The 56,456-nt window shown below is 58.1% G+C and carries 57 protein-coding genes; 36 read left to right on the top strand and 21 right to left on the bottom strand.

Annotation, left to right across the window (positions count from 1 at the left end):
* Nucleotides 1-6: 6 nt before the first annotated feature.
* On the bottom strand, nt 7-1,305 hold the full coding sequence (locus LGH74_RS23990) for a Y-family DNA polymerase (protein ID WP_226180581.1): 1,299 nt from the start codon (nt 1,303-1,305) through the stop codon (nt 7-9).
* Nucleotides 1,306-1,308: 3 nt separating this feature from the next.
* Complete coding sequence (locus LGH74_RS23985; RefSeq protein ID WP_226180579.1) at nt 1,309-1,776, bottom strand: LexA family protein; 468 nt, start codon at nt 1,774-1,776, stop codon at nt 1,309-1,311.
* A gap of 397 nt (nt 1,777-2,173) precedes the next feature.
* Between LGH74_RS23985 and LGH74_RS23980 the strand changes: the two genes are divergently transcribed.
* The 6 genes from LGH74_RS23980 (at nt 2,174) to LGH74_RS23955 (ending at nt 5,484) form a co-directional block, all read left to right on the top strand.
* Nucleotides 2,174-3,181 (top strand): ArdC family protein, encoded by a 1,008-nt coding sequence (locus LGH74_RS23980; RefSeq protein ID WP_226180577.1) that lies wholly within the window; start codon nt 2,174-2,176, stop codon nt 3,179-3,181.
* A gap of 133 nt (nt 3,182-3,314) precedes the next feature.
* A complete protein-coding gene (locus LGH74_RS23975; protein ID WP_226180575.1) occupies nt 3,315-3,545 on the top strand; it encodes a hypothetical protein in 231 nt (76 codons plus the stop codon).
* 33 nt (nt 3,546-3,578) lie between these two features.
* Nucleotides 3,579-3,908 carry a hypothetical protein gene (locus tag LGH74_RS23970; protein ID WP_226180573.1) on the top strand — a complete coding sequence of 110 codons (330 nt, stop codon included), beginning with the start codon at nt 3,579-3,581 and terminating at the stop codon, nt 3,906-3,908.
* 40 nt (nt 3,909-3,948) lie between these two features.
* Nucleotides 3,949-4,344 carry a hypothetical protein gene (locus LGH74_RS23965; RefSeq protein ID WP_226180571.1) on the top strand — a complete coding sequence of 132 codons (396 nt, stop codon included), beginning with the start codon at nt 3,949-3,951 and terminating at the stop codon, nt 4,342-4,344.
* Between the two features lie 201 nt (nt 4,345-4,545).
* Nucleotides 4,546-5,148 (top strand): hypothetical protein, encoded by a 603-nt coding sequence (locus tag LGH74_RS23960; RefSeq protein WP_226180569.1) that lies wholly within the window; start codon nt 4,546-4,548, stop codon nt 5,146-5,148.
* Between the two features lie 87 nt (nt 5,149-5,235).
* Nucleotides 5,236-5,484, top strand: coding sequence for a hypothetical protein (locus LGH74_RS23955; RefSeq protein WP_226180567.1), 249 nt, complete (start codon nt 5,236-5,238; stop codon nt 5,482-5,484).
* Between the two features lie 116 nt (nt 5,485-5,600).
* Here LGH74_RS23955 and LGH74_RS23950 read toward each other — a convergent pair whose 3' ends face one another.
* Together LGH74_RS23950 and LGH74_RS23945 are read right to left on the bottom strand one after the other, a co-directional pair.
* Nucleotides 5,601-6,434, bottom strand: a complete 834-nt coding sequence (locus LGH74_RS23950; protein WP_226180565.1) for an alpha/beta fold hydrolase — start codon at nt 6,432-6,434, stop codon at nt 5,601-5,603.
* A 54-nt stretch (nt 6,435-6,488) separates the two neighbouring features.
* A complete protein-coding gene (locus LGH74_RS23945; protein ID WP_226180564.1) occupies nt 6,489-6,998 on the bottom strand; it encodes a hypothetical protein in 510 nt (169 codons plus the stop codon).
* A gap of 217 nt (nt 6,999-7,215) precedes the next feature.
* On the opposite strand from LGH74_RS23945, the gene LGH74_RS23940 reads away from it, so the two are divergent.
* Complete coding sequence (locus LGH74_RS23940; RefSeq protein ID WP_226180562.1) at nt 7,216-7,497, top strand: hypothetical protein; 282 nt, start codon at nt 7,216-7,218, stop codon at nt 7,495-7,497.
* 210 nt (nt 7,498-7,707) lie between these two features.
* Here the strand turns inward: LGH74_RS23940 and LGH74_RS23935 are convergent, their stop codons facing one another.
* The 5 genes from LGH74_RS23935 to LGH74_RS23915 all read right to left on the bottom strand — a co-directional run bounded on the left by LGH74_RS23935 (nt 7,708) and on the right by LGH74_RS23915 (nt 11,479).
* Nucleotides 7,708-8,109, bottom strand: coding sequence for a putative quinol monooxygenase (locus LGH74_RS23935; RefSeq protein WP_226180559.1), 402 nt, complete (start codon nt 8,107-8,109; stop codon nt 7,708-7,710).
* A 159-nt stretch (nt 8,110-8,268) separates the two neighbouring features.
* Nucleotides 8,269-9,546 carry a type II toxin-antitoxin system HipA family toxin gene (locus tag LGH74_RS23930; RefSeq protein WP_226180557.1) on the bottom strand — a complete coding sequence of 426 codons (1,278 nt, stop codon included), beginning with the start codon at nt 9,544-9,546 and terminating at the stop codon, nt 8,269-8,271.
* 4 nt (nt 9,547-9,550) lie between these two features.
* Nucleotides 9,551-9,874 carry a helix-turn-helix domain-containing protein gene (locus tag LGH74_RS23925; RefSeq protein WP_226180555.1) on the bottom strand — a complete coding sequence of 108 codons (324 nt, stop codon included), beginning with the start codon at nt 9,872-9,874 and terminating at the stop codon, nt 9,551-9,553.
* Nucleotides 9,875-10,048: 174 nt separating this feature from the next.
* Nucleotides 10,049-10,258, bottom strand: a complete 210-nt coding sequence (locus LGH74_RS23920) for a hypothetical protein (RefSeq protein ID WP_226180553.1) — start codon at nt 10,256-10,258, stop codon at nt 10,049-10,051.
* Between the two features lie 270 nt (nt 10,259-10,528).
* Entirely contained in the window at nt 10,529-11,479 is a 951-nt protein-coding gene (locus LGH74_RS23915; protein WP_226180551.1) for a replication initiation protein, read from the bottom strand.
* Between the two features lie 961 nt (nt 11,480-12,440).
* On the opposite strand from LGH74_RS23915, the gene LGH74_RS23910 reads away from it, so the two are divergent.
* Nucleotides 12,441-14,114, top strand: a complete 1,674-nt coding sequence (locus LGH74_RS23910; protein WP_226180549.1) for a hypothetical protein — start codon at nt 12,441-12,443, stop codon at nt 14,112-14,114.
* A 54-nt stretch (nt 14,115-14,168) separates the two neighbouring features.
* On the opposite strand, the gene LGH74_RS23905 is transcribed toward LGH74_RS23910, so the two are convergent.
* From LGH74_RS23905 to LGH74_RS23890, 4 genes are all read right to left on the bottom strand, one after another.
* Nucleotides 14,169-14,918: a hypothetical protein gene (locus LGH74_RS23905; protein ID WP_226180547.1), complete on the bottom strand. Its 750-nt coding sequence runs from the start codon at nt 14,916-14,918 to the stop codon at nt 14,169-14,171.
* Nucleotides 14,887-15,438, bottom strand: coding sequence for a hypothetical protein (locus tag LGH74_RS23900; protein WP_226180545.1), 552 nt, complete (start codon nt 15,436-15,438; stop codon nt 14,887-14,889). Before LGH74_RS23900 ends, LGH74_RS23905 begins: the two co-directional genes overlap by 32 nt.
* 180 nt (nt 15,439-15,618) lie before the next feature.
* A complete protein-coding gene (locus LGH74_RS23895; protein ID WP_226180543.1) occupies nt 15,619-16,104 on the bottom strand; it encodes a hypothetical protein in 486 nt (161 codons plus the stop codon).
* Nucleotides 16,104-16,871 (bottom strand): ParA family protein, encoded by a 768-nt coding sequence (locus LGH74_RS23890; RefSeq protein WP_226180541.1) that lies wholly within the window; start codon nt 16,869-16,871, stop codon nt 16,104-16,106. Before LGH74_RS23890 ends, LGH74_RS23895 begins: the two co-directional genes overlap by 1 nt.
* A 953-nt stretch (nt 16,872-17,824) precedes the next feature.
* On the opposite strand from LGH74_RS23890, the gene LGH74_RS23885 reads away from it, so the two are divergent.
* From LGH74_RS23885 to LGH74_RS23805, 17 genes are all read left to right on the top strand, one after another.
* Nucleotides 17,825-18,340 (top strand): BfmA/BtgA family mobilization protein, encoded by a 516-nt coding sequence (locus LGH74_RS23885; RefSeq protein WP_226180539.1) that lies wholly within the window; start codon nt 17,825-17,827, stop codon nt 18,338-18,340.
* Between the two features lie 50 nt (nt 18,341-18,390).
* Nucleotides 18,391-19,425: a DUF5712 family protein gene (locus LGH74_RS23880; protein ID WP_226180537.1), complete on the top strand. Its 1,035-nt coding sequence runs from the start codon at nt 18,391-18,393 to the stop codon at nt 19,423-19,425.
* Nucleotides 19,426-19,463: 38 nt separating this feature from the next.
* The gene (locus tag LGH74_RS23875) at nt 19,464-21,722 is read left to right on the top strand and encodes a TraM recognition domain-containing protein (RefSeq protein WP_226180535.1); all 2,259 of its coding nucleotides are present in this window, start codon (nt 19,464-19,466) and stop codon (nt 21,720-21,722) included.
* Between the two features lie 79 nt (nt 21,723-21,801).
* A complete protein-coding gene (locus tag LGH74_RS23870; RefSeq protein ID WP_226180533.1) occupies nt 21,802-22,074 on the top strand; it encodes an antitoxin VbhA family protein in 273 nt (90 codons plus the stop codon).
* Nucleotides 22,074-23,453 (top strand): Fic/DOC family protein, encoded by a 1,380-nt coding sequence (locus LGH74_RS23865; protein WP_226180531.1) that lies wholly within the window; start codon nt 22,074-22,076, stop codon nt 23,451-23,453. Before LGH74_RS23870 ends, LGH74_RS23865 begins: the two co-directional genes overlap by 1 nt.
* A gap of 168 nt (nt 23,454-23,621) precedes the next feature.
* On the top strand, nt 23,622-25,151 hold the full coding sequence (locus tag LGH74_RS23860) for a phospholipase D-like domain-containing protein (RefSeq protein ID WP_226180529.1): 1,530 nt from the start codon (nt 23,622-23,624) through the stop codon (nt 25,149-25,151).
* A gap of 180 nt (nt 25,152-25,331) precedes the next feature.
* The gene (locus LGH74_RS23855) at nt 25,332-25,916 is read left to right on the top strand and encodes a restriction endonuclease subunit S (protein ID WP_226180527.1); all 585 of its coding nucleotides are present in this window, start codon (nt 25,332-25,334) and stop codon (nt 25,914-25,916) included.
* Between the two features lie 14 nt (nt 25,917-25,930).
* On the top strand, nt 25,931-26,227 hold the full coding sequence (locus LGH74_RS23850; RefSeq protein WP_226180525.1) for a hypothetical protein: 297 nt from the start codon (nt 25,931-25,933) through the stop codon (nt 26,225-26,227).
* 85 nt (nt 26,228-26,312) lie between these two features.
* Nucleotides 26,313-27,839, top strand: coding sequence for a type I restriction-modification system subunit M (locus LGH74_RS23845; RefSeq protein WP_226180523.1), 1,527 nt, complete (start codon nt 26,313-26,315; stop codon nt 27,837-27,839).
* A gap of 2 nt (nt 27,840-27,841) precedes the next feature.
* Nucleotides 27,842-29,125 carry a restriction endonuclease subunit S gene (locus tag LGH74_RS23840; protein ID WP_226180522.1) on the top strand — a complete coding sequence of 428 codons (1,284 nt, stop codon included), beginning with the start codon at nt 27,842-27,844 and terminating at the stop codon, nt 29,123-29,125.
* A gap of 139 nt (nt 29,126-29,264) precedes the next feature.
* The gene (locus tag LGH74_RS23835) at nt 29,265-30,173 is read left to right on the top strand and encodes an AlbA family DNA-binding domain-containing protein (RefSeq protein WP_226180520.1); all 909 of its coding nucleotides are present in this window, start codon (nt 29,265-29,267) and stop codon (nt 30,171-30,173) included.
* Between the two features lie 427 nt (nt 30,174-30,600).
* On the top strand, nt 30,601-31,599 hold the full coding sequence (locus tag LGH74_RS23830) for a hypothetical protein (RefSeq protein WP_226180518.1): 999 nt from the start codon (nt 30,601-30,603) through the stop codon (nt 31,597-31,599).
* A 38-nt stretch (nt 31,600-31,637) separates the two neighbouring features.
* Entirely contained in the window at nt 31,638-32,231 is a 594-nt protein-coding gene (locus LGH74_RS23825; protein WP_226180516.1) for a hypothetical protein, read from the top strand.
* 12 nt (nt 32,232-32,243) lie between these two features.
* Nucleotides 32,244-33,098 carry a hypothetical protein gene (locus LGH74_RS23820; RefSeq protein WP_226180514.1) on the top strand — a complete coding sequence of 285 codons (855 nt, stop codon included), beginning with the start codon at nt 32,244-32,246 and terminating at the stop codon, nt 33,096-33,098.
* Between the two features lie 174 nt (nt 33,099-33,272).
* On the top strand, nt 33,273-36,512 hold the full coding sequence (locus tag LGH74_RS23815; protein ID WP_226180512.1) for a type I restriction endonuclease subunit R: 3,240 nt from the start codon (nt 33,273-33,275) through the stop codon (nt 36,510-36,512).
* The gene (locus LGH74_RS23810) at nt 36,509-37,222 is read left to right on the top strand and encodes a M48 family metallopeptidase (protein WP_226180511.1); all 714 of its coding nucleotides are present in this window, start codon (nt 36,509-36,511) and stop codon (nt 37,220-37,222) included. Before LGH74_RS23815 ends, LGH74_RS23810 begins: the two co-directional genes overlap by 4 nt.
* Before the next feature lie 43 nt (nt 37,223-37,265).
* Nucleotides 37,266-37,853: a hypothetical protein gene (locus tag LGH74_RS23805; RefSeq protein WP_226180509.1), complete on the top strand. Its 588-nt coding sequence runs from the start codon at nt 37,266-37,268 to the stop codon at nt 37,851-37,853.
* Between the two features lie 9 nt (nt 37,854-37,862).
* Here LGH74_RS23805 and LGH74_RS23800 read toward each other — a convergent pair whose 3' ends face one another.
* Nucleotides 37,863-38,912, bottom strand: a complete 1,050-nt coding sequence (locus tag LGH74_RS23800) for a tyrosine-type recombinase/integrase (protein WP_226180507.1) — start codon at nt 38,910-38,912, stop codon at nt 37,863-37,865.
* Between the two features lie 270 nt (nt 38,913-39,182).
* On the opposite strand from LGH74_RS23800, the gene LGH74_RS23795 reads away from it, so the two are divergent.
* From LGH74_RS23795 to nagA, 10 genes are all read left to right on the top strand, one after another.
* A complete protein-coding gene (locus tag LGH74_RS23795; protein ID WP_348533007.1) occupies nt 39,183-39,767 on the top strand; it encodes a Crp/Fnr family transcriptional regulator in 585 nt (194 codons plus the stop codon).
* 106 nt (nt 39,768-39,873) lie between these two features.
* A complete protein-coding gene (locus LGH74_RS23790) occupies nt 39,874-40,353 on the top strand; it encodes a hypothetical protein (protein ID WP_226180503.1) in 480 nt (159 codons plus the stop codon).
* Nucleotides 40,354-40,452: 99 nt separating this feature from the next.
* Nucleotides 40,453-41,112 carry a YceI family protein gene (locus LGH74_RS23785; RefSeq protein ID WP_226180501.1) on the top strand — a complete coding sequence of 220 codons (660 nt, stop codon included), beginning with the start codon at nt 40,453-40,455 and terminating at the stop codon, nt 41,110-41,112.
* A 122-nt stretch (nt 41,113-41,234) separates the two neighbouring features.
* Nucleotides 41,235-41,807: an isochorismatase family protein gene (locus LGH74_RS23780; RefSeq protein ID WP_262904766.1), complete on the top strand. Its 573-nt coding sequence runs from the start codon at nt 41,235-41,237 to the stop codon at nt 41,805-41,807.
* Nucleotides 41,808-41,903: 96 nt separating this feature from the next.
* Nucleotides 41,904-42,467, top strand: coding sequence for an antibiotic biosynthesis monooxygenase (locus LGH74_RS23775; RefSeq protein ID WP_226180497.1), 564 nt, complete (start codon nt 41,904-41,906; stop codon nt 42,465-42,467).
* Between the two features lie 155 nt (nt 42,468-42,622).
* The gene (locus LGH74_RS23770) at nt 42,623-43,159 is read left to right on the top strand and encodes a YceI family protein (protein ID WP_226180495.1); all 537 of its coding nucleotides are present in this window, start codon (nt 42,623-42,625) and stop codon (nt 43,157-43,159) included.
* A 118-nt stretch (nt 43,160-43,277) separates the two neighbouring features.
* The gene (locus LGH74_RS23765) at nt 43,278-44,297 is read left to right on the top strand and encodes an Atu2307/SP_0267 family LLM class monooxygenase (RefSeq protein ID WP_226180493.1); all 1,020 of its coding nucleotides are present in this window, start codon (nt 43,278-43,280) and stop codon (nt 44,295-44,297) included.
* Nucleotides 44,298-44,358: 61 nt separating this feature from the next.
* Complete coding sequence (locus LGH74_RS23760) at nt 44,359-45,303, top strand: adenylate/guanylate cyclase domain-containing protein (RefSeq protein ID WP_226180491.1); 945 nt, start codon at nt 44,359-44,361, stop codon at nt 45,301-45,303.
* A 259-nt stretch (nt 45,304-45,562) separates the two neighbouring features.
* A complete protein-coding gene (locus LGH74_RS23755; protein WP_226180489.1) occupies nt 45,563-46,486 on the top strand; it encodes a pirin family protein in 924 nt (307 codons plus the stop codon).
* Nucleotides 46,487-46,960: 474 nt separating this feature from the next.
* Entirely contained in the window at nt 46,961-48,133 is a 1,173-nt protein-coding gene (nagA, locus tag LGH74_RS23750; protein ID WP_226180487.1) for an N-acetylglucosamine-6-phosphate deacetylase, read from the top strand.
* Nucleotides 48,134-48,314: 181 nt separating this feature from the next.
* Here nagA and LGH74_RS23745 read toward each other — a convergent pair whose 3' ends face one another.
* From LGH74_RS23745 to LGH74_RS23715, 7 genes are all read right to left on the bottom strand, one after another.
* Complete coding sequence (locus LGH74_RS23745) at nt 48,315-48,896, bottom strand: DUF4468 domain-containing protein (protein WP_226180485.1); 582 nt, start codon at nt 48,894-48,896, stop codon at nt 48,315-48,317.
* Nucleotides 48,897-48,964: 68 nt separating this feature from the next.
* Entirely contained in the window at nt 48,965-51,403 is a 2,439-nt protein-coding gene (locus LGH74_RS23740; protein WP_226180483.1) for a DEAD/DEAH box helicase family protein, read from the bottom strand.
* A 190-nt stretch (nt 51,404-51,593) separates the two neighbouring features.
* Nucleotides 51,594-51,881, bottom strand: coding sequence for a hypothetical protein (locus LGH74_RS23735; protein ID WP_226180481.1), 288 nt, complete (start codon nt 51,879-51,881; stop codon nt 51,594-51,596).
* A gap of 9 nt (nt 51,882-51,890) precedes the next feature.
* Nucleotides 51,891-52,958: a GIY-YIG nuclease family protein gene (locus tag LGH74_RS23730; RefSeq protein WP_226180479.1), complete on the bottom strand. Its 1,068-nt coding sequence runs from the start codon at nt 52,956-52,958 to the stop codon at nt 51,891-51,893.
* Between the two features lie 364 nt (nt 52,959-53,322).
* Nucleotides 53,323-53,634 carry a hypothetical protein gene (locus LGH74_RS23725; protein ID WP_226180477.1) on the bottom strand — a complete coding sequence of 104 codons (312 nt, stop codon included), beginning with the start codon at nt 53,632-53,634 and terminating at the stop codon, nt 53,323-53,325.
* A 303-nt stretch (nt 53,635-53,937) separates the two neighbouring features.
* On the bottom strand, nt 53,938-54,312 hold the full coding sequence (locus LGH74_RS23720; RefSeq protein WP_226180475.1) for a hypothetical protein: 375 nt from the start codon (nt 54,310-54,312) through the stop codon (nt 53,938-53,940).
* Between the two features lies 1 nt (nt 54,313).
* Entirely contained in the window at nt 54,314-54,685 is a 372-nt protein-coding gene (locus tag LGH74_RS23715) for a hypothetical protein (RefSeq protein ID WP_226180473.1), read from the bottom strand.
* Nucleotides 54,686-55,092: 407 nt separating this feature from the next.
* Here LGH74_RS23715 and LGH74_RS23710 point away from each other — a divergent pair, with 407 nt between their 5' ends.
* Entirely contained in the window at nt 55,093-56,226 is a 1,134-nt protein-coding gene (locus LGH74_RS23710) for a Fic family protein (protein ID WP_226180471.1), read from the top strand.
* Nucleotides 56,227-56,456 lie beyond the last annotated feature (230 nt).

The following is a 56,456-nucleotide window of genomic DNA, read 5'->3' as shown; positions in this document are numbered from 1 at the left end:
GCTGTATCAGCTCACCAGCAGCAGGTCTTCCAGCCGGGTGGTGTATTGGGGCGTGCGCCACTGCGCCTGCCCCTCCCAGGGTGCCCGAAGCTGCCCAGGAGGCAGTATCAGCGAAGCGAGTTTCACCGTGCCTTTACCAAAGCGACGGTTTAGCGCGTCGAGCTCGGCCATGAGCTTGGCCCTTTTCTCCGACACCGGCGCGGCTTCAAACAGCGTGAGTTGGGTTTTTCCCTCTGGCTCCAGGCCATCGAGTATCACGCCCGCCTTAGTGTAGCGGTTGCCCGGCTGCCAGAGTTTCTTCAGGGCCGCCCGGGCGAAGCGCACCAGTTCCACCGTGTCGTTGGTGGCCATCGGCAGCGTGAGCACCGCCGAGGCGGAGTACGGCGGTGCTTCCAGCCCGTAGCGGCTTTTGCTGAGAAACACGGTGAGCAGGTGGGCCGCGTCGCCCTGCCGGCGCAGCTTTTCGGCGGCCCGGGAGACAAACGCGCTGACCGCGCCCGTCACGTCGGGGAAGTCGGTCAGCGGCCGGCCGAAGGTGCGCGAGCAGCACAGACTGCGCCGGGACAGGGTGCCGTCTTCGCTCGGGGCCAGCCTCTGGCAGGGGAAGCCCTGCAGCTCCCGCACGAGCCGGGCGCCCACCACGCCGCCCAGGTGCTTGCGGGCAAAGGCCTCCGAGCAGCCGGCCAGCCCTACCGCCGTGGTGATGCCGGCGGCGTAGAGCTTCTGGGCGTACTGCCGGCCGATGCCCCAGACGTCTTCGACGGCTACCTGCTCTAAAGCCCAGCGGCGGCGCTCGGCCGTGTCAAGGTAGCACACCCCGCCCATGGCCGGGTTCTTCTTAGCTAGGCGGTTGGCCAGCTTGGCCAGCGTTTTGGTGGGCGCGATGCCCACGCAGGTCGGAATGCCGGTGCGGGCCAGCACGTTAGCCCGGATGTCGCGAGCGAAGCTGTCCAGGCTTCTCACCACAAAGTGCTCCATGCCGTGCAAATCCAGAAAGGCCTCGTCAATGGAGTACACTTCCACGGCCGGCGCCACCTGGCTCAGGTACCACATTACCCGGCGCGACATGTCGCCGTACAGCGCGTAGTTGCTGGAAAACACGGCCACGTTGTGCTGCAGCAGCAGGGGCTTCACTTGGAAGTATGGGTCGCCCATCTGCAGGCCCAGGGCCTTGGCTTCGGCACTACGGGATACCAAACAGCCATCATTATTTGACAAAATGACCACGGGTCGGCCTTCAAGCCGGGGCTGAAAAACCCGCTCGCAGCTGACGTAGAAGTTGTTGCAGTCTACTAAGGCATACATAAGCTAGTCGCGGGTGCGCAGCAGGGCCGCCAGTTTGCCGGGAATCAGCTCGTGGAGCACGTGGGTCACCACGCCCCAAATCTTCACCGCGCCGGCGTCGTGAATCTCCCAGGGCTTATAGTCGGGGTTTTCCGGCTTGAGCCACCAGGTGCCGTGCTCGCAGACTAGGCGCTTGACGGTGCACTCGCCGTCGACCACGGCCACCACGATGTGGTTGTGGTCGGCCTCCATCTGCTTGTCCACAGCCAGCAGGTCGCCTTCGTGAATCTCAGCGTTTTTCATGCTCTCTCCGCTCACCCGCACCAGGTAGGTGGCGTCCGGGTGGCGCAGCAGCAAGCGGTTGAGGTCGAAGAGCTCATCGGTGTAATCGGAAGCCGGCGACGGAAAGCCGGCCGACACCGAGCAGCTGAAAAGCGGGAGTAAAAACGGGGTTTGGGAATCGTGGACCGGGATTAATTCGACGTTGCGCATGGGGTGGCATAGAGTAGGCGTGTCCGCAATAATACGCGCTACTAATAAAATTAGTATTGATTTAGCTAAAAATAATAGCTGAGGCAGTTCAGTGCCGTGCCTGAAAAAGGATATGCACTGTCCAAATCACCCGCGCTACCCCCTAAGCCAGCCTGTCCAAACCCAGGCCCGCGCAGGGGCTTCCACGCTTATAAAAAGTGGTTTTTCAACCCGTCAGCATCAGCGCTGACCAGTTAAAAGTAGCAGTGATTTAAAGCCCGTCCAAGAGGGGGCAGTGGGGAAAGAAGGTTGAATGAAAAGAGCAAAAAGACATTAAATAAAGAGCAAAATGTAAACTTTGGAGTGGCTGTTTTCGTTTAATAGGTATAGCAAACGCTCACAAAAACAGCGCTTTATTATGAAAAATGCCCGCAAGACCACCACCCGTAAAGCTGCCAATGCCGCTACTCCCCGCCCTGATGTGTACCAGATAGTCACTTACCGGATTGTGGCGGCCCTTGAAGGCGGCGTGATTCCGTGGCGCAAGCCGTGGTCTGCCGTCTATGGACTGCCCCGCAACTACGCCACGGGCGCAGCTTACTCGGGCATCAACGCTTTTCTGCTGCACTTCAGCGGGGCATTGCCCTTTTTCCTGACTTTCAAGCAGGCGTTGGCATTGGGCGGCAACGTGCGCAAGGGGGCCAAAGGGCATCCGGTCGTATACTACAACGTGTCGGTGCGCGAGAACGAGCAGACCGGTAAGGAAGAGAAATTGCCTTTCCTGAAATACTACACCGTGTTTTCGGTGGAAGATATTGAGGGCATCGAGTTTGACCTGCCCGCAGTGGAGCGCCACGCCCACACCCCGATTGAAGCAGCCGAAGCCATCGTGAGCAACTGGGAGGGACGCCCCGCCATTGAGCACCTGCACCAGCGCGCCTATTACTCCCCGGCGCTGGACATGGTGAACATGCCGGCGCGGGATACCTTCACCAAGGGCGAAGGCTACTACGCCACCCGGTTTCACGAGCTGACCCACAGCACCGGCCACGCTTCCCGGCTGGCCCGCCCGGACCTGACCGCTGGGGAGGGCAAGCTTTCGGCCAGCTACGCCCGCGAGGAGCTGACGGCCGAGATGGGCGCCTCGTTTCTGTGCGCGGCCGCCGGTCTTGATACCGAGCAGACCGAAACCAATGCCGTGGCCTACATCCAGACGTGGCTGGAGCGGCTGAAAAATGACAAGAAGCTGGTGCTGCAGGCCGCCAGCAAGGCCCAGCGCGCCGCCAAGCTGATTCTGGGCGTGGTGGAGGAGGAGCAGCCGGCTCTGCCGGCCCCCGCTCCTACCCCCGTGCTGGAGCTGGTACCCGAGGACGAGGTAAGCCAGCAGTACCGGGAAGCGGAACTCAGCTGGCTGGCCGCCGCCTAAGTCGGGGCCGCGGGCCGCTGGAAGCAGCGGCCCGCATCCCGGCTTTCGTTTCACCCTTTCCTTCCCTATTGCCCATGAATGCCAGCGATGCCCCGTTTTCGGGGACGCCACTTGGAACCGCTACCGCGCCCGGGTGGCCGAAGCCTTGACCGACGTGGAAACCGATATGCAGCAGCGCGGCTACGGCCTGAGCAGCGAAGGCCTCACGCTGGAAGTGGCCGAGCGCCTGCAGCTGGGTGTGGCCACGCTGGACGATTTCCAGGTGCTGGAAGCGCTGGTCAAAGCCCTGCGGCCCATTGCCCGCGAGGCCGTGCGCGCCACCCGCGAAGACCACGGCGGGCAGTTTGCGCTGCTGTTGCTCTGAACCTCTTGCATAGCTCCCTTACCCCTTCCCGTTATGACTACTCCCCAGAATTTAACCGTCGGCGAGGCCGTGCTGTACCCCCGCGAGCAGGCCGTGGGCCTGATTTACGAAGTGTACGAGCGCGGCCCGGGCCAGCGGCCCGGCGTGCAGGTGCTGCTCAGCGATGGCCGCGACCTGAGCGGCTTCAGCGCCGAAGAGGCCGACGCCTTTTTGCAGCCCATGGGCCATACCGGCTTGGCCTACGAGTTTGCCCACGTGGGCCAGCTGCACGCCGACTACCAGCGCGGCCGCTTTGCCGAAGCCTTTGCCACCGCCCGGCTGCTGGCTGGCTTCCGACACATCCGTTACCTGGACCCGAAATAAGCCGCTTTTATTTCTCCCTTTGTTCCCTGCCATGAACCAGATGACAAAAGCAACCTCACTCCAAGACCCGTTTCCGCCGCAGCAGGCCTACCTGGCGATTGAGCAGCAGCCCGCAAGCGCGGCCGAGAAGCGTGCCCTGCTGGTCGTGCGCCGCCACGTGCAAGCCCATACCCACACCACCGATTTGCGCGAACTGGCGGGGGCGGTGAAAAAGCTGCTGGGCGCCGACTATGTGGTCGGCTGCGGCACTGCCCACATCTGGGTGCTGCGCGCCGGCGAGCAGCAGCGCCTGGCCATTGTGGCCGACCGGCTCACCACGGCGTACCGCGACTGGTTTGAGCCGCCACTGGAAGCAGTGACTGGCACGAGCCGCACCCCTCGCCGGCGCCTGCCGGTTTCCGGGACGCCGCTCGCGCCGGACCTAGGGGAAGCCTGAATGCGGAAGCTTCTTTTCAAGCGCAACGGCGAAGCTTCGTCGTTGCGCTTTTTTCCTGCCTGGGCCAGGGTGGGCAGTGGGGTAAAGAAGGTTGAATGAAAAAGAGCAAAATGATATAAAATAAGAGCCAAAAAGAGAACGTGCGGGGTTTGAATTTCGTTTATAATTCAGAAGCAAGTGACACAAAATCAGCTTTGTATTATGGAAAAACGACCGCACGTAAGTACTGCCAATCCCCTGCTTTTTAGCCTGCACGGCACGGAGCTGGTAAAGCCTGGGGGGGCTAGTTTTCCGCTCCCGCCCCGCCTGTTCCTCTATACCCGCCCCGGCCAGCCCACCCGGATTGTGGCCTTGTGCGGCACGACGGGTAAGCTTTTCCCCACTACTACCTATGACCGGGACCCGCTGCAGGTAGTCGGAGGTAGCCAGTACGCCACGCGGCAGGCCTTGGGCGAGCATTTCCAGGCTCAGCACGCGGCCATGCGTCCCGCCGATGGGGCGGCCATGCTGCTGGGCGTAGACGGCAGCATCCGGGAGGTACGACCCGAAAGAGGCCGCAAGACGTTTGGCCTAGCCCAGCTGTGCGCGGCGCTAGAAGCCCATTACATCGACGTGCATTGCCCGCAGCACGGCCCCTACGCAGGGTATATCCTGGTATTTGACGACGAGGGCAAGGACCGCCGGCGCCCCATTAACCCGCTGGCCACGGCCGCCTGGTTTGAAACCTACCCGTTGGAGCATTACGCCCCTATTGATGTCGTAGCCGGCCCGGTACTGCTGATGAAGTCGGCCCTGATGCGCTAACCACTTCCCCATGCCGCCGCTCAGCTATCGGGCGGCGGCGTGGATAAGTAGCCTGCTGGTTTTCCTTCCTGCCTAATCCCTTTGCCCATGCCGGTTAAGCATGCTTTGCCCACCGCCCCCGTGACCCGGTGCAGCTCTGAACTGGACGCGCTTCGCGCAGAGTTGCGCTGCATTCTGCAGCATCCCGCCTTCACCGCCGAGCGCCGGCAGCAGGCCCAGCGGCTGATGAGTTGCTGCACCAGCCCGGCGCTGCTGCGCCAGTGGCTGGCGCTGGCCGTGGCCGAAGGGGCAAGGTGGGAAGAAGCGGCCCTGGCGCAGGAAGCAAACGCCGGCTAGCCGGCCGGGCGCCACGGCAACGAGTCGAGCAGCCTGAGCTGGCCCTTCCGGTAGAAAGCGTAACTCGCCAGCAAGCCTCGCCTTACTTCCTGCCAATTCCCGCCGCTGCCTGGGTATTAAAACGTGGGCGGGGTCGGATTCAGGTCAGAATCCAGAAAGTCGGTAATCATCGGCACCAGCCAGTCCACCCGCTGCATCATCCCGATGTGGGTGGTGCCGGGCAGCATGGCCAGGCGGGACGGCGTCAGGCCGTGCAGGTCGCCCATCCGGCCGCCGCCTTTGGCCCGAAACAGCTCCAACGCATGCTCGTAGCGCACGCCATCGGCATCGCCCAGGGCCATAAACAGCGGCATCGGCAGCGCTTTCACCGCGTCGGACCAATCGTAGGGCTGCACGTCGATGGCCTTAACCTTCTGCACGAAGGCCGGAAAGTGGGCCGCGTCGTTGCCCGCTTCGAGGTACTGCTTTTTAATGGAGCTGCCCTCGAACATCTCCGCCGTGAACGTGGCAAAGCTGGCTTCCACGTCGGGCCACCAGCCGTCGTGCGCGTAGGCCCCCGAGAGCACCACGAGCCGGCGCACCCGCTGCGGGTGCCGCACCGCGACCTGGAACGCCACCCCGCCGCCCATGCTGTAGCCCAGGATATCGGCTTGCGCCAGGCCCAAGTGCCCAAGCAGGCCGGCCACGTCGTCGGCCATGGCTTCGTAGCTGACTGCCCGGGCAATGTCCCGGGTGCGGCCGTGGCCCTGCATCTCCGTCACAATCACCTGCCGGCCCTGGGCCAGCCGCGGCAGGAAGCGCGACCAGTTCAAGGGGATGGTCATGTACGAGCCGTGCAGCAGCACCAGGGGCGCGCCCTGGCCGTGCACCTCGTAGTACAGCCGTAGCCCGTTGACGTCGGCGTATCCGCTCTGGGCCGGCTTGGTACTCTGGTTGGCCTCGTTTTCCATGGGATAAAAAGCAGGGAGTGAGTTGCAGTAAAGCCCGGCCGGCGGCTGCATCGGCTACCGGATGCGGGTATAGGTGAGGTCTAAGTCCGGCTCCCAATTCTTGCCGTCCTTCGACATCTCGCCGCGGCTGACGATGGTGTTGCCATCGTTGGCGAGGGTAAACGTGTAGCGCTGGGAGAATTCCGGCCCGCTGCGCCACCACTTCAGCACGTTGCCCTGAAAGGTGACGTCGCATTTGCGCGACACCTGCCGCTCGTCGAAGTAGAGCATGAACCACTGCTGCCGGGTGTTGTCGCTGCCAAAAATGGCAACGTTCGCCGGAAAGCCCTCCTCCGCAAGACTGGCGTGCATGAGCACGAAGGCGCCCCCTTCCAGCCACTGAAACGAGGCCTGCCCGTGCAGGGTCTTGCCGGGCAGCTGCGGGTGAGTGCCGGTCGTTTCCCATTCCCCAATCAGGGCACTGAAGGCGGTGAGCGCCGGATTGGGTATCGCGGCGCGGTGGTCAGCGTTTTTCAAAGCAGTAGGTCCAAGGTGTAAGCCGATAAACAGCAGAATACTACCCATGACGCATACCTGAGTTGCCGGGTTTTCGGCGCTTGTTTGCCGCGTCATCCTACCGGTTAGGCAGAAGTCGAGGCCATGGGCCTGTTGCCGGATACTTATTCGCCCAGCCCGGAATAATTAATGGATTTAAGCCGAGTTCTTACCAGCCAAATAGCAAGGCGTTACGTAAATTGAGCAACTTCTGCGCTTTTGTCTATTCCCTTTTTGACTTTTTCTGATGTCTAAAGTTGCTGCTCCCACCGTTGCCTTTACCGAGCCCCTGACCAGCCCGCCGCGCGTGCACCGGGTCAGCACCCTGGCCGAGCTGCTGGAGGTAGCCGGCACGCGCAAGCGCATCGTGGAAGCCTGGGGTGTATCGGCCCGTACCTACGACACGCGCAAGCGCAGCCCCATTACCTGCACCGTGGGCGAGCTGCAGCAACTGGCGCGGGTGCTCCAGGTAGCGGAAGAGGAGTTATTTGCCGTGGTCCGGGCCGAAGCGGCGGCCGCGGCCGGATAGCCGCGGGGCCTACTCGCGGCTTATCGGATACCCGTTCGGGTATAAAACCACCAAAAGTATCCGTGCCTGTACCCGAGCGGGTATAAACTCGCACATCAATCCACAGGGGTAAAGTCATTGGTCCGGGTGCTGCCAGCCCCTGTTTCTTCCCCTGCTCCGGGACCGGGACCGGTACAGTTGCCCTCTTGCCCGTCTATTCTGCCTGCTGATTTATTTGATTTTCAAATTTGGAATGAGCGGGTCCGTATCAATGAGCTCCAACTCCTGCACCATGGCCAGCGTGCCCTGTTTGTACTTGAGGAAGTGCGGAGTTTTGATGTGCGCCTGGTACGCCGCCTCGGTGGCATACATTTCCAGGATGGTCAGGTGGTTCGGCCGCTTCCTTTCGAACACGGCGTACAACGTCAGCACGCCCGGCTCTTTTTGGATGGAGGCTTCCACCTCTTCCTTCAGGAAGGCTTTGTAGCGGGCGAGCTGGGTGGAATCGACCACGATGCGGGAGAGCCGCACTTTCTGGGGCTGGGGAGCAGCTGGTTTCGCGCTCCAGCTCACCACGGCCAGGGCCACTCCCACGAGGAGGGCTGCTTTCAGATACGGTTGTGCTACTGCCATGGCCAAGGGTTTACGGGTGAAAACGGGTTGTACGCATGCTGCTCGTTGTGGAAGCAGGTGCGCCTTTGCGGAAGCTGTTTTCTCCTTTTTGCCAGCGGCGGCTTGCGCTTAAGGCTTTCACCTCAAGCCGTAAGGGCATGGGGCTATGTACCAGGCCTTCTACCGTGCCGCCTCAAATGCGCCTGCCATCATTTCCTGTTCGGTTCGGGACAGCTGATGCCGGCTAGCCACCCCGGGCCACTGCCGCACCGCGTGTACCACCTGGGTCAGGACCGCATCGGCCTGGGCGGCCGAAAGCCGGAAGTAGGGCGCTACCTCCCGGGCCAGGTCGAGGTCCAGCGCGTTATCGGTTTCGGAGATGTTGAGCTTGAGGCCCTGCCCGTAGCGAATCGGGTTCAGGTCAAAGGCCGGCGAGAGGCGCCAGCCCTGGGGCGTGAGCAGAAAGCCGTGGTTACGCAGGTGGTCGTCGGTGTTGGACACGCAGATGTTGAAGACAATGCGCCGCCAGAGCTCCGTCAGGTCCTCGGCCACGTGGGCGCCCTGCTGCACGAGCAGGCCGGCCAGGTCCAGGTAGCTGGCCCCGTCCTGGTGGTCGGTGCCGTCCTGGTAGCCCAGCAGGGTCATGGCGGAGGCAAAGTGCAACCGCTCCCCTGTGGCCGTGCGGTCAAAGCGCTGGGAGAGGTAGGTATGGTGGCGGCTGTTGAAGCGCTGGGCGCGGCCGGTGGCCACCTGCAGGCCGGCCGCCAAGGCCAACTCGTTCACCACGGCTTCCCAGGCGCCCACGTCGTGCTCGTCCTGGCCGCTGGGAAACTTGGCAATCCAGAGCCGGCCGTGCTCGTCCACCACGCTGGCCTTGGGCCGCGCCCCGCCCAGCGAGGAGCCGGGCGCCACCAGCATAAACAGCCACTTGAGGTAGTCCGGGTCCTGGGGCGCATCCACGCGCTCGAGCTGCAGGCTGGCGTGCTCCAGCTCGCGTAGCGAAGTCCACGGCGGGGCCGCCATAGCCCGGTTGTCGTCGAGGAACGGGCCTGCCGGGTCGGTTTTGAAGCGCAGCCCGCCCATGCGGTGCCCGTCGAAGACGCCCAGCAGGTAATCCGATTCGAGCAGCGGCCGCTCGCGGCGTTCTTCCTGGCGGGCCAGCGCCGATTCGCGCCGGCGCATGAGCAGCCGGCCCCAGCGGTCGGGTGAGGAATCCAGGAACAGGCCAAAGTTGGACTGGTCTTCAGGCAGGTACTGGGGGCCGGCAAACAGCTGCAGCGCGGGGTCCAGCGTCTGGGCCTGCGGCAAGGCCAGCCACTGCGCATCATAAGCGAAGGAAAACACTTCCTTGCCCCGCACCGGCACGGCCGAGAGCGTGCCCATCAGGTGGGGCCCGGCGGGCAGCCCCTGCCAGTCGGCGTACACCAGCAGCTGGCGGCGTTCTGCGGTCTTGGCCACGGCGCTACTCGTTGGAGGATTGTTTGGGAGCCCGCGCGCTGACCGTTAGCTCCGCGTCCTGCAGCTTGCGGCCCAGCATATCGTCGGCAGCCAGCTCCAGAATGGTCTTTTCCAGGCCCAGCACGAACAGCACCTGCAGGTAGCCGCCCATGCTCACCGTGGCACTCCCCTGCTCGATGGCGTGCAGGGTGTTGCGGCTGATGGCCGCGCGCTCGGCTACCCGGGCCGCGCTGAGCTTACGGCGCAGGCGGGCCAGCCGGATGTTTTCGCCCGTCTGGGTTAACAAGTGCTGTAGGCGGGGCAGCAGGACGACCGGTTCTTTAGGCATAATGCGCAATTCAATGAGCAATAATACGTAATTGCGCTCACTATATTGCGCATTGCACCCAAATGACCGGCATGGCAATAATGCTGCTGGTCCAGGAGGGGATGTGTGAAAATCCTTCTTAAACCAAAAAAGGTGACAGTCACCTGTCACCTTTTTCTATATGAGCCTATGTGGCTAAATATTGCGCCCGGTAGTAGTTGGCTGCTCAAACTTCGCTTCTCGCTCTAGGGTTGCCAAGTCCGCACTCTGTTTGCAATCAGCAACCTGATTGCCGTCATTGTTTGTATGATGGTTGTTTTTTGCCATAGAAATCTCTGTTTTAATTGAAGTTAAGTCATTGTAGTAGCGGTGCATTGCACCTAATGCAGTCAAGGGAGTCGTCAAGACAAGAAACCAGTAGTAGTAATACAGTAGGTTTCTCACTGGGGAGCGCTTGAGCACAGACTTAACGCCGTTAACGAGATTCGAAACGAGCGGCTTCTCTACTTGTTGATGGTTGGGCGTCTCTTGAGAGAGCTAATCAAGTAGAAGGAATACGACCCGATTGGTTTTATCCCTCCACTTACAAAAATAACATATCAGCTGCGATTAAACAAGTGTTTTTGTCAAAAACCATTCAATTGTTTAGTATTCAACGAACTATAATGAGCCCGCTCACCGTAGGCCGCAGATTTTCAAAAATAGCCCGCCCGGATTTTTGGTCGCTTTCACCTTGTCGGTCTTGAGCTGGTAGGTGAACTTGAAGAGCTGGTCCAGGTGCTTGGGGTCGGCCAGGATGGTGGCCACCAGCTGGGGCTGGGTGATGCCCAGCATCTCTAGGCTCTGCCGGGCCGCGTGGGCGCGGGCATCCTCGGCGGGCTGCTCGAAGGGAATGGGCAGCTGCTGGGGCTGCTGACGGGCGATGGTAAAGCGCACGGCATCGTAGGCCCGCCCCTTCTTGACCAGCTCGTAGTCAATCTTAAGGTCGGTGTGCTCGCTGACCTGGCGCACGGCAATGTCGAGCACCCGGGCCTTGAGTTGGCTGATGTTCTGAAACAGCTCCGGCTCCTTGCCCTTGGGGTCTTTCAGGTGCAGCATCTGCTTGAACTCGTCCAGCGGGTAGGTGCGCGTCGAGGTCTTGTCCTTCCACTGGCTTACCAGCTGGTAGATGCGCTTGGCGTACTTGCTGCTCAGCTTCAGGGCCGAGTGCAGCTGGTAGGAGGTGAAGTTTTCCTTGAGGTTGAACAGAAAGGGCCGGATGGGCGCCGCCAGCTGAATCTGCAGGCAGCCCTTGCCCTTGATGTACTCTACCCGCTGAAACATCCACAACTGCTGGTAGGTGCGCTCATTTTCCACCTCGAACATGCGCGAGCCCATGTCGGCTGTCGCTTCGCGCAGCTGCTGGTAGTTCCACTGCCGCCCGGTCAGGGCCTCTACGTCCTTCACGTAGATGGTATACTCTTGGTCCGGGGTATCATCCCGGCGGAGCCGGGAGAGCAGGTAGAAGAAGATGTCCAGCTGGCAGGCCGTGTAGTCGTAACGGGCCTGGGTTATGGCGTTGTGCTGGCGGACGACGGGAACCGGGGCCGGTTCCACAAGTACAACGGCAGTATCTTCAGGCTTCATAGACTAGGACATAAGGACGCGGGATGAAGCAAATGTAAGCCGCCGGCAGATAAAAAACCACAGTGGTAGTTGGGCGTGGTTTTTCGCTTATAAAACGTGGTTCATAGACTTATAAAACGTGAGAGTTTACTTATAAAACGTGGTAATAAAAGGTATAAAACGTGGTTTTTCGCTTATAAAAAGTGGTTTTATACCTTTATATACTATTGATTATCAGGCACTTGTGAGCCCTACAAATAGACAAGGAAAAACAAATAAACTCACAAAGGTTGTTGATGGGCATTCGGAAAAGCTTTCAGGGGGGTGGTTCAAACCCCGGGCCAGAACAGACAAGAAAACAACAAAAAAAGCAGACTCACCCAACGACCAATTGGATTGCACTTTTCTAAGTAAATGCAGCATATTACCCGCTTAAAACCACGTTTTATAAGCAGCCTCAGTTGCGACTGAGCCACGGGCTTCTTAAAGCCTTGCACCACTTTTTATAAGCCATTTCAACTTTTTTCAAGGTGGAATCAGTACTTACTAACTTTATAATAACTTCTAACTAACAACGAATTACCACGTTTTATAAGTCAACTGGTCTTGCAAAGAGGCAAACTAGCACGTTTTATAAGCGAAACCCCAGCTCAGCAACGGCAGTAAAACCACGCTTTTGTTCTGCAGAAACACCATTTTGAGCATGCTAGGCCTCTTTATTGGATTTTCTTAGCCTCAGTTAATGAGTCCCGGGCTGTACTGATTCCGAGGGAAGCTCTGGCAGTCTTGCTTATAAAATGTGAGAGATAAGTGGACTGGCCAGAATATCGCACAATAGCCGACTGGTAACCAATAGAGTACGGTCAATGAATGCCTCTGGCGATTGCTGAGAAGCCGTTTTATTGTTTAATACGTAATGGCTGCTTTCAACTACCCCTCTTACCACCGAACTGCTTCTCCCCTATTTATGCTTGACACACGAATGCAACTGCTTCTGCTGCTTGATTACGAGCAGTTTTATGGAACCGAGAAAACGCTTGAAGATGCCCGCGAACTCCTCAAGGGCATTCCCTCAGCTACGCTGCTCACTTACATTTCCAATTATAATGTGCGCTTGTACCTGAGTGAAACCTCAGAGAGAGGAGGTCTGCTCCAAGCGGGGCTGGCGGACAGCCTACTGAGCAAATGCGGACCCGACGCCATCGCGCGGTGGGTGGAAGTCATCAGGCAGGCCGCCGCCGCCGGCAACCAGCCCATGATGTTTTGGCGCTACTCCAACCTGCTGTTCTACGGGCTTATTTTCTCAACGTATAACTCGCTGCCCTACTGTGAATTAAATCCAGAGCAGGCCCAGCAGGTGTTTGATGCCTACCTCATCGTTAACCTGCACGCCAACAAGAAACTGCAGGTTCCCCCGGATGCAGTACAACAAGCGGCCGACGCCGACCGTCTTGAGGACGTCATGCTGACCCACTTTCTCTATCAGAAGGACTTCGCTTCAACCACTGATTTTGGCAACCAAGTGGTGCGAGGCGTCAAATTTTACGAATACCTGGAGAGCCAGCCACTTTACCAGCCGCTCATGGCCGAGTTTTACGCCCAACGCCACGTGTCAGGGTTCATGCGAATGTTTCGCAACCTCCTGGTGCTATTCCAATGCGCAGGCGTTGGCACTGACTCCGTGACGCAGCGACTGAACATGGGGGAGTTCTTCGTCGCGGGCGAGGCCGATGAGGCGTTCATCGACACGCTATGCATCAATGACCACATCCCCTCCTACCGTGAGGATGATAGTTTTACCCCGCTACGGAACCGGTTTCTGTTCAAGGCGGCCCCGGGCCGTTATTTGCTGCTCGACGTTAGCTTCCTGCTAGACCAGTTTTACAAAGCCCAGGTTTTTGCCTTCTCCGCTTTCCTACGAAGCAAAAAGGTGAAGGTGGACTTCCTATCCGATAAGGGAAAGAACTTCACCGAGGAAATCTACTTGCCGCTAGTGCTGCAAGCGGCTTTCCCAACGGCAACCAAGTACTTCGGGGCGGCCTGCGTTAACTCAGCCGGCGAAGAGCTATGCGACGCTTACATCCGGGAAGGCAACAAGGTTTGCCTAATCGAGTTCAAAGATGTGTTACTCAACGCCAGTGCGAAAAACAACGCCGACCAGGCCGCGCTGTATGCAGAGCTAGACAAGAAGTTCGTGGTCAACCAGCAGAACAGCCCAAAAGGCATTACTCAGTTGTGGAACGCCATTTTGGACGTTGAAGCGCGGGGCTTGTCGTTTGACCCCGACCGCCCCGACCAGTTGGAACTGTACCCGGTCGTGGTCTACACCGACAATTCTTTTGGGGCGGAAGGACTCAACAAACGGTACAAAGAGCAGTTCCAAGCTCTGGCGGCCGCTGCACCAAACGGAATGCAGGTCAAGGACGTCACGTTTGTTAGCTTGAGCTTTTTTGAACTGCGAGAATATTACTTGGCCCAAAACCTGCTCAACTTGTTTGCCATGTTCGACGCGTACCACCAGCATACCCAACTGCCGGATTATCGTCTGACGCCCTTCGAAGTATTTGCCCGCTTCTACACGCAGGAACACGTACCGGAATCGGCCCGCAACTCCGAGCTGTTCACCGATGTAATCGTCAAGATAATCGGCACTTGACCGCCTATCCGGGCGGTACCTGTCGCCCGGATAGGCAGTCAAGCGCCCCCATCGTCAGGGAGTCGGGTCGCGTAAAAAATGCTGCACTAGACGCCAAGCGGCCGCTCGGTCACTACTGGAAGGGTGAAAGTTGAATAGCGGCCCGATACCGTAGTTGCGCAAGTAGCTTAGGTAGCCGTTCGTGTCAGTGACTTCGTGCTGGGAGGCAAAAAACGCATAGAAACTTATCCCATAATAATAATAATAAAAGTAAAGTCCGCTCTTCCAGCCATGGGCGTACTCGTTCAAATCAATCACCGTACCCGCCAAACTGCGCAATTGGCCTTTTAGGTTGTTTTTCTTGCCGTGGTACTTGCACTCAATGGCCAGCCGCAAATCCTGGAGTGGGCCATAGGTGCCCGTCAGAAGAGGCTTGCTGATGGAAATATCCACCTCGTGATTCATGCTGTGGCCCTTAAACTCTACCCCGTTGCGGAGTTCAAAGTCCTCTTTGTTGTGGGTAAAGGCGAAGTAGCTATGCTTGTCGTTGACGGTGCCCGGCGACTCGTTGAAGAGAAAAGTGCCAGGCGTCTTGCACACGGGCGCAAAAGTTGTGGCTTGCCGTTTTAGCAGGCGGGCCAGGCGCAGGTACAGGTAGATTTCGTAACGGTTGCCCTTGCCCCGGTCAGACACGGGCAGCAAGGTAGCGGTGGTGTTAAGAGCCGCGAAAATGCTGTCGATGTGGGTTAAAATCTCTTTTTCCTGGTCACTAAGTTTGGCCGGCTTGCGGCGCTTAGTAGTTGTCTTGGTCGGTGCGACGGGCATCGTGCATGAAGTCGGCTAAGGTAAACGTATCGGGAAAAAGCGCCGCCCCCAAGTTGCCAAATGCTTGGGCGATGTCAGCTAGGGCTGCTCGGACCCTGGCTTGCTCATACTGGGCCAAAATCAGCGGCGGCCGCTGAACAGAACGTGATTCCATCACGAGCGTGGTTAACCCCAACTCCCGGCCTGCTTCGACAATGGCTAGCTCCTGTTCGAGCGGAGCTACGAAAGCCCCGTAGAAACTCAAGAGCAGGGCATAGTATCCGTTGGTATCTAGGTACTTGAAGCGAAGAGCCTGCTGATTGGCAAGGCGTTCGTCAACGACGCTCATTACCTCATTGACGGGCACTCTTCTTCCACCCTGTTCTTCCGTCCCGGCGTCGACCGAATTAATTCCTTCCGAAGCAGTGTAAAGACGGTACAGACGATTGAACTCGGGTAGTTCCGCCCGGGTACGCTCGCCAGTGCGAGCGCGCTGGCGGATAAGTGTTAACAGCTGCTTGGCAGAGGATGGGGTATTCATGTGAGGATTTAATGGGCAAAAGGCAACTTCTTAAACAACCGCTGTTTTACTTGCCTGAGCAAAGCTGCCAACCTACACCCGGGAATAATTAGCTCACCCGGTAGCGAATTGCTACTGGCTTCCCCCCTACCCTGCCGTTCTTGCACCGCAGAAACTACTTGGGACAAATCAGAGACTCTACTACTTTGCGGGTGGCAGTTTCCCTGTTTTGCGCAAGTAAGCGTCGAAGTGCCGGTGGGCGGCTTCGAGGTAATTCTTGATGGTCGTGGGCGTGTCCGGGCCGGGCGTGGCCAGCAGCAGGCTCATCTTAATCTCCTGTACCACGGATTTGGCGATTTGGACCGTGTGCAGCGGCACTTCGGCCTCCGGCGCAGGCGCAGCTGCCGCGGCGGGCTTACGGCCCCGTGTAGAAGCTCGTACGGGTGCAGCAGCCGGAACTGCTGGAGCAGCGGCGACTGATGCAGGTGCATCCACCGGAGCGGGCGCTGGTGCTGGGGCAACCGGAGCAGCTACTGCGGCCGGGGCTGCGATGGGCTCTACCGGTGCGGGCGGCGCAGTGGCCGTGCGGGTGGCCTCCCCTCCCATTCCGGCCCGGGCCTGCTGGCGGGCTTCTTCGGGCACTTCAATGCGGCGGCGCGGGGTGATTTGTGGTTTCTCGAAGCCCATTATTTCGCGGAGGTTGAAGCGGTGGATACAGAAGCGGCCGCCGTGGCGCGGCGGTCGGGCAGGCCCAGGCGCTCGATGAGCTCCTCGCACACGCGGCGGATTTCGTCGCTGGTGTCCTTGGTGCCGCCGGCGTAGCGGGCCCAGGCCGGGTTGAGCAGGCTGTAGAGCGTCGAGGCCCGGGTGTAGGCCTTGCGGTGGCCCAGGTAAGAGTTGAAGCGCGAGAGGCCCAGCCCGTCGATGTAGTCGTCCATCTCCTTTTCCTCCCGCTGCCCCGCCACGCGCTTGGTGGGCAGGCCGTAGTACTGAAAGTCAATCTGGGCGTCGTCGGCCGCTTTCTTGATGGCCTCCAGGATGGTCATAAACTCGGCCGTGGAGGCCCGGTCCAGGTAATCCGACACCAGGGGCACAATCACCGCGTCGCAGGCCGTCAGGGCGTTGAACACGTCGTCGCCGTCGGCCCGGCCGGGCACGTCGATGATGATGAGGTCGTAGGTGTGCTCGGGGTTGTCAATGAAGTCGAAAATCCGGTTCAGTTGCCACGGGTACACGTCGTAGGGGTACTGGGCGTCGGGGTTGGCTTCGCGCAGCTTGGCGAAGTTGGCCGCGTCCACCTGCTCGCGAGTCTTGACGATGCTCTGCTGGTAGTCGCAGTCGAGCACGGCGATGCGCAGGCCGTACTCGGTGGCCAATGGGGCGGCCAGCACGAGAGCCAGGGTGGATTTTCCGGAGCCCCCCTTCTGGGTGGCAAAGCTGATAACCTTGGACATAGTTGGTGCGGGGTTGAGGGCGTGAGTAGCGGCTGGTCACGAGGACCAGCGGGACAGTGGGCCAAAAGTAATAGAAAAGCAGAAACGCAGAACACCACTTTTGCGGAAAAGCAGAAATGTTGTTATGCAGGAACACAGAAAACCACTTCTGTTAATCAGTTATTCAGCATAAGTACAAAGCAACAGAAAAACAGAAATGCAAAACAACATTACAGCAGATTAACAGAAAGGTTGTTCTGCAGAACTGTGTAGTTGCAGAATGGTGAATCTGCAGTCAGCCTCAGTAGATGGTGTCTTGCCAAGCAACAGAAATGCAGAAGAACAGAATTGCATAAAAGCAGAAAGTGCAAGCCCAAGCTGTATGCTGTCATACTTGTGTAGTTGCAGAAAAACAGAACAACAGAAAAGCAGAAGCTCATTACTGCTGCCGCTGTACTGCTGAGTATTTAGTTTGCCTGTAGCAACAGAAATACAGAATTGCAGAACTACAGGAGGTAGGTGCCGACTTGAAAACCCTGATGGGTGGCACTGGAAAGCCATTTCGAAGGTGGGAAAGCTCTAACCTGACGCCAAATCAGTGCGCGTAACCAGTTGACGAAGCAACAAGCAGCGGTCCAATCCCAAAGCCAGCAGAGCACGAAAGAACAGGGCAGTAGGGAAAAAAGCGGCAACTGCTAACACCAAGGCGGAAAGCTGCGTACTAGCTTCTCACTAATTTTTTGCTAACCATAGAATAGTCTCAGCAAGGCGGAAAGCTGCGTACTAGCTTCTCACTAATTTTTTGCTAACCATAGAATAGTCTCAGCAAGAAGAACAACCCAATCCCACGGATAACGCCTTGGTATTGAGTAGTTTATAAATCAGCAGAGCTGATTTGTGGACCATGGGAAGGTAAGTAGCTGATTTAAAGCATGAAAAATGGTCCACAAGGCCGCTAAACTCTAAATAACACGATGAGCACGGAGCTACGCAAGCGGGTCACCCTGGACAATAATGCCCACCGGAAAGCCGAAGCGGCTGCGGCGGAAGTCGGCGCCAGCTTGGGCGTATATGCCAGCGCGGCCGTGGAATACTTTGCCACCCGGGGCTTGGACCCCCGCGAGACGGAGGCCCGCGAGGGGCAGCTCATCATGCAGCAGATAAAGAAGCTCGGGGACCGTGTATTCGGGTTTATGCAGGAGCAGGAGCGCACGCTGCTCACGGCCATGCTGGAGGAGATGCTGCGCACTCGCATCACGTTGGAGCGGGTGCTGCGCCTGAATGAAATCCTGGTGGGCAACATCAATGCGCAGCTGGAAACGCTCAGCGAGGCGCAGCTGCAACGGCAGCAGCAGGCCCTACAGCTGCTGCGCCAGCGCAACGAGGAAGCGGTAGAAAAGCAGGTAAAAGAAGCCCTGGAAGCAGCCCAAAAAGCAGGGCCCGGCAAGCGCAGCAAGCCGGTCGAAGCGACGTCAGGGCAGGGGCAATAGGGGAGAAAAAGCGCCCATCTTATGCGAGCAAAACACCTATTTACTCTCGGATGTATGTCAAATTAATTAACCCCAAAACGCACGGCAAAGCCGCCTATACCAACACGGGCAGCAGCGCGCAGACGCTCCAATACCTGCAGCACGAAGCGGTAGGGGAGGGGCGGGAAGCCACGTTTTTCAGCGCCGACGCGGACGAGCTGTGCGCCGCGCAGGTGCAGCAATCCATCGACACCAACGTCAAAGGCCTGCGAGCCGGCGAGGCTAAATTCTACTCCCTGGTGCTGAGCCCGAGCGAGCAGGAGCTGGCCCACATCGGCAGCGACCCCGAAAAGCTCAGGGCCTACACCCGCCAGGTGATGCAGCAATACGCGCAGAACTTTACCCTGCCCGGCGGCCGGCAGCTGAGCAGCCCGGACATCGTGTGGGGCGCCGTGCTCCACCAGGACCGCACCCACCGGGGCACGGACCCCGAAGTACTGGCCGGCACGGCCAAAGTAGGGGAGAAGCGGCAGGGCCTGCAGGCCCACGTGCACGTCATCGTGAGCGCCCGCGACGCGGAGCAGAAGATTACCCTCAACCCCGGCGGTCGCCGGCAGCGGTTTGATTTGATGCGCTGGCAGGCCGCGGCGGGCCGGCAGTTCGAGCGGCAGTTTGGCTACGTGGCCCAGGAGCACGAGAAGCTGCGGCCCAAGGCCACGCGGGAGCGGGACACTACCCACGACGCGAGCCGGCTGGAGAAGATTGCCGAACGCGTGGCGCGCATCAACCTGCTGGTGCCCCGCGAGCAGCACCTAGTGCCCGAGAAAGTGCAGGGCATTGCCGTGGCCCGGGAGTTTGACAAGACCTTTTACCGGATGCTGGCCCGGGTCGAGGAACGGGCCCGCGACGGCCGACCCATTGACAACGCCCTGCAGCTGCTGCGCACGGGGCGGGAGCAGGCCGCTGCCCCGCAGCGTCAGGCCGCTACTGCCCTGCACGCAGTGCAGCACCTGGTACGCCGTAGCCAGGTCGGCCAGGACCAGCGCACCGAGCACGTGGCCGAGAAGCCCGGACGCCGCAGCGCGGAGCTGGACATTGAGATGTAAGCCCCGGCCAGTAATCAATTCCCTATTTCTACTCCCCTATGACCAGTTTACCCCCTCGGCCGGCGGCCCAGTCCCAATCTATCGGCCTGCTCATCGGCCTGCTGCTGCTGGCCTTGCTGGCCGGCGAATGGTACGTGCTGCAGCACCCGGCGGAGCTAGCGGCGGCCCGCGCCGCCCAGCACCAGGCAGGGCAGGCGCCCACGCTAACCCCCGGCCAGCGCCTGGCGGCCCGCCTAGCTGTCATCAACCAGCAGCGAGCCGAGGCCCGCCGGGCCCGGCTGCAGCGGCATGCCGCGCCGGTGGTAGGCAAACAGGCCGCCGAGCTGACCACGGCCACGAGCCGGGCCGGCGACCAGGTGGTGAGCAGGGGAGGGGCCGCCGCGTTGCATGTGGCCACCGCCGGGCAGGGATTCAAGGGCAAGCTGCTGGTCAAGGCGGGCCGGCTCTATGAAGCGGCCGGCATCTTCCTGCGGGCGCTGGTGCTGCTCGCGGCCGGGGTGCTGGTATTTGTGCTGCCCGCGCCCGAGCGCAAACCCGGCGGCCCGGCCCGACGCAAGCCGCTGCGGCCCGAGGCCGTACGCGTCGTCGTGGCCAGCTGCGCGGGCCTGTTTCTGCTGAGCGCCTACGTGCTGCTGACCATGGCTTCCTACTCGCCGCGATTTATCCGGGTGGGCTACCCCGTCGCGGTGACGGTGGCGCTGGCCAGCGGCTTTGTGGTGGGGCTATCGCGGGCCGCGACCAAAAGCCCGGAGTTTGGGTTGAGCGTGGAGCGCAAGAAGCTGGAGACGCCGGACGGGTTCAACCTGCCCACGGAAGGGGGCGGTTGGGTGAACGTACCCAATCCCTACCGCGGCGTGCTGGTGCTCGGCGGCGCCGGGGCGGGCAAGACCTACTCCATCGGGGAGCCGGTTATTGAGCAGCTGGCGGCGAAGAACTTTGCCGGGCTCATCTACGACTTTAAGTTTCCGGTGCTGGCCGAAGTGGCCCAGAAGGCGCTGGAGCTGGCCGGGCGCCGGCAGAGCCCGCCGCGGCTGCTGCCCAGTGGGGAGCCCGAGCCGGCCGTGGTGCTGCACGTCATCAACTTCCGCGACCTGCAGCGCAGCGAGCGGGTGAACCCGCTGCGGGCCGAGGACATGCCGGTGGTGGCCTTTGCCGAGGAATACTCGCGGGCCATCATCAACAACCTCAACCCGGCCAGCATCCGCAAGATGGAGTTCTTCGACATCAGCGCCGTGGCCTACCTGACGGGCATCATCTGGTTTTACAAAAAGCACTTCCCGCGCTACTGTACCATTCCGCACGTCGTGGCCACGGCCATCCACAAAGACTTTAAGCACGTGCTCTCGATGCTGGAAACCGACCCGGAGTGCGCCGGCATGGTGCGCAGCATCGTGACGGCCGTCGAGCAGCGGGCTGAAAAGCAGGTGGCTGCCGTGGTAGGCACGCTGCAGGTGATTCTCAACCGCATCAACTCCCCGGAAATCGTCTGGGTGCTCACGCCCGACGAGGCGAAAGGGGAGGGGTTCTCGCTGAACCTGAACGACCCGAAGCAGCCAGCCCTGCTCTGCATCGGCAATGACCCCACGCTGAAGGAAACCTTCTCGCCGGTGGTCAGCTGCATCATCACGGTGGCCATCAAGCTCATGAACCAGCAGCACAAGCACCGCAGCTACGTGTTCCTCGATGAGGCCGCGACGGTGTACGTGCCGGGGCTGGAGCTGCTGCCGGCCACGGCCCGCAGCAACAAGGTGGCCACCATCTACATGACCCAGGACCTGGCTCAAATGACCGACGCCTATGGGCCTGAAAAGATGAAGGTTATGGTGAGCAACCTTAACAACCAGTTCTTCGGCAAGGTCAACTCGCTCGACACGGCCAAGTTCATTTCCGAGCTCGTGGGCCGCGAGGACAAGCAGATGCACAGCACCAGCACCGGCAAAAGCCAGGGCGGGGGAGGGGGCCACGGCAGCCATAGCTCTAACCTGAGCACCAGCTACCAGGAGCGCAACCTGGTGCGGGTGCAGGACGCCATCAGCCTGCAGCAGGGCGAGTTTATCGGTCAGACCGTGGAAACCGAGCGCACCTTCTTCCAGGGCGTCATCTCCCGCGCTGACGCCACCCAGGAGCGGTTTCCGCTGCATCCCGTGGCCACGTTCGGGGCCAGCGAAGAAAATAGTGCCGCCAAGCTCTCAGTCGTGGTGCAGGAGAACTACCGGAGGGTCAGCCAGCAGGTAAAAGAAACCCTGGCCCTGCATGTAAACACCTTAGCAGGAGGCACAAAGAGTGAGGTGGATTAGCCTCGAAAACCCCGAAAAAAGCGACGTTTAGGCCCTTTTTGCTGTTAAGTAAGTACCCATCATCCATACTTCAATCCTCATGATGAACTCCTTTTTCACGCCCGCCCCGGCCGGCCTCACCCCCGAACAGCTGACTGCCCGCCAGGAGCGCGAGCGGCACGCCAATAACTCCATTGCCATCCTGATGAGCAACGGCCCCGCGCCCAGCCCGGCGGCTCTGGCCATCATGCAGCGGCACGTGGACGGCGAGATAAGCATCGAGGAGGCTATTGAGCTGACCGACGCCATGCTGCTGGCCCGCTACCGGCCGGGAGCAGGCTCCGATGCCTCCGAGCCTAACCCCGCGCGCTGATGGTAGCCGGCGACCGATTCAGCGACGAGAAGGGGGTACGGATAAACCGGCTGGGCATTACCGACCCCCAGCAGCTGGCCCAGGCCGAAACCGACTCCTCGCTGCTGCGCCTGCAGCGGCTCAATGTGCAGGGCGGCATCCCCGGCGGGCGCTACGACCATGCCCACCTCAAGCAGGTGCACCAGAAGCTGTTTGAGGGGGTTTACCAATGGGCCGGCGAAACCCGGGCCGACCGGGAGTTCCAGGGGCACAAGCCCACGTACGTCACCGGGTTTAAAGAGACTATGACCTACGCTCCCTACAAGGAGATTGAGTTGCGCCTGAATGCCATCGGCGAGCAGTTGGGCAAGGAGAATAACCTCAAGGGGCTGTCGGAGGAAAAGTTTGCCGAGCGCGCCGCCTACTACCTCGACCAGTACAACCACACCCACGCCTTTCGGGACGGCAACGGACGCACGCTGCAGGCCACGTTTGTGCAGCTGGGCAAGGAAGCCGGCTACCAGGTTGACTTTGCCCGCATCGACCCGGCTACGCTGAATCGGGCCCGTGACCTGGCGATGGTGCGCCCGCACGAACCCCAGGAAGCGGAGAAAAACCTGCAGGCACTCAAAGCCATGTTTGAGCAGGTAATCAGCCCGGCGCCGGGCGTCGAAGCCGAGAAGCTGCGCGACCCGAGCCAGGCGCGGCCACTGGCAGCCTTATCCCCGCAGATGCAAGCCATGGATGCCCGGCGCGAGCTGGAGGTGACGGGCTATCGGGTGATGGATATTGTGGCGAACATGCCCGGCGCTGGCAACTATGAGAAGGGCGTAGAGGTGGGGAAGGGGGTAGAGGCGACCAATCTGGACCCTGGAGCTATTCAGACCCATCTGAGGCAGTTTCAGCAGGCTGCGGAGAAGATTATTAAGCATCCCGCGTTGCAGGGGCCGGATGCCAGGCAGGACCAGACGGATGCTAGGCGGTTTCTTGCGGCGGCTGAGCAGGTTAGCGAAATGACGATTGGCAAATTCGTGGTAAATGAGAATCAGTATCGCTCAGTACCGGTGCTTAAGACGCATGAAGAAGCGCAAGCAATGTTCAAGGTGGCGGCCATGCAGATTGCTCAAAAACTGCGAGAGAATAACCAAGAGTTCGCTGCCGCTCGGTTAGAGGAGGTAACCAAACACGTAGATAGGACGCCTTACTTAGGAGGGTTGAACCGTGAGAATGTTGGCAAGGCTGTAGAGGTTGCGAACAAAATTTCAGAACTAGGCGACAGCCGGTTGCTTGTCGAGCTAAAAGACGCCGTCAGCATACTTGAAAAGTCACCTCTTCATGCAGAACGTACTGGCGGGAGGGCGGCGGTAAGCAGACCGCGCTCAGAAGGATTTGAACGATAGTATTAAATATTAGCCATGGTCTTTGTGGTAGAAAACTAGGAGCATAGGCCTCTATCGGTGTGGCATATAATCAAATAAAACGCAAGAGTTTGCGGAGGTAAAATGCGGAGAAAGTAGGAAAATAAATGCCGTAGTTTCGGGATTCCGTTTACCAAAACTCTTCCCATCTTGGACCTATCCCTGCTACCTGCTAATCCGTATAAGCGCTCTATTATCCAGCAGCTCAATAGCTCTCTTCAGCACGCCGAGGCTTTATACGCTTCCGTTTGCTTCTGGAGTATCGGGCCAGGTGTGGTTAGCCACGACTTGGAAAGGGTCTTGGCCCAGCCGGGCTCGTTTTGCATAGCCGACATTCATTCCCCCACCAACGTTGACAAGCTGGCTCAGTTTTACGAGTTGGGCGTCACCAAGCTATATCTTTTTTTCAAGGAAATTCAGCCCAAGAAGCTGGATGCGTACTTACAGCGCCATCTACTCCACACCAAAATGCTGCTTATCGACCTGCCCGATAACAAAGCAGAGTTGTGGGTGGGCAGCCACAATTTCACCAAGCAAGCGCTAAAAGGGGTCAACCGCGAGGCTACCCTGGTGCTGCCTTGTTTTAAGGACGATGTACTTTATACGCAGGCGCAGCGATATTTCAGCAGCATCCTGCAAGACCCTGATTGTCGCCAGTTCGACCCCAATCTGCTTGATACCTACAAGGAACTGCAGGGGCTGCCCAAGGACGAGGTGGAGTCCGGCCCCTACTTCATGCCATTGGCCTGGGATTCCAACGAGATGACCACTCTGGCGCAGCATCTCATTCTGCTGGCCGGCGCCGATGCTCAGGAGTTGAATCAATTCAAGCTCATAGATAACGACAAGAACCAATTAGCTATTCGCGCCCATGACCTGGCGGGTGGACCCGTCCGTTATTTCTCAGCTGCTCTACACATGCAGGGAAGCATTTTTCCTGATGACCCTGGTTCCTACGATATCCGGCTTGGCCAGCGCCACCTCGCTGTGCGCAATGGCACCCAGTTACCATTTGTAGCTCCGTTGGAGGAGGAGCACTCCCGCGAGACTTTACGTAAGTTTCGTTATCACGTCTCCATTCGCATCCTCGACGAACTGCCCCAAGATTTGCAATTCGCCGACGATAAGGCCCCAGCTGAAGCCAAATGGCGGGCCGACGAAGAAACCAATAAGATGCTGGCTCAGGCTGGGATGCGTACCGACTATTATGGGGCTGACCGGCCGCTGTACCGGGCAGTGCAAATCGCAGCCCCAATTCAGTGGGATTCCACTCTGCACGATGTAGCCCCTTTTGATGCCAATAACCGAGTAGCGCCCTCACCTGCAGCAGACGATATTTCAAATAGTAGGGAGCCTTATGTATCCACTACCCCAGATAATGCCACCCGCGTATCGCGCTGGCTTGAACGAGCCCGCCAACGCCGCTACCGCTCCGCACCCACTGAGCCCAAAGGCCTGCATGTAGAATTTTTTCACCAGCACGCTCAGAAGCATTTGCCATCGGCCTTTGCTTCGCTTGATGAAGAATTCCTCCCCGCCAATCTCCCAGCTCTCCGCGCCGATTTCGAGCAACCCCTCCGCGAGGTGTACTACCGCGAAGACGCCCAGCAGCTACAGGCTCCTGACTCCACGCAGGGCCCGCAGGTGCGCAAGCTACTCAAGCGGTATCGCCTGCGTTGACTAATGCGCTAATATTAAACCTGTTACCCATTATGGTTAATCCGTGTCTGCGCACTAAGCCATGATTGGATTGTAGAAGGCGCACAAAGAATTCTATTTTGTAGGCAAATACAGAAGATATTTATTGGTTGGTAACGGAACGTGCATTACTTTTGTAGCGTACTACAGAAGATAATATTCGTGTTCACCCTCTCCGAAATCACTTCAACTTTCTTGGGAAGCTACGAGAAGCCGGTGGAAGAAGGCCCCTTGCCTCTGCTACTTCCCAGCGACCTCGATAGCACTGGACGTCGGATAACCCAAACCCCCACCCGGTTTGCCTCCGCCACACCCGCTACCGAACGAGCTCAGCTGCACCCCGGCGATGTGCTGCTGCCTGCCAAAGGCGGCCGCTACGCCGCCACACTGGTCACCGACGAGCTGGCGGGCTACGTGGCCTCCTCCGGCTTCTTCGTCCTGCGGCCCAATCCTGAAGTAGTACCGGCCTATCTGGCCGCCTACCTCAACCATCCTCAAACGCAACGCCGCCTTCAGGGCATCACCAACGCCAGCACTACCGTCCCTGTCCTCAACAAAGCCGCCCTGCTGGCCACCACCATCGACCTGCCCCCGCTCTCCATCCAGCACAGCTTGGCCAGCCTCCACCAGCTCTGGCTTCATGAGCAGCAGCTCACCGAGCGCCTTTTGCAGCAGAAGGCACTTCTCTATCAGCAGGCTTTCCAGGATGCCATCCACGCTGCCACCGGCTCCTTTCTCACCGCTTAACCTACTCGTTGACCATGAACGCACTTATCACCTACGACATCACCATCCGTCATACAGAGGTAAAATCGGCAATGCAAACCAAAGGATATGCAGATGCCTGGTCTTCCGGTAACCAGAATTATTATCTGCCCAACACGTCGTTTTGGAAGACGGGTACTACTCCGCAAACTGCGCTGGCCGACATGCAGCAAGTCATCCAGGCGCTGAATTCTAATCAGTCCGCAAACAGGCAGATTCGCCTGGAGCGTTGCGTAGCCGTCGAATGGGACAAATGGTCGGCCATTCCTGGCGACCCGCACCGTCAGTCCTAATCATTCCCCCCAGAAAACTACCCGCGCCTTCTCGGCTCCCCTCTCCATTGGAGGGGGGCAGGGGGTGAGGCCAACCCGCTAGAACATGACCCCAGAACAACCCACCACCACGCCCCGCGTCTCCCAGGCAGAAATCAACAACATCCTCTGGCGCGCCTGCGACACCCTGCGCGGTACCGTCGACCCCACCCAGTACAAAGACTACATCCTCACGCTGCTTTTCGTGAAGTATCTCAGCGATGTGTGGAAAGACCACCACGCCGCCTACCTCACCAAGTACCAGGGCGACGAAGCCCGCGCCGCCCGCGCCATGCAGCTGGAGCGCTTTCAGGTGCCCGAGCACTGTGCTTTCGACTACCTCTACCAGCAGCGCAACGCCGACAACATCGGTGAGCTCATCAACATCGCCCTCGACGACCTCGAAACCGCCAACCGCGGCAAGCTGACCGATGTGTTCCGCAACATCGACTTCAACTCCGAGCCCAACCTGGGCCAGACCCGGGAGCGGAACACCCGCCTCAAGCTGCTGCTCCAGGACTTCGCCGACCCGCGCCTTGACCTGCGCCCTTCCGTGGTAGGCGGTGAAGACGTCATCGGCAATGCCTACGAATACCTCATTTCCCGCTTCGCCGCTGATGCCGGCAAGAAGGGCGGCGAGTTCTACACCCCTGGCGAAGTAGCCGAACTGTTGGCCCGCCTGCTCAACCCCCAGCCCGGCGCCCGCATCTGCGACCCCACCTGCGGCTCCGGCTCCCTGCTCATCAAGATGGCCCGCCAGGTGGGCTCGCAAAACGTGTCTATCTACGGCCAGGAAATCAACGGTTCGACCTACGCGCTGTGCCGCATGAACATGTTCCTGCACGGCCTCGACGATGCCCAGATTGAGTGGGGGGACACCCTGCGTAACCCCCGCCTGCTCGACGGCGAAAACCTGCGCCGCTACGACGTGGTAGCCGCCAACCCGCCCTTCTCCCTCGACAAGTGGGGCCATGACGAAGCCGGCCTCGACCGCCACGGCCGCTTCTACCGCGGCCTGCCGCCCAAGAGCAAGGGCGACTACGCCTTCATTCTGCACATGATTGAAACAACCCTCGACGGCCACGGCCAGGCCGGCGTCATCGTGCCCCACGGCGTACTGTTCCGGGGCGGCACCGAGGGCAAGATTCGCCAGCGCCTCATCGAAGAAAATCTGCTCGATGCCGTCATCGGCCTGCCCGGTAATCTCTTCTTCGGTACTGGCATTCCGGCCGCTATCCTGCTCTTTCGCCGAGGCCGTATCACCAACGATGTGCTTTTCATCGATGCCAGCCGCGACTTCGACGCTGGCAAAAACCAGAACCGCCTCGGTGAGGCCCACATGGCTCGTGTGGTGGCCGCATACCGCCGCTACGAAACCGAGGAGCGTTACGCCCAGCGCGTAACCCCGGCCCAGCTGCTCGAAAACGACTATAGCCTCAACATTCCGCGCTACGTGGATACCCAGGAGGCCGAATCGGTCATTAGCCTTATAGAAACCCAGCAGGAAATCACCCGACTGGAAGGCGAGCTGGCCGCCGTGCGTGACCAGGTGCATACCTACCTGCGCGAGTTGGGTATTAATGTGGAGGCGTAAGCATGGAGACGATGGATATAACAACTACGTCGGCTGCCGCACCGAAGCCGGGATACAAGCTGACACGCTTCGGGTGGATTCCTGAAGAGTGGGAAGTGATGAAGCTAAGCGACGTTACCTCAAAGGTCACTGTAGGTATAGCCAGCGCGGCAACTCATGCCTACCGTAATACCGGTATAATCTTGCTGCGCAACCTCAATATAAAGGAAGGCTATCTGGATACCAGTGACTTGCTTTTTATCGACGAAGAATACGAGCATTCATTCAGAAACAAGCGGCTCCGTGTCGGCGACATTCTAACTGTCCGTACCGGCTATCCGGGAATATCGGCTGTAGTTACAAAAGAGTTTGAAAACGCTCAAAGCTTCACTACGCTCATATCCAGGCCGAAACCGTCTTTGGTAGATAGTGATTACCTGTGCTACCTCATCAATTCGGAACTAGGGAAAGAATTTGTCAGCAACGGGCAAGCCGGCGGCGGCCAGAAAAATATTAATGCTGGCACCCTCACTCATTTCACATTTCCGCTACCCACAAAGTCAGAGCAGACCCTTATCGTGTCTTTTCTGAAGCAGTGGGAAAAGTATGAAAAAGGGCTAACCGATTTGATTGAGGCTAAGCACAAATACAAGCGTGGACTGATGCAGCAGCTGCTCACGGGCCAGCGACGGTTTCCCGAGTTCCAGGAGCAGCCGTGGCGTGAGATGAAGCTGGGCAACATCCTGCAAGAAGTGAGTCGGGATATCGTGTGGGACGATGACGAATTATATAACCTAGTTAGTGTGCGTCGTCGTTCAGGTGGCCTATACTTTCGAGAAAGTCTACACGGGCATCAGATTCTTACTAAAGGCTTGAAAGATGTACATGCCGGAGACTTTCTGATTTCGAAAATGCAAGTGGTTCACGGTGCATTGGGACTGGCAACAGAAGAGTTTGAGGGTATGAAAGTGTCCGGCTCGTATATCTCGCTTGTCAGCAAGAGCGAAGACGAACTACTAATTGAGTTCTTCAACTACCTATCCCATCTGCCACAGCTCTATAACATAGCGCTGCTAGCTAGTCATGGCGTGCACATCGAGAAGATGACCTTCAATCTGCGGGACTACTTCAAGCACTCTGTGCCAATCCCCCCATCGGTTCAGGAACAACGCAAAATTGTTCAGACAATCGAAGCACTGAACCAGGAAATTGAACTGCTCCAGGCCCAACTCCGGCAGTGGCAGCAGCAGAAAAAGGGCCTGATGCAGCAGCTGCTCACGGGCCAGCTGCGGGTGCCGCATAACTGATTCGAAGTTTCCTTTTAACGTGGTGGAATTCCACCATGTTAACCGGTCATGCTAGGCTTGCCAAAGCATCTCCACCGCTTTGGTAGGCCTGAGTACATGGTCTACCTAATTGAACCCTCCCTAGTACAATGAGCGCTGTATGATTAATATACACGATGACGAGTGGCTTGCCGATTTCTTTCGTCTGAACAATCATGGGCGCCTTATTCGTCGCGAGTCGGTGACCACCGAGTTCAAGCGGGAGTTTGATTGGAATACCAAAGAAAGCCGCGCCAAGTATGCCAAATCCATGGCAGCCTTTGCCAATAACCGGGGCGGCTGCTTAGTCTTCGGGGTTAAAGACACACCGCACGAAGTGTTGGGCGTGTCCAACTTCGTAGCTGTTGATGACTCGGTAATCACCACATACTTAAACGAGCTATTCTCGCCCTATATAGAATATGAGCGCGCAGAATATGAGGTAGACGGCAAAACGCTGGGTATCATTTGGGTGAAGGAAAGCCAAACCAAGCCTGTTGTCTGCACAAAGGATTCTGCGGCTACGTTCGGAGCGGATATATACTTTCGCTACGGGGCTAAGTCTGAGAAAATTAAAGCTGGTGATTTGGTCAATATCATCAACCAAGTACGGGAGGATGAAACCCGGAAATGGCGTAACATCTTCGAGAAGTGCGCTACCATTGGAGTCGACAATATTGGCTTCCTGAACAAAAAAACTGGCGAGATTAAGTCAAACGCCAACACCTTTATTCTGGATGAGGCTCTACTTAGCCAAATTCAGATAGTAGATAGGTATTCGGAGCGTGCCGAGGGTTCTCCCACTCTACGCATCATTGGCGAAATACCAGAAGTAGCCCGTGTTATTACCAGGTCCAAGCCGCTGTATGAAGAAGACTTGCTTAAAGCCTTCAGCACAGGTAATCTGGAAGCTGCACCTCAGGATTATATTAAGGCAATCGTGCATGGCAATACAGTTAATGTCCCGGTTTATTTCCTTTTCCAGGCCATGCAGCTAGATATACAGCAAGCTATTCAACCCATACGCTAGGAGGTACGCCCCAAGCCGAAAAGCGCAAGGAATATTTTGAGCTTATAGTAGGCTCGCAGCCAGTTGAAATAGGTAGTGTAGATGATGCGTCCCGAGTAGCAGAATGCCTGTACTCCTTAAGAGGCGATGTTTACTCGCATAGCCATTGTCTTCCAATTATGGAGCAGCTACGTGCCTACCATATGGCAATGAAACCAAATCAGCGGTATGCCATGCGTGGTGCATTGACCTACTTAGATGCTCTACATTTCAGGCCGCAGATTGACCCTGCATATACCTGCCTGTCCTAAAAGATGAGAAACGTCGTGAGCATCTGCGCCGGACGTTTTCTAATCTGTTCACTCGCACGGCAGGGTCAGACTTGAGGCAATGATATGCGGAAACGAAAACAAATTTTGTAATACCATCCAAGCTAACTAATAACACAATGCCTACACTGACTTATGCTTCTGCTGGATTCAATACCGCTAAGTATCCGAGATGTACCAGCGAAAACACAGTTATTGTCTATTGGAGCAATCTGGTTTGGGCCGCCATTACAGCGGGCAAGGCAGGTGCAAGCGAGATTAACCAGCACAAGGAGTATTCGCGCCACGAGCGCCTGATGCGCTTGCACATGATTAAAATGAACTGGAAGGAGTCGGCAAAAGGGGAGTTTCAGCAAACCGATTTGTATAAGGCGCTCGATGGTAGCGAAAAGACCGCCATTTCTTATTTCATGGGGCTCACAATGGCTAAATATTTATCCGGCCATTGCTTAACTGTTCCTTGGGTACTGCACTACGATAGCTACCTAAAAAGTCATGGCCAGAAGCTGAAGGGTACTCGGCCTGACCTTATCGGTATGAATCCTCAAAAAGAGTGGTTCGTCTTGGAGGCGAAAGGCCGGAGTAATGCAATTGAAAGCGGTTTGATGGAAAGCGCCCTTGAGCAAGCCTGCCGAGCCCAGCCTATAAATATCAAGAATTATGTTCCAATAGCCTGCATTTCCTATACAAAGGGAGCAGGCATTCTACATGCAACTTGGGAAGACCCTGAAGGTGAGTCAAACGACGAAGGATATACCATCGACCCACTAGATTTCCTTCAGCACTACTATGAGCCACTTCGTAGCCTTATTGATAGCAATAGTCAAGGTGCAGAGGTCGAAACTCATGGCAATCGGGAATACATTACCCGTTACTTTCCAGACTTGGACGTAAGAATCGGTCTACTAAATGAAATAGATAGTTATTTCTTAGAGCAATCAGGTTGGTACGCAGTACTTACAGAGAGACTGCCAAAGCTGCGAAGAATACTTGGTCAGGAACCGGTAGAAAATGGCAGGGATAGGTTTATTGGCCCAGACGGCGTACTCATCTGGCTAGGAACTACTTGGAGTGCGGAGAATATGCTGAAAGAGCCCAGCCAGCGCAGCTTTAGCTAATACTCGCCAATCTTATTTCCCCATCCTTCCACCTGATTATGGCCCAGTCTGTCTCCCTCTCCCTTACCAACTTCCTGAACTTCGTCACCAAAACCGGCATCCAGAAGCTGCGCTTTGTGGAGCAGTTGAAACGTGATGAGCAGTTCGATTTCTATGGTCCGGTCCGCGACCATGTTAAGCAAGTGCACAAAAACGATAAGCCCAAAAAGGAGCTTGAAAGTGTACTGCAAGGCTTGACTAATAAGCAGAAGGCGAAGTGCTACCCACCCGTGGTGAAAGGTTACCAAAAATTCTGGGGCCGTAAGAAGCTAGAGTGGATTCAGCCACCCAAAACCATCTGGCAACATGCCGACATCGTGGTAAACGTAGCACCCGAGTTGGGCCTCGTTATTGATGGTGAAGTGCACGTGCTTAAGCTGTATTTCCGCCAGGAACGCCTTACCAAGGAACGTGTCTGTTCTATCAATCATCTGCTTGAGCAGCAACTCCGTGCTAAGCTTACACCCGAAGTGCAGTTAGGCATATTGGACATTCACCGCTCCAAATTTCTGCCTGCCGTTGCCAATCCCGATTACCAACACCTACTGGAAGTCGAAGCCGAAATGTTTCGCCGCTACTGGGACAAACCCTAATTCCTCACAGCCATGATTTACGCAGACGAAAAAAACCGCGACGTTCTTTACCGCCATATCACCCGTCTAATCGATGGGATTGATGGTGTTGGCCTTCAGTTTAAGCAAGTAAGTTTGATTCAGCAAACCTACTTGGATTTGCTTCGCCGGATAAGGTGTAACCTCATTGGTGTCGCAGTTCAGTTGGCACAGTGGCCAGCAGAGCCAGAACTCAAGGTGCCCATTTCGCTCGTGATGCGAACTTGTCTGACAGATGCTATTACAGGCCTGTATCTGGCCAGTTTCCATCAGCACGAAGAGTCTTTCCGAAATGAGCTTCACCTTCTTGACCGACCATATATTAGCTATCTAAATTTCGTGGCCGATAATTTGAATCTTGAACGGCCAGGTGAAGACCCGGCAGTAGTTCAGCAAGAAGCGCAGGAGTTACGAGATGAGATGCATCGCAAAGGGCAACACATGTTTATAGCTGACCCTAAAACAGGTTCGCTTGTCCCTAAAAAGCCTGGCCAACTGAGGGCCACAAGCGACTTAACACTTTTCAAGGACCCTAAAGCCGTGGATAGACCGCTAACCGAAAGCGACATGTTCCACCAGATAAATGCATTAAACGCGACTCAGCATTTGTCTTATTTATACCGTCTGCAGAGGGACTTATCTCAACAACATCATTATTGCCCTGCAAACCGTGATACAATCCAGTTTGATGGAGCATATTTCTGCGCCCAGTGGTTCAAATCACTGGTGTTTGTGCAAGAAATAGCAGGGATGCTGGCTAACTTGTTAGGGACGGACCAAGAGTTAATTAAACCCTTAAAGCAGAATCAAGCCGAACTTATTGACTATCTGTCGGGGCATAACGAGTAGCTGTAACGCGGCTTAAAATAAGAAAAACGACTGGCTTCAAGGCCGAACGATTCCTGGGTTCCTTCAAACTGCAGAATGAGACTCGCCGCAAAAGCAATTAAAATTCACTCGTCCGCTACCCACGTCTGGCTCCCTCTTCCCAGAGAGGGCGAAGAGGCGCACCGTCCGAACCTTATGCCTGCATCCGCTACCCCCAACCTGCGCGAAGACCACGCTTCCCAACTCCCGGCCCTCTTGTGGCTGCAGAAGCTCGGCTACACCTACTTAGCCCCCGCGCAGGCATTAGCCGCCCGTGGCGGGCGTACTGAAAGCGTCCTCCTCGAAACGGTGCTGCGCGCTCAGCTCGCTCGCCTCAACGCCGTGCGCCACCGCGGCCAGGAGCAGCCCTTTTCCGACGACAACCTTTCCGCCGCCATCCAGGCCCTGCGCGACCTGCCCGGCCCCCTGGGGTTTGGCCCCGCCGCCAGGGCTGCCTACGACCTGCTCACCCTCGGCAAAAGCTTCGAGCAGGTTGTCGACGGCGACCGGAAAAGTTTTTCCCTGCGCTACATCGACTGGCAGCAGCCCGCCAACAACGTCTTCCACGTTACCAGTGAGTTTTCGGTGCAGCGCTCCGGCCTACCCGATACCTACCGCCCCGACGTGGTGCTTTTCGTCAACGGCATTCCTCTGGCCGTGCTCGAGTGCAAGCGCGCTGCTGCCGGCCTGCTCGACCAGGCCATTGCCCAGCACCTGCGCCAGCAAACCGAAGACGGCATTCGCCCGCTCTACATCTGGTCGCAGCTGCTGCTTGTGGCCGACGGCGACCAAGCCCGCTATGCCACCACCGCCACCCCAACCGAGTTCTGGGCTGTCTGGCGCGAGCAACACCCCAACCCCGAGGCTCAGGCCGCTTGGGAGCAACAGCTTCTCACCCTCAAAAACCAGCCTCTGCGCCCTGAGCAGGAAGCGGTCCTCTTCAGCGGAGACTTCACCTACGCCCAGGCCCACTTTCGCCAGCTCCAGGCTGCCCCCCAGCTACCTACTGGCCAGGACCGCGCCCTCTGGAGCCTCTGTCAGCCGCAACGCCTGCTCGACCTGGCTTTCCACTTCGTGCTTTACGAAGACGGCCTCAAGAAAATAGCCCGCTACCAGCAGTTCTTCGGCGTGCGCGCCACCCTCGAGCGGGTGCAGCAGCGCGACTCCGATGGCCGCCGCCTCGGCGGCGTACTCTGGCACACCCAGGGCTCCGGCAAGTCGCTTACCATGGTTATGTTGGCCCAGCTGCTGGCCACTGACCCGCGCCTGCCCGGCTCCCGCATTCTGTTGGTGACCGACCGCACCGACCTTGACGAGCAGATTGAGGGCACATTCATCAAGTGCGGCAAGCTGCCCAAGCGCGCCCGCTCCGGCAAGCACCTGCGACAGCTCCTGCACGACCCGCGTGCCGAAGTCATCACCACCCTCATCAACAAGTTCGACAAAGCAGTCAAGCATCTCGACGTACCCCTCGACGATGATAACATCTTCGTGCTTGTCGACGAAGGCCACCGCTCTCAGTATGGTTCCCTGCACGCGCGCATGCGCCAGGTATTGCCCAAAGCCTGCTTCCTAGCCTTCACGGGCACGCCGCTACTTAAGCGCGAGAAAAGTACCGCCGCCCGCTTCGGCGGCCTCATCGACCCGTCCTATACTATCCGCCAGGCCGTCGAAGACAAAGCCGTGGTACCGCTGCTCTACGAAGGCCGCCACGCCGCTCAAACTGTCAATGCCCGTCCCCTCGACCGGTTTTTTGATGTTGTCACCGAGCCCCTCACCGACTACCAGCGTGCCGACCTCAAGCACAAGGTCAGTCGCGCCGAACCCCTGAACGAAGCCGAGCAGAAAATTCAGGAAATAGCCCTCGACATCAGCCAGCATTTCAGCTCCACCTGGGCTGGCACCGGCCTCAAAGGCCAGCTCGTCACCGGCTCCAAAAAAGCAGCCCTTAAGTACAAAGCAGCCCTTGACATGTTGGGCCGGGTGTCATCAGAAGTCCTCATCTCCGGCCCCGATGAGCGCGAGGGTACCGACGATGCCTACGCCACCGAGTCCACCGACCCCATTGTGCGATTCTGGAAGCGCATGATGGACCTGCACGGTTCGCCCGAGCAGTATCAGAAAAACGTCATTAATGCCTTCAAATACCAAGACAAGCCCGAAATAATCATCGTCGTTGATAAGCTGCTTACCGGTTTCGATGCCCCCCGCAACACCGTCCTCTACCTCACCCGCGGCTTGCGCGAACATACCTTGCTCCAGGCCATTGCCCGCGTCAACCGCGTGCACCCTGGCAAAGACTTCGGCTATATCATCGACTACTACGGCAACCTCCAGCAGCTCGATTCTGCCTTGAACACCTACTCCAGCCTCGACGGCTTCGACGAAGCCGACCTGGCCGACACGCTTGCACATGTGCGTGGGCAGGTAGATGAGTTGCCCCAGCGCCACGCGGCACTTTGGGACCTGTTTCGCGCAGTCCCCAACCGTTACGACGCCGAAGCTTATCAGCTGCTATTGGCTGATGCGGCCGTTCGCCATGACTTCTACGAGAAGGTGTCCGTTTATGCGCGCTTACTGCGCCTGGCCCTTTCCACACTGGAATTCACGCAGCGTAACCCGCCGGCCAAAGTCGAACAATACCGCCACGATGGTGCCTTTTTCCTCAAGTTGCGTGAGCAGGCTAAGCAGCGCTACGCCGACACAGTTGATTACAAACAGTACGAAGCCCAGGTGCAGAAGCTCATCGACACGCACATCAGCACTGAGGAAATCATTCGCCTCACTCAGCTGGTCAACATTTTCGACGAGCAGCACTTTGCCGAAGTAGTGGCCGAAGCCGGCACGCCCGCTGCCAAGGCCGATACCATTGCTCATCGGACCGCCCGCACCATCACCGAGAAGATGGACGAAGACCCGACCCTTTTCCGCCGCCTGTCCGAGCTTATCGAAGAAACCATTGCTGATTACCGCGCCCGCCGCATCTCTGAGGCCGAGTACCTGCAGCGGGCCCGCGATGTGCAGCAACAGGTGCTACGCCACCGCACTGCCCCGGACACTCCCGCTGCCCTCCAGGGCCGCCCCGCCGCTCAGGCCTTCTACGGCCTCACCGAAGAAGCCCTCCGCCAGACCACTGGCATCGATGCAGCCACGCTTCGCGAAGTAGCTATTCACGCAGGCCTTCACCTCGACGACTTACTCCGCAGCCATTTGCTCGACCAAGACCGCCCTATTGTCGACTGGCCCAACAAAGACTCGCTTGTTAACGCCGCCCGCCTAGCCCTTGACGACTACCTCTTCGACCTGAATGCCCGCGAAAGCCTCGGCCTGTCCTTAGAAGCCATCGACCGCCTCCTCGACCAAGTATTTGCCGTTGCCCGCCGCCAGTACGCATGAGTGTTACTGAGTCCTCCATCACTTATGGCAGCCACGAGCTGGCCTTCACGGTAGAGGTACGCCCGCGCCGCACCCTCAGCATCTCCGTCCACCCCGACCAGCGCGTGCATGTCCTTTCGCCGCCCGACGTGCCTTTCGCACAGATTCAGGCCCGCGTTACCCGCCGCGCCGCTTGGATTCTGCGCCAGCAGGCCTACTTCCAGCAGTTCCGCCCCTCCACACCGGCCCGCCGCTACGTCAGCGGCGAAACCCACCTCTACCTGGGCCGCCAGTACCGCCTCCGCCTCGAAGAGGCCCTAAAATCTCAGGTCAAGCTTATCCGCGGCCGCCTAGTGGTACACACGCCCCGCCCCGCCGACGCCGAACACACTGCCCAACTGCTGCGCCAGTGGTACCAGCAGCATGCCGCCGAGCAGTTCCAGGCCGTTCTGCAGCAGTGCCTTCCGCTGCTCAGCGAGTATCAGTTCCCTATGCCCACTCTTCACCAGCGCTACCTCCAAAAGCGCTGGGGCAGCTGCAGCCCCGCCGGCCGCATCACCCTCAACACCGACCTCATTCGCGCCGACAAAAGCTCCATTGCCTACGTCATCCTGCACGAGCTCTGCCACCTCATTGAGCCCAATCACTCCCGCCGTTTCTACCGTCTCCTTGCTAAAATCCTACCCGACTGGGAACGCCGGAAGGAGAAGCTAGAGAAAGCACTGAGCTAAGGCCTTACTTTATCCATCCATATTACACTAACCTTTTCCCCCAATGCTTGAGTCTCTGGCGCACATAGCCACTATCCTGGGTGCCGTTGGGCTTTTGTTTGCGCTGCTGACCTGGCAGGGCTCCCGCAAGAGCTTTCACCATGCTGTCATTACGAATTGTACCACTCGTTTTCAAAAGCTAAGCTCAAAGCTAGGCCAGCTCCCGCTCACCACCGAAACGGTGCAACAATATCTGGAGCTGTGTAACGAAGAGCTTTTCTATTTTGAAAGCGACTTTTTGCCCCAGCCTATAATCGACGAATGGCTCGATGGGATGCTCAGTTTCATATCCCTCCGCCGTGAAGATGATGAATCGCTTTTTCAACTCCCACAAGTTTCTGCGCAGCCTGACACCGACCTTTCGCCCCCTTTTTCTGCCGAACAATATCTACTTTTGAAGAACTTCCCTCGACTTTACTACGCTTTCCGGCTGACTCTGCAAGCAGAGAAAGTCATTATCGGCGTACAACGAAAATATGGTCCTGATGCTGCCCGTGCCCAAATGGTATTGACAGTTATTGATAACCTTCATTCCTATAAGGAGCAGCCCTTTCTTAAACATTTACACCGCACTAGGGCTGAAGCCTGGTAGTAATTAAGACTATAATCCCAAATTCTGAGCCGCGTTAAAGCTTACTACATCGTCCAAGCGTGAATATCGGTCAATCATGGCGTCAGTCTTCTGCTTGGTCTGGTTCTTTATAAAACGGTTCGATTGACCCCGTAGTACCGATACTGTAATAAAGGAAACGCGTAGGGAGTGGGCCGAGTAGTTTTTCTCTGGAATCTTGTGACCTTCCTCGTCGTGGTTAAGGTGCAGCTGTACCAGACCGTTGACGCGCAGGGCCGACAGACGCTTTTGAGTGGGTAGCGCTTCGCCTTTGACTTTGCCGCGCTTGAGTGACACGAATAAAGGTCCCGTGCTCCGGCCTAGTTGTTGTACCCAGGCGCGGGTGCAGCGTACTGGACAGAAGGCCGCCGTGGCTGCATAGAACACGGCCTTGTCTTCGGCCTCACCGGCTTGGTTGGTTTTGCTTTTGGGCAGGTGCACAATCAGCGCCCGCTCGGTAAACTCCAGGTGCTCCACGTTCAGCGCCACGAGCTCAGAGCGCCGAAAGGCGCCGGCGAAGCCCAGCAGCAGCAGGGCCCGGTCGCGCAGCCCGGCCGTAGTGGTGACATCCAGTCGGCGGATACTTTCCTTGAGTTCTTCGACTGTAAAGGCTGGCGCCTGCTTTTGTCGCTTGCCCAACGTGCGCGTGATACCTTCTATGACTAGGGCCAGTTCGTCGGCGTGCACTGGTGACGGATAGCCGCGCAGCTGGTGGTGCTTGTGGATGGCCGCCAGGTGACGTTTGATGGTCGAGAGCTTGCGCGGGATGTCGGCCAGGTCGGCCATGTACCGGGCGACGGTGGCCACGTCGGCCGGCAGTGGACACAGCCCGTGCAGGGTGCAGTACTCCCCGAAGCTTTTCAAGTCGGCCGAGTACGCTAGCACCGTATTGTCTGCTCCCTCCAGGCCGAGCTTGAGGTAGCGGGCGACGTTGTCGGCCGCGGTAGCCAGTTGCGAGCCCAGGGCCTGCGGCTGGTCGGGAATCCGGGTGAGTTCGGTGCTCATGTGGGCAAAAGTAGCCGGAATTACTTTAGGTATCATAAGTAACAATTATGATACCTAAAGTAATCCTGACTTGGCTTGCGGCACTCAAATATGATAACTAAGACTTATCGTACCTAAACCCTCGCAATCGCTCGAAGCCCATCAGGGGGCGCAAGCCATTGACGGGTACATCGGTCGGCAACTGGAAGGAATAGCGTCCCAAAAGATTCAGCTGGAAATAAGCTAGCCGGCGCCCTGAAGCTGTACGTATTGTTGGCACTAGCACTAAGTTTGCTTAGACCAGCTTACCCGCTCACCCCTCGCGCCATGCCCATGTTTGAAGTTTTTCAACGGAGTCTTGCCGAAAAAATTGACTTGACGGCAGAGGAGTTGGAGAAGGTGCAATCCTATTTCATCCCCAAAAAACTGCGCAAGAACCAATTCTTATTGCAGGAAGGCGACGTGAGCCGGTACTCCGCATTTGTGGAAAAAGGGGCGCTCTACTCGTATTCGACTGATGATAAGGGGGGCAAGCACGTGGTGCAATTTGGCTTAGAAGGCAGCACGATTGGCGACCTGTACAGCTTGCTGACGGGGGAGCCGTCCAAGCTCAACATCGAGGTCTATGAAGACTGCGAGCTGCTACTGCTCACGGTAGAAAACCGGGCCCAGCTGCTGGCCGAAGTGCCCCAGTTCGAGACCTACAACCGTCTGCTCATCGAGCGGGCCTATGTGGCGCTGCTGCGCCGGGTGGAGGGCACAATGGGGCGCACGGCCGAAGAAAAGTACGCGCACCTGCTGCAGGAACGGCCCCAATTGCTTCAGCGGCTGCCCCAGCACCTCATTGCCTCATATCTGGGCATCACGCGCGAAACCCTGAGCCGCATTCGCGGCCAGGCGCCGACGCGCTAGCCAGCCGCACCGAGCGTGACATATGTCACGCTCATTTTTTATCATATGTCATCGCCGGCCGGCGCTGGCTGGGGGAATTTTGCATCGTCAACTTTCCTCCACCCCAATGTTCCCCACCGTCGCCATTCTGGGAGCCGCCGGCCCGACGGGCCAAGCCCTGGCCACCCACATAGCGGGCCACTCCTGTAGCCTGCGCCTCTTCGACCTGGACGAGGCCGGCGCTGAGCAGCTGGCCCAGCAGTTGAAACACGCGGCCCCGCACGCCGACGTGGAAGCCCTGGGTTGCCCGGCTACCGCAAGTTGGGAAGCGGACTTGATTGTACTGGCCTTGCCACTGGCCGGCCAAGTGGATGCGGCCCGGCAGATTGCGCCTTATGTCACGCAAAAAACAGTGTGCAGCGTCGGTAATGCCACAACTTCCGACTTGTCAGCGGTGCTCCCGGTCCTGGCCGAGCTGCGCCTCGTGCTCCCCCACTCCATCATTCGGACCCTGTCGATAACACCGGTGGGCATGGGCTGCGAAACGCTGCTGCGCCCCAGCGACATTCTGACGCTTGAACAGCTTCTCGAGCAGCCTACCTCGTAACCTCGGCGCTTTCAACAACCCATCTGTCACATTCGGGTAATCCTCCCTTTTTCTTCTCTCCGCATTCTCATTTTCAGATTTCAAATACCACACAACCCCATGAAAAAAGTCCTGTTGCCCCTGCTGTTTGCCGCCACCGTGCTGTCGGCTCCCGTTTACGCCGCCACTAGCCCGGCCGCGGCCAAGCCTGCTACGGCCAACGCCGCCGTGGAAACCTACAGAGTGCAGCCGCAGCTCAGCTCCATGGGCTGGACCGGCAAGAAAATCGGTGGCCAGCACACCGGCACCATCGCCCTAAAAGAAGGCACCGTGCTGGTAAAAGGCGGCCAGCTGGTGGGCGGTACTTTCCTCGTCGACATGAATTCCCTCAAGGACACGGACCTGACCGACGCCGACTACAACGCCAAGTTGGTGGGCCACCTCAAGTCGGAAGACTTCTTCGGCGTGGAGAAAAACCCCACCGCCACCTTCGTCATCACCAGCGTTAAAAACCTGAAAGGCGACGCCAACGGCAACAACGCCACCGTGACCGGCAACCTCACCATCAAAGGCAAAACCAACCCCATCAGCTTCCCAGCCAAAGTGGGCGTGAAAAACGGCGTAGCCGCCGCTTCGGGCACGGCCATCATCGACCGCACCAAGTACGACGTGAAGTACGGCTCGACCCTGTTCGGCGCCGCGGCTGACAAAGCCATTGAAGACAATTTCACGCTGACATTCAACGTCATCGCTAAAGCCAACGGCGTCGCCAAGCGCTAAGCGTCGTTTGCGGCTATTCCAGCGGCTGCAATTTTACACCATCCACCCACCACCAAATACGAAGGCATTTTATGACTAATGCACCATATAAGAGGCTGTCCGCTGATACGGCGGCGCTGCTCATGATTGACCACCAAACCGGTTTGTCAAACGGGGTTAATGACCAAACGCAAGCGGAGTTTAAAACCAATGTCTGTGCACTTGCGGACCTTGGAAGAGTCTTCAACCTGCCAACCATTATCACTGCCAGCGACCCTACTGGTCCGAACGGTCCCCTGATGCCGGAAGTGTTGCAACGCCTTCCTCATGCCCAGGTCATTCACCGCCCAGGCGAAGTGAATGCATGGGATAATCCGGAGTTTGCGGCAGCCGTACGCGCGCTCGGAAAAAAGCAGCTCATTATCGCTGGCGTGTCGACGGAAGTGTGCGTTGCGTTTCCCGCCTTGGCAGCGCAAGCGGAGGGCTTTGAAGTGTACGCCGTCATCGACTCCTCGAGCACCTGGAGTAAAACCGTTCAGGATGTTGCCGTTGCGCGCATGGCTCAAGCAGGCATCATTCCAATGGCATGGGTCGCCGTCGCGGGAGAATTGCTGCGCGACTGGCGCCACGAAGCCGGTGCGGCGATGGCAAAAGTGATGGGCGAAGGCTTGCCATTTTATGGAAACACCATCGTCAGCCATTACGCCAAAAAGTAAAAACTGCTGAGCCCGTTGTAGAGTGGGATTACAGCCCCGCTTTTACAACGGGCTCTATAGTCTTTTGCGAACGGAGGATAAGGTGAAACGATGCTTATGAACGACACGAATCCACCCAAGTCAGAAAGCGTCGCTTTATTGATTCGCCACAAAGTCAAAAAAGGCGAGCTTGTTCGTTACGAGCAGTGGTTAGACGAAATCGTCGCCATCGCCGCAAAACGTGAGGGGCACGAAGGCGCTCAAATCATCCGCCCGCTGGATGAGGAGAACGAATATCTAATAATCATTCGCTTCACATCGGCGGAAGCAGCCGCCAAGTGGACTAAATCAGCGGAAAGAATGCACCTGCTCTCGAAAATAGCAGACGCATTAGACATCCCTGAAAGACCGGAAATTCACCCAGGCGTCGATTTCTGGTTTGCACCACCGCCCGGACAGCGTACCCCAAAAGGGTGGAAGCAGTGGCTAGTGACTACCTCCGTCATCTGGCCGGTATCGACCTTAGTGCAGTTCTTATTTATTCCCTTATTTACGAATTTCCCCATGTTGAATGCTTGGGGAGTTCGACAAGGAATCGTGACGATGGCTGTTGTTGCCCTTGTCGTATTCCTTATCATGCCCCGTTACGTTCGCGCGCTCGCTGGCTGGCTTTATAGGTAAAGCTGCAAGGCGAAAAAGATAAGCCCTGAGAGACGACGGTCCTTGCCTTACAACTCAATTCACGCGGGAGCGGCGTCGCCGCTCGCTAAGCAGCAAAACGGCACTGGCCATTCTGCTTAACTCCTTTTCATCCTCATTTCCCCACCTCCTAGATTATGGCCACCACCTGGAAAGTAGACACCGCTCACAGCGAAGTGCAGTTCAAAGTGAAGCACTTGATGATTACGAACGTCACGGGCTATTTCACAACCTTCGATGTGCTAGCCACCACCGACGGCGACGATTTCACCCAGGCCTCGTCCATCGAATTCACCGCCGACGTTGACTCCATCAACACCAACAACGAGCAGCGCGACACCCACCTCAAATCGGCCGATTTCTTCGATGCCGCCACCCACGGCCAGATTCGCTTCGTGGGTCGCAAGTTCGAGGCGACGACCAGCGGGGATACGGCCACGCTGCATGGCGACCTCACCATTCGTGGCGTGAGCAAGCCCGTGACCGTAAACGTAGAGTTGGGCGGCATTGTGGTAGACCCCTATGGCCAAACCAAGGCCGGCTTTACCGTAACCGGCAAAATCAGCCGCAAAGAGTTTGGTCTCACTTGGAACGCTGTGACCGAAGCCGGCAGCGTGGTGGTGAGCGACGAAATCAAACTGCAGGCGGATATTCAGCTCATAAAGCAAGCTTAGCATAAATAGCCGGGCTACTACCCCGGCTGTGTGTAAGTATGCCCGTGGAACCCAGCTCGCCCTGACCCGTGGTCCCGGCGAGCTGGGTTATTTCTTACCCTAGACTACCCCTCTCTTTATGGAAGTTGGCATTGATAGTTTCGCCTCTCACCTGCTGCAAAACGGCGGCAAGCCCTTGACCGGGCAAGAGGCCATGCGCCTGCTGCTCGAACGCATCGAGCGCGCCGACCAAGTGGGCCTCGACGTGTTCGGCATCGGCGAGCACCACCGCGCCGAATACCTCGACTCGGCCACGGCCGTAATTCTGGCGGCGGCCGCTGCCCGTACCCAGCACATCCGGCTGACGAGCGCCGTCACGGTACTCTCCGCGGCCGACCCGGTGCGCGTGTTCCAGGAATTCGCCACGCTGGACCTGATTTCGCAGGGCCGGGCCGAAATGGTAGTGGGCCGCGGCTCGTCCACCGAAGCCTTTCCGCTGTTTGGCTTCAGCCTCCACGACTACGACGAGCTGTTTGCCGAAAAGCTGGAGCTGCTGCTGGCCATCCGCGACACGGAGAAAATCAGCTGGCAGGGTCAGTACCGGCCCGCCCTCACCGGCCAGGGAGTCTATCCCCGGCCCGTGCAGGCGCAGCTGCCCATCTGGCTCGGCGTCGGCGGCACTCCCGAGTCGTTTGTCCGCGCCGGCACGCTGGGTTTGCCGCTGATGGTGGCCATTATTGGCGGCGACACGCACCGCTTCCGGCCCCTCGTGGACTTGTACCGGGAAGCAGGTCGCCGGGCCGGCCACGCGCCCGAGCAGCTGAAAGTGGGCCTGCACTCGCTGGGCTACGTGGCCCCCACCACCGAAGAAGCCGTGGCCGACTTCGTGCCCGGCTACCTGGAAACCTTCAGCAAGCGGGCCCGCGAGCGGGGCGGCAGCGGCCTGACGCGCTACCATTTCGATGCCCAGTCCGGGCCGCAGGGGGCGCTCCTAGTGGGCAACCCCGAGGAAGTGGCGGCCAAGATTCTGCGCCACGCCGAGGCGCTGGGCGGCATCTCGCGGGTCACGTTTCAGATGGACGCTGCCGTGCTGCCGCACGAGAAAATCCTGCGGGCCACCGAGCTGCTGGGCACCCGTGTAGCCCCGCTGCTGCGCTAAGGCGGCACCATTCCGCTTCCCTGCGTAGTAAGCAGGTCTTCGTTCATGTAAAGTAATGCCTATGCCTTCGGTACTAGCCCTGCCCGATAACCAGCAGTTTACGACGCTGCCCGACGAAACCATTCTGGCCGCCGACCTGCGGCACGGCATCCCGCACGTGCACGCCTGCGGCGGCAATGCGCGCTGCTCTACCTGCCGGGTGGTGGTCCTGGAGGGCTTGGAGCATCTGACGCCCCGCAACGAAAAGGAAACGGCCTTGGCCACGCGCCTCAACCTGCCCGAATCCGTGCGGCTGGCGTGCCAGACCACCGTCACGGAAGGCACGGTGCGCTTCCGGCGGCCCGTCATCGACGAGCTCGACGTGCAGCTAACTTGGCAGGAGTTGGAGCAGGCTGGCCAGCAGTTGGGCGAGGAGAAGCGCTTAGCCATCCTATTCTCCGATATCGAGAATTACACGGGATTCACAGAAGCTATGCCGGCCTACGACGTCATCCACGTGCTCAACCGCTACTTTGAGCTCATGGGCGAAGTGGTACGAGCCCACCGCGGCTACATCAGCGACTTCATCGGCGACGGGCTTATGGTGGTGTTTGGCCTGGAAAACGAAGCCACGGCCGCCACCGACGCGGTGGCCGCCGCCCAAGCCATGCTGCAGGCCATGGAACGCATGAATCCCTACCTGCGCAACATGTACGGCTGTAGCTTCCGCATCCGCATCGGGGTGCACTATGGCGACGTGGTAGTAGGCCACCTGGGCGGGGCCGGGCTGCGCAAGCTGGCCACCATCGGCGACGCGGTAAACGTGGCGGCGCGCATCGAAGCCGCCAACAAGGAATGCGGCACCAACCTGCTGGTATCCCAGGCCGTGGTAGACGAAATCGGCGACACGCTGGCGGTGCGGCAAGGCTTTCTGACGCCCTTGAAAGGGAAGACAGGGCTGCACCGCTTGTACGAAGTAGACTTCAGCACCGAGCAGGTAGAACCGGCACTGGTAAATGGCTCATGAGCCCGGCGCTTGCCTGCATAGGTGCCCTTGAGGCGGCCCGCTGGAAACTGTGGATGCCCGCACCCGTTTTAAAAAGGCGGCGGTCGGCCGTATTCGCCCCGTTATAACCCAACAACTCCTTTAGCTAAATTACCCTTCAGGCCGGGCAAATGCGCCCACCTCCTCTTTACTCACAGGCGTCCACAAGCACGAACTGACTCAGGCTGTAGCCTGGGCGTTCGGCCCCCGGCCGTCTCCACCTCACTTCAGTTTTACGTTCATGCTCGACTTAGTCATTGACGCCCGCCAGGCGTCCATCGGTCCCGGCTTTGATGTGCGCCGCATCCTGCCCTTCCGCCAACGCCGCATGGTGGGGCCGTTTATTTTCATGGACCACGCTGGCCCGGTAGACGTGGCACCGGCGCTAATGCCTGACCTGGATGTGCTGCCCCACCCGCACATTGGTCTGTCTACCGTTAGCTATTTGTTCGGCGGGCAGGTCACGCACCGCGACAGCCTGGGCGTAGAGCAAATTATCCGCCCCGGCGAGGTAAACTGGATGACGGCCGGCTCGGGCATTGCGCACTCCGAACGTTTCGAGGACCCGGCCGCGCTGGCTGGCGGCGCCCTGGAAATGATTCAGACCTGGGTGGCCCTGCCCGAAGCCGACGAGGAAGGTGCGCCGAGCTTCGCCAACTACCAGCCCCACGAACTGCCCATTTTCACCGATACCGGCGTGTGGATGCGCTTGATTGCCGGCGACGCCTTCGGCCTGCGCAACGACGTCAAGACGCATTCGCCGCTGTTTTACCTGCACGCGGTGCTGCAGCCCGGCGCCCGATTTGGCTTGCCGCGTGGGCACCAGGAGCGAGCCGTCTACGTGGCCAAGGGCGAGGTCGAAGTGGGCGGGCACCGCTACGGTCCCGGGCAGATGTTAGTCTTTACACCCGGCATCGACCCCGTCATCGTGGCGCGGCAAGCCAGCACGCTGATGCTGCTGGGCGGGGAGCCGCTGGGCGAGCGGTTTATCTGGTGGAATTTTGTGTCATCGCGCAAAGAGCGTATCGAGCAGGCCAAGGCCGATTGGCAGGCTGGCCGCATCCTGCTGCCGCCAAACGACAATGCCGAGTTCGTGCCCCTGCCGGAGGACAAGTCGCGCCCTGCCAGCAATGGACCCTCCCCCGCTCCACAAGCCTTGTCGTAAGCCCGGCCAGATGTGGCCGTAACCACACACCTAGCTCATCCTACACAGATTCCATTTCGATGGCTTTGGTGGCCCCATAACGGCAAATCCCCTCAATGACATCAGCCGGCATGCTGTCAAAACAATGGCTGTTGATTGTATTTAAGTAGAGAAAGACGATTTGCCTACTTACACCTTTGGCTGGCTACCAGCGAAGGACACGCGCTGAAAGGACCGCTTTTACCCGGCCTCTCTTTCGGGTTCGGATGCCGCAAAACGTGCTGGTTTAGAGTTTGCGAAACTCATCCCCTCGGTGCATTTCGTAAACTTTGAATCGTAGACGAGTTTCTTAAACTCAACCAGTCCTACAGAAGGCACTTTGCAGTTGGGCGCAGGTCTGCGTGTGTAGTCCAGTGAAAGGAGCGTCTTACTTACTGCACCTGGCCTGCTTCGACCCGTCGTAGCGAGCACGTACATTCGCCCCTTGCTTTTCCTATGATTTACTTACTTACCAATTGCCGTGTTTACACAGGCGATGCTGTATTGGTTGAGCACGACGTGCTGGTGGAGGGGACCACCATCCGGGCGATTATTCCCCAGACGCAACGCCCTGCCCAGGTTGCCCAAATCGACGGGCGGGGGCTGAACGTCTGCCCCGGGTTTGTGGACGTGCAACTGTACGGCGGCGGGGATAGTGCATTTGGCCTGGCGCCTTCCCAGACGGCCTTGCAGCAGTTGCGCCGACACACTCTCCGCTATGGCACCACCAGTTTTCTGCCGACGGTGCCGACTAACGCCCCCGCCGTGGTGGACCACGCGCTAGCCGTCGTGAAAGACGCCTTGCCGACCATGCCCGGGCTGCTGGGCCTGCACCTGGAAGGCCCGTACATCAGCCCCAACAAGCGGGGGGTGCACCCGGCTGAATTTGTTCGGGTGCCCGTCCTGGCCGAAGTGGCGAACCTGCTGGACCGGGGCCGTGGGGTGTTGCGCATGCTGACGCTGGCGCCCGAAGTCCTTGGGCCGGTCGAACGCGCGCTGTTGCAAGCCGCCGGCATTGTCCTCTCGGCCGGGCACTCGGATGCCAGCTACGAGCAAGGGATGCATGCCTTTGCCCACGGGTTCACGGCGGCGACCCACCTCTTCAACGCCATGTCGCCCCTAACCGGCCGGGCCCCGGGCCTGGTGGGGGCGGTATATGACGACCCAGCCGTCCGGGCCAGCATCGTCGTGGATGGCCGGCACTGCGCCTACGCCAGCGTGCGCATCAGCCATCGGCTGCTCGGACCCCGGCTCTTTCTGATTAGTGACGCGACGGCCGCGACCACGACCGGCCCCTACTGCTTCCGCCCGCAAGACGATTCCTTCGTGGACGCCGAAGGAACGCTGGCGGGCTCGGGGCTGACCTTGATGCAGGCCGTGCGCAATTGCGTGCAGCACGTGGGCCTGCCCTTGGCCGAAAGCTTGCGCATGGCCTCGCTCTACCCCGCCCAGGTGCTGGGCTTGGACCAACGTCTGGGCCGGATTGCGCCCGGCTACCGCGCCGATTTGTGTTTGTTTGACGAGGAACTGAACGTAAGGGCGACGGTATTGGCCGGTCAACTGCAGTGGCATGAAGCGTCCGCGCGGCCAACAACTCCACTATCAGTTCCAGGAGAGAACCGGGAGTAAACAGTTCACCAAAACGGTGGTTCTGGTAGGTAGAAAGTTGCTTCAACCGCTCGTAATGGTAAGTGCTATATACCCGCGGACGAAGTTCAATCGGTCCCCTTCTGCAGTTAAGAAAGGCTTATCGTACCTAAACTAGGTTTTGAAAAGCCGTGCTTGATAAGCACGGCTTTTTCGGTGAGAGCTACCAATCCTTGTTATCTCCCTTTTTCGTCAGTGCGCTTTGAAAGGAAGTCGCCAGCGCCAGCAGTTCGCTCGTGCCGGCTGCTTGCATTTCGTTCCAGTGCTTCGTCATTGCTTTCTTCCCGAGCGTGGGCCAGTTGGCCGGAAACGTGTCGGCCAAATCCGCACCCGAGGCCAGTATCATCGCATCCTTTAGCTGGCCTTTCTGATAAGTGATGTCTTCGATAATGAGTCGGCCTTTGCCTTCCTTAAAATCCAGCGTCATGTTATAGGTGAAGCCCCCGGCCGTGTTGACAATGCCTAGCCCGGCATTCCATTTCAATTCTTGCGTCCGGGCCTTAACGGCTATCCGTCCGGCAGCCTTATCGTCGTACTGCTCCACCGTCTTGCCCGAGTTATAGGTCTTGTACAGCCAATCTTTTCCTTTCAGAAAAAGGGCATCCTGTTCGCCGGCAGCTGATACGATAAACTCGATACGAGCCTTGCCATCTACTGTGGTTACTGTGGGGGCAGTAGTGGTTTGCGCTACCAGACGGTAACTGGTTAGAAAAAACAAGAAGATGAGCGTAGTGAGACTTCTCATAGAATAAACAAATGAATGAGGCGGGTAGCGAAGTTATGGTCTTTCCGAAGACAGTGGAGCCCTTTCACTTACCGGGCTCCCTTGACAGCGTTTTGCTTTCGGGTCAGCAACTGCAGATTCTCGAAGGTGGTCAAGCCCCCATTGCTTATCGCCGTGATGTGGTCCAACTGAAAGTCGAGCTTGTTTTTGCTTCGGTAATCGCCTTCCGCGCTTTGATAGTACCCTTCGGCATCGCGATGCTTCTCGTACACCTGGTCACTGAGCCATTTCCAGTACGCCGGGTTCTGCTCCCGGATTTCCCCCATCGGCAGTTCCTCTAGTCGGCGTAGCTCCTTCCGGTCGGTGGGGATAATGGTCGGGCGCTGGTAGAGGTCCGGGTTGCTGATGCGGCGGATGGCCAAGTCAACTTCATGCAGGAAATAGCGTTTGTCGTGGCCAAAGAAGGTTTTCCACTGCGATTCGTGCTCGTCCCACAGCTGGCTTTTGTAGGCTTCTTCCTGCGAGCGACTGTAGTCGCCCGCCAGAATATCCTTGGCCACGTTGGTCACGTCAAACTTGGCCCGGTCCTGCAACTCGATGTAGCTCGGCAGCGATTCGCTTTGGTAATAGTACTGCACGATGTCCTTGACATCTTGCGGGCTGTACCCCGGGTACAAGTCGTGGCCGAAGAAAATCTTGCTCTCGATGGTCGCGCTTAGGTCCTGCAACTGCGCTTCCGACAGGTAATCCGCCACCGGGGCCTTCAGGCCTGCTACCAGCGAGGGGAGCGCATGCATCAAATCGGCGTAGGGCTGCTTGAGGTTGCTGTACACGAGAACCTCGCAGTTCTTCTCCCGGGCTTCCTCCTCGAACTGACTCAACAGGGAGAAGTGGTAGATGCCGAGCGGCAAGCGCTCGATGAAGGGCATGTTTTCCAGCTTCTCCTTGTCGGCTTTGTCGATGTGGTCGTTCATCAACACCGCGAACTCTTCAATCTTGCTGATGGAAATGAGCCGGACGAGCTGCTTTTGGGTGTTTTTCTGCGTGTCGTTGAAGTCGGTGTTCTCCTCGATTATCAACCGTTCGGGGTTGACCCAGGCAACCTTGTCCTCCCAGTTGTCAATGAAGCTGACGATGTAGGCTTCCTTGGTGCCACCGGCCTTTTCGCCGCGCAGCCCCCGCCCAATCATCTGCGTCATCAACGTCGGGGAGATGGTCGGCCGGGCCAGGAAAACGGTTTGGACATTGGGCAAATCCGTGCCTTCCGTCAGGATGTTGACGTTTATCAACACGTCCAGTTCACCGGCCCGGAAGCGCTGGATAATCTCTTTGTTGCCCTTGCTGGAAATGGTAACGCCGGTAGTCTGGTCCCGAATGGAGGAGAGCACGTACTCGCAGCGGATGTCCTTCAGCTGAAATAGCTTTTTCAGGGCAATGGCGTTGTCCTGATTGAGTGCAAAAACGAGGGTCTGCTTGTATTTGGCCTTGTTCTCGCAGTAGCGGTTGACAATGCACCAGTTGCGTTGGTCGTTTTGGGCGATGGTTTTGGCCGTTCCATCGCCGATGCTGCCAATGTCGAAGTAGTTAAGCTTGTCCAGTTCCTGCTTGTTGAACAGGCTCAGGACGTTGAAGTCGGTTTCGACACTCTCAAAGACGGGCTCGGACAGGATGCCGCGGGTGATGAGCTTGCGTAACTCAATCTTGTAGATGATGTCGTCCGGGAACACTTTGGCCAGCAGCCCCTGCTCTTCCTCGACGGTGCGGAAGGGCGTCGCGGTCAAGCCAATCATCCGAAACTGCTTGACGCTGCCGCGGATGCTCTCGATGAGCTTCCGGTAAGTCCGGGCCGTTGCGTGGTGCGCCTCGTCGATGATGAGAAAGACTTCTTCCTGGTTAACCAGCCATTTATCCAGCAGGTACTTGAAGCCGGCGTTCAGGCTGTCCTTGCTGGCAATGATGAGGTCATCGGTGGGCCGGATGTGCACCGGCTTGTCGTGAATGCCCGAGATGATGCGGTAGTTGAAGGAGGGCTTGGTACGCAGAATGTCCTGAAAAGCCAGCCGCTCATGGAACGTCGCCTTGGCCTGGTCCAGGAGTTCGTGCCGGTGGGCAATCCAGAGGATTTTCTTGTTCTGGTTAAGCAGGTTGGTGCACAGCCAATGGGCCGCCGTCAGGGTTTTCCCGCCGCCGGTAGGAAGGACGAGCAGGCCCGCGAAGGGTACCTTCCCGGACTTGGTGATTTTATCGTTCAGATGCTGCAAGGCCTCCTTCTGGTGAGGGTAGAGGATGATGCCGCTGTCCTGCTTGGCGACCTCGATGGTGCCGGCGTTGTCGTAGCTAATCTGGTCCTGGCCGTTCTGCATGGTTTGGGCTGCCCCTTCGAGGCGGAAGGTGATACGGTCGGTGGTGCGGCGGTCAAAATGGGCGATAGAGTCTTGCGACTCGCGCTTACACCACACGGTGATGTTATTAGCTTGTAAAAAGCTGTCAATAATGGCCATCCGCTCGGGGTTGCGCCGGAGACCCATCCCGAACCAATCCAGGAAGTTGACATACTTCAACACCAGCAACTTGCGGTCGCGCTCTTTTATCAACCCTAAGAGGTGTTCACAACCGGCGATTACTTCAGCCTCTTCCATAAAAACGAGATGCGGGTGCTAAGAAAGGGCACAAGATAGGAGTAGCACCAAGCAAACTATCACAATTGCTCCAAGCTCATTAGTCCTGTCCATCTAGGTGGTCCTGCCAGATTTCTTCCCACTCACTTAAGTGCGCCTGCGCGGATTCATAGCTTGGAAAGTCGTAGGATATAACGTCGGCCAAGTATTCCTTCTCCCACTGCTTGGTGCCCGGGTGAAGCACATACACCGGCCGGGTTTTGTACTCCACCAATAGTTGCCGCGTGTCGTTGCCATCGATGAGAAACGGCGACAGCTTGAAGCACTTGATTTGCGCCAGGTCGAGCGTCAGGCCCGCGTGGGTTATAATGGTTGCCTTTTGATTCATGGTTGCTCTTTAATTTAGGCCGTGGGCGCGGGAGCCTAGCTTTTTCATATAAAGCTGTTCGCGCTTGACGACTTCGCGCTGGGTCATGGTTTTGGGTAGGGTCATCAGGACCGTGAACTGGAAATGCCAGCTGTGCTGCGCGTCAGCCGCCAGGAGCTTCACCAATTCCACGTTGCCCCCGTGGCCTTGCGTGGCCACGTAGTCTTTCCAGCGGCCCCAGATGCCTTCCGTGCCGTAGGCGGAGCCAATGTATTGCTTCCCGCTGGACTGGTCCAGTATCAGATACACCCCGGCCGTGGCCGAGAGCATCCGGCACCACTCGTCGCGGGGCGACTGGCTGTTGACGAGCTGCGTCAGCTCCGCGAACGAAAGGGTGAAATCCAGGTAGTCGGTAAAGGGTTGGCTAAACGGCTTGGGCTGAATCTCCAGTACCGTCTTGCCCACTTCCGGCCGCAGCCATTGGTGCCAGCTGATGGCGGCCCTGCCCCAGTCGAAGATGACCCGCTCTTTCAGGTCGGCAAAGCCGGGCACTTCGACCAATTGGTAATAGTAGTGCTCTTCGGTTTCGCGCTCGATGCCCTGCACCTTAAACACCCCCACAAAGCGGGACTGGCTGCCCGGCTCGCCCAGGCAGGCCACGAGGAAGTCGCATTTGTCAAACACGCGGTTCCCTTGCTGGCGCTGGTAATCGAGGAAGGCCGGCCGGTGGTTGCGGTAGAGGTCATGGATGTCAATCGTGCCGCTGGTATCGCGGTGCCGCACCAGCTTCGTTTTGGCCGTGCGCGGGAGGCCGCGGGCATAGAGCAGTTCCTGCAAGGTGATGGGGTTACCGCGCCCGGCTTCATCCGGGGCTTCCTTATAATGATAGGCGCAGCCATCAAGTACCCCTTGGTCCAGGTCGGGGTAGCTGAAGACGATTTCCCGCCCGTTGGCTTGCCGTAAAATGGTGCACAGCTGTTCCGGGCCAAACCCCATCATATAAGTTATGGGGCTCTCGGCCGCTGGAAACTTCTCCTGGTAGGCATCCAGCAACGCGGTAAGCTCGCTTTCCTGGTCTGAAAGTAGTGGGTTGGTCATTCGATTTGGGCCGGGGAATTAGCAGCCGGACCTAATAAGAGCCAAAGAATCGGGCGGTGCAAATCGAAGATATCCCGAACATTTAGCTTAACCCAGGAAGCAATTCTCCGGCCCTGATGAGAACGACACGTTCTGTCGTCGTCTGCCTGCACCTTAGTCTAAAACTGGCACCTGAATCCATGCAGACCCCACTCATCCCACCTCTCGCAAGCGGCCCGGCCCAGGCGGGTGCCCTGTTCACGTCCTGACTACAGAAATATGCCGACTTACCAGCCGTGCAGGCATTAACACCGGCCACAAAATCCGGCCTGTTGACCTTGGATGATATCCAGCTTTGACCTGCCGGATTAGGCAGGAAATGGCATCAAGCGCCTTTTTGTTTATCCCGCTGTAGGTCGAACCATAAATCCGCGTCCAGCCCCGACATGTATTTTTTTCTCAGGACTCGCAGAAAAGTTGACTTCGCGTCTTCCGAAACAATGGATAGTTTGCGGTCTGATTCGTCGCTCTGAATCTTATGCACGACAAATTCTCCTTCACTTTCCTTAACCGGATAACAGGTGAAGCCATTGGCGGAAACCCCATTGTCGACGGCTTCGTGAAGCGCATATATGTCATGATAATCATCCAACTGTAGCTCATCTAGCCACAGCTCGAAGTCCAGGTTCTTATCCATGGCGTTTTTGGTTGAGCTTCTTTTAAAGATGTAGTTAGGCTTGCTGCCAAAGTTTCTCGCAGTTGGTGCACCGGTGGCCATCGTTGCGACCCCAGGCGTAGTTCCCCTCCCGCAGAAGTGCCTGACGTGAAGAACAGTCCGGATGGTCGTGAAATGGTTTGGCAATGAACTCCGGGTCAACCGCTAGGATGCCTTTCTGGCGATTAACAACTTCATATAAAGGGTCTGCAGCTTGTATGTTCATTGGGGTTCAACCAGATAAGAGGGTGTGAAATTAGCACCGCATCTCACAACTTGGTTCTATTAATCGGAGTCCGGATGCTGTTGCTGCTCGAAGGCCCAGTCCTCCGGGGACAGGATGGCCTGCATAAATGCCGAGTAGCCCACATCGCGCCGCTCCAGCGCATGCCGCCGCAGGGCCAGGCTGGATTTAGCGCCTGCAAAGCCGCCCTTCTCCATGGCCTGGCGAAAGCGCTCGGGCAAGCCTGCCAGCCAGTGCTGGTAATCTTCCTCCGTTACTTCCCCGTCGGCCAGCTGCTGGTAACGGTACGTGGCGTTGCCCAGGCGAAACAAGCGGGCCATCTCGGCGCGCTGGCTTTCGGGCAGCTGCTGCAGGGCCTGCAACTGGGCCTGGTGGTGCTTGTCGAGGGGGTGGCGCGGCTGAAGCAGTTCTTCCATCTTATTCAGGCAGTCCCTGCTGGGCAAAAGCCGAGAGGGCGCTGGTGTTTTCGTAGAGGATGTCTTCCTCATTCTCGGCGTCGAACTGGGGCCCAGCGCCCTTCATGACCTGCCAGACCTGGTCGTAGGATACTCGGATGGGCGAGTGGTGGCCAAGGGCGCCCGCATCGAGCAGTACCTCACAGTTAAAGTCTTTCGTGCCGATTTCCAGCTGCCAGACAGTGCTCTGGTGCAGGTGCAGGGTGCCGAGCAGGACGGGGCCGCTTTCGGTCTGAAAGTAGTTCGTGCACACCAGGTAATGATGCTGCGGGTCGGAAAGGCCGGTTTGCACTTGGTGCAGAACGGCCACTAATGCATGTGGCTCACGGGGCATAAGGCAGACGTTACGGCTGGTTTATCGTCCACGGCGTCGGGTCGTTCTAGCATTGGATACGCTAGTCGTCGTACACCGCAACCGAGGACAGAAAGGTAAGCTGCTCAGATAGGATAGTTTTTCCATTAAAAAAGTCAGCCGGGCGGGTGAGGTGGATAATTTCTCCAATCAGAGAATGAAAGTGGCGAATATTTTCCAGTAAGAGGAGTAGTTGTTGAGTCACGCATAGCCACACTTCGGCCGCCGGGATGAGCCAATACACGGCAACACGCGGGTTGTAACGCAGCTCTTTTGAGGTCAACCTTGGAAGCTAGCATTAAAAAGAGTTTGTTTTAATGTTTAGTTGATGATTGTACATTAGATTTGAGGCCAGCCAGGTCGGCTAACCTTAATTAACGCACATATTAATGCCAGTGCCACCCCTGTACCCCATTAACCCCAATCGGGATGTGCCGTGGAATGCCCTGCCAGAGCTGCCCATCGCGCAGGAGCTGTGGCGCACGGCCGATGTGCTGGAGCAGCTGGGCCAGGCCCGCGAAGCATTAGGTCGGTTGCACGGGCGCAGCGTGGCCATTCCCAACCAGGGGCTGCTGGTGAATTCCATCAGCTTGCAGGAAGCCAAGGCCTCCAGTGCCATCGAGAACATCTTCACCACCGACGACGAGCTGTACCGCGCCTTCAGCGAAACCACGGCCGAGCAGGTGGAAGGACCGGCCAAGGAAGTGTTGCGCTACCGCGAGGCGCTGTGGAGCGGCTACGAGTACCTCAAAACAGAAGACAGCTTCTCTCGCGAGTACTTCGTGCGCATGTTCCGCGAAATCAAGCAGGTCGAGGAAGGCATCCGGCCGCCGTTTTCTCCGACCATCATCCGCCAGGGCGGCAGCGGCTTCAACGCCGGCAAGGCCATCTACACCCCGCCCCGGGGCGCGGGCATCCTGGAGGCCAAGCTGGACAACCTACTGGCCTTCGTCAACGACGACCAAGCCTACCCGCTGCACCCCTTGCTCAAGATGGCCATCGGCCACTTTCAGTTCGAGGCCATTCACCCCTTCCGGGACGGCAACGGGCGCACGGGCCGCATCTTCAACATCCATTACCTGGTGCAAAAGGGGCTGTTGGACTACCCCATTTTGTATTTGAGCCGCTACATCGTCGAGCACAAGGACGCCTATTACGGGGCGCTGGCCGGCGTCTCGCAACGGGGCGACTGGCCGGCCTGGCTGCTGTACATGCTCAAGGCCGTGGAAGTGACGGCCAACCTGACGTTTGATAAAATCAACCGCATCATAGCCTCGCGCGACGCGATTCTGGAAGTGGTGGCGGCCCAAAAGCGCCTGCGCCGCCCCGACCAGCTGGTGCAGAAAATCTTTACCCAGCCCATCACCCGCGTCAAGCACCTGACCGAGGACCGCACCTACGCCGAGAACACGGCCCGGGACTACCTCAACAAGCTGGTGGAGCTGCAGGTGCTGGAGAAGCAGACCATTCGGGGCAACCACTACTACATTAACCGCGAATTGTACAGCATCCTGGAAGACTAGCGCCTTGGGCGAGGGCACCAGGTCAGTTCGAAGATTTCAGTACAGCCAACGACTCCTTTTATGCTTTTTGAAGATTTAATCCGCAGCAAAGGCCAGCTGTTGGAAACGGAGATAGACCGCCTTTTTGCCTTGGCGCTGCAAAGCCAGCAGCACCCCAGTGACCTACTGCTCATCCATCTGAACGGCAACTACCGGGAGGAAATCGTGAGCTACGGCGGCGTTTCTATGAG

The sequence above is a fragment of the Hymenobacter lucidus genome (assembly GCF_020447265.1).
Classification (GTDB): domain Bacteria; phylum Bacteroidota; class Bacteroidia; order Cytophagales; family Hymenobacteraceae; genus Hymenobacter; species Hymenobacter lucidus.
The sequence above is the reverse complement of the archived record's forward strand: the minus strand, read 5'-3'. Positions and strand labels throughout refer to the sequence as shown.

Bases quoted from the DNA above. Each gene is read 5' to 3' on its own strand.
- LGH74_RS23910 (WP_226180549.1), top strand. From the start codon at position 12,441: ATGCAACTGCTTCTGCTGCTTGATTACGAGCAGTTTTATGGAACCGAG.
- LGH74_RS23840 (WP_226180522.1), top strand. From the start codon at position 27,842: ATGGAGACGATGGATATAACAACTACGTCGGCTGCCGCACCGAAGCCG.
- LGH74_RS23765 (WP_226180493.1), top strand. From the start codon at position 43,278: ATGGAAGTTGGCATTGATAGTTTCGCCTCTCACCTGCTGCAAAACGGC.
- LGH74_RS23905 (WP_226180547.1), bottom strand. From the start codon at position 14,918: ATGCCCGTCGCACCGACCAAGACAACTACTAAGCGCCGCAAGCCGGCC.
- LGH74_RS23710 (WP_226180471.1), top strand. From the start codon at position 55,093: ATGCCAGTGCCACCCCTGTACCCCATTAACCCCAATCGGGATGTGCCG.
- LGH74_RS23955 (WP_226180567.1), top strand. From the start codon at position 5,236: ATGCCGGTTAAGCATGCTTTGCCCACCGCCCCCGTGACCCGGTGCAGC.
- LGH74_RS23800 (WP_226180507.1), bottom strand. From the start codon at position 38,912: ATGATACCTAAAGTAATTCCGGCTACTTTTGCCCACATGAGCACCGAA.
- LGH74_RS23775 (WP_226180497.1), top strand. From the start codon at position 41,904: ATGAACGACACGAATCCACCCAAGTCAGAAAGCGTCGCTTTATTGATT.
- LGH74_RS23950 (WP_226180565.1), bottom strand. From the start codon at position 6,434: ATGGAAAACGAGGCCAACCAGAGTACCAAGCCGGCCCAGAGCGGATAC.
- LGH74_RS23835 (WP_226180520.1), top strand. From the start codon at position 29,265: ATGATTAATATACACGATGACGAGTGGCTTGCCGATTTCTTTCGTCTG.
- LGH74_RS23890 (WP_226180541.1), bottom strand. From the start codon at position 16,871: ATGTCCAAGGTTATCAGCTTTGCCACCCAGAAGGGGGGCTCCGGAAAA.
- LGH74_RS23945 (WP_226180564.1), bottom strand. From the start codon at position 6,998: ATGGGTAGTATTCTGCTGTTTATCGGCTTACACCTTGGACCTACTGCT.
- LGH74_RS23735 (WP_226180481.1), bottom strand. From the start codon at position 51,881: ATGAATCAAAAGGCAACCATTATAACCCACGCGGGCCTGACGCTCGAC.
- LGH74_RS23990 (WP_226180581.1), bottom strand. From the start codon at position 1,305: ATGTATGCCTTAGTAGACTGCAACAACTTCTACGTCAGCTGCGAGCGG.
- LGH74_RS23965 (WP_226180571.1), top strand. From the start codon at position 3,949: ATGACAAAAGCAACCTCACTCCAAGACCCGTTTCCGCCGCAGCAGGCC.
- LGH74_RS23895 (WP_226180543.1), bottom strand. From the start codon at position 16,104: ATGGGCTTCGAGAAACCACAAATCACCCCGCGCCGCCGCATTGAAGTG.
- LGH74_RS23830 (WP_226180518.1), top strand. From the start codon at position 30,601: ATGCCTACACTGACTTATGCTTCTGCTGGATTCAATACCGCTAAGTAT.
- LGH74_RS23790 (WP_226180503.1), top strand. From the start codon at position 39,874: ATGTTCCCCACCGTCGCCATTCTGGGAGCCGCCGGCCCGACGGGCCAA.
- LGH74_RS23875 (WP_226180535.1), top strand. From the start codon at position 19,464: ATGACCAGTTTACCCCCTCGGCCGGCGGCCCAGTCCCAATCTATCGGC.
- LGH74_RS23845 (WP_226180523.1), top strand. From the start codon at position 26,313: ATGACCCCAGAACAACCCACCACCACGCCCCGCGTCTCCCAGGCAGAA.
- LGH74_RS23795 (WP_348533007.1), top strand. From the start codon at position 39,183: ATGCCCATGTTTGAAGTTTTTCAACGGAGTCTTGCCGAAAAAATTGAC.
- LGH74_RS23760 (WP_226180491.1), top strand. From the start codon at position 44,359: ATGCCTTCGGTACTAGCCCTGCCCGATAACCAGCAGTTTACGACGCTG.
- LGH74_RS23960 (WP_226180569.1), top strand. From the start codon at position 4,546: ATGGAAAAACGACCGCACGTAAGTACTGCCAATCCCCTGCTTTTTAGC.
- LGH74_RS23880 (WP_226180537.1), top strand. From the start codon at position 18,391: ATGTATGTCAAATTAATTAACCCCAAAACGCACGGCAAAGCCGCCTAT.
- LGH74_RS23940 (WP_226180562.1), top strand. From the start codon at position 7,216: ATGTCTAAAGTTGCTGCTCCCACCGTTGCCTTTACCGAGCCCCTGACC.
- LGH74_RS23870 (WP_226180533.1), top strand. From the start codon at position 21,802: ATGATGAACTCCTTTTTCACGCCCGCCCCGGCCGGCCTCACCCCCGAA.
- LGH74_RS23885 (WP_226180539.1), top strand. From the start codon at position 17,825: ATGAGCACGGAGCTACGCAAGCGGGTCACCCTGGACAATAATGCCCAC.
- LGH74_RS23970 (WP_226180573.1), top strand. From the start codon at position 3,579: ATGACTACTCCCCAGAATTTAACCGTCGGCGAGGCCGTGCTGTACCCC.
- LGH74_RS23915 (WP_226180551.1), bottom strand. From the start codon at position 11,479: ATGAAGCCTGAAGATACTGCCGTTGTACTTGTGGAACCGGCCCCGGTT.
- LGH74_RS23865 (WP_226180531.1), top strand. From the start codon at position 22,074: ATGGTAGCCGGCGACCGATTCAGCGACGAGAAGGGGGTACGGATAAAC.
- LGH74_RS23925 (WP_226180555.1), bottom strand. From the start codon at position 9,874: ATGCCTAAAGAACCGGTCGTCCTGCTGCCCCGCCTACAGCACTTGTTA.
- LGH74_RS23850 (WP_226180525.1), top strand. From the start codon at position 25,931: ATGAACGCACTTATCACCTACGACATCACCATCCGTCATACAGAGGTA.
- LGH74_RS23730 (WP_226180479.1), bottom strand. From the start codon at position 52,958: ATGACCAACCCACTACTTTCAGACCAGGAAAGCGAGCTTACCGCGTTG.
- LGH74_RS23980 (WP_226180577.1), top strand. From the start codon at position 2,174: ATGAAAAATGCCCGCAAGACCACCACCCGTAAAGCTGCCAATGCCGCT.
- LGH74_RS23785 (WP_226180501.1), top strand. From the start codon at position 40,453: ATGAAAAAAGTCCTGTTGCCCCTGCTGTTTGCCGCCACCGTGCTGTCG.
- LGH74_RS23935 (WP_226180559.1), bottom strand. From the start codon at position 8,109: ATGGCAGTAGCACAACCGTATCTGAAAGCAGCCCTCCTCGTGGGAGTG.
- LGH74_RS23780 (WP_262904766.1), top strand. From the start codon at position 41,235: ATGATTGACCACCAAACCGGTTTGTCAAACGGGGTTAATGACCAAACG.
- LGH74_RS23725 (WP_226180477.1), bottom strand. From the start codon at position 53,634: ATGGATAAGAACCTGGACTTCGAGCTGTGGCTAGATGAGCTACAGTTG.
- LGH74_RS23805 (WP_226180509.1), top strand. From the start codon at position 37,266: ATGCTTGAGTCTCTGGCGCACATAGCCACTATCCTGGGTGCCGTTGGG.
- LGH74_RS23900 (WP_226180545.1), bottom strand. From the start codon at position 15,438: ATGAATACCCCATCCTCTGCCAAGCAGCTGTTAACACTTATCCGCCAG.
- LGH74_RS23825 (WP_226180516.1), top strand. From the start codon at position 31,638: ATGGCCCAGTCTGTCTCCCTCTCCCTTACCAACTTCCTGAACTTCGTC.
- LGH74_RS23770 (WP_226180495.1), top strand. From the start codon at position 42,623: ATGGCCACCACCTGGAAAGTAGACACCGCTCACAGCGAAGTGCAGTTC.
- LGH74_RS23715 (WP_226180473.1), bottom strand. From the start codon at position 54,685: ATGCCCCGTGAGCCACATGCATTAGTGGCCGTTCTGCACCAAGTGCAA.
- LGH74_RS23820 (WP_226180514.1), top strand. From the start codon at position 32,244: ATGATTTACGCAGACGAAAAAAACCGCGACGTTCTTTACCGCCATATC.
- LGH74_RS23810 (WP_226180511.1), top strand. From the start codon at position 36,509: ATGAGTGTTACTGAGTCCTCCATCACTTATGGCAGCCACGAGCTGGCC.
- LGH74_RS23745 (WP_226180485.1), bottom strand. From the start codon at position 48,896: ATGAGAAGTCTCACTACGCTCATCTTCTTGTTTTTTCTAACCAGTTAC.
- LGH74_RS23740 (WP_226180483.1), bottom strand. From the start codon at position 51,403: ATGGGTCTCCGGCGCAACCCCGAGCGGATGGCCATTATTGACAGCTTT.
- LGH74_RS23720 (WP_226180475.1), bottom strand. From the start codon at position 54,312: ATGGAAGAACTGCTTCAGCCGCGCCACCCCCTCGACAAGCACCACCAG.
- nagA (WP_226180487.1), top strand. From the start codon at position 46,961: ATGATTTACTTACTTACCAATTGCCGTGTTTACACAGGCGATGCTGTA.
- LGH74_RS23815 (WP_226180512.1), top strand. From the start codon at position 33,273: ATGCCTGCATCCGCTACCCCCAACCTGCGCGAAGACCACGCTTCCCAA.
- LGH74_RS23755 (WP_226180489.1), top strand. From the start codon at position 45,563: ATGCTCGACTTAGTCATTGACGCCCGCCAGGCGTCCATCGGTCCCGGC.
- LGH74_RS23985 (WP_226180579.1), bottom strand. From the start codon at position 1,776: ATGCGCAACGTCGAATTAATCCCGGTCCACGATTCCCAAACCCCGTTT.